This is a genomic window from Streptomyces sp. NPDC031111 (assembly GCF_055570675.1).
Genome location: NZ_JBVIGS010000032.1, coordinates 1 through 57,289, shown reverse-complemented (window position 1 = coordinate 57,289; position 57,289 = coordinate 1). Strand labels below are relative to the sequence as shown.

Below are 57,289 nucleotides of genomic sequence, written 5' to 3'. Positions count from 1 at the left end.
TGGTGAGCGTCCTGGGGGGGGGGGGCCCCCCCCCCCCCCCCCCTCCGCCCCCCCCCCCCCCCCCCCTCCCCCCCCCCCCCCCCCCCCCCCCCCCCCCCTCTCCCCCCCCCCTCCCCCCCCCCCCCCCCCCCCCCCCCCCCCCCCCCCGGCTCCTAGGCCACGGAGCGGAAGGCGGGCAGGTACCCGCTCGACTGGCCCACTGCCTTCGGGTGGTAGGAGTTGGTGATCGGGAGCGTCACGCTGTGGAGCCAGGCGTCACCCGAGCAGAGCTCGTGTCCGGTGAACTCGTCCACCACCGACGAGAAGGTGAACCCCGCGTTGGCCGCTCTCTTCGCCAGCACCCCGTTCAGCACGTCCGAGGCGTTGTTGATCGCGCCGCGCTCGGTCTCGCTGAGTCCCGCGATGCAACTGCCCGACAGCTTGTAGAAGCGCGGGTACCCCAGCACCACCACGTGCGCCTGCGGAGACCGGGAGCGAATGCCGGAGTACAGCGAGTCGAGCCTGCCCGGCAGGGTGTTCTGCATCTGGGAGATCGCGGTGTTCACCCGGGAGACGCAGGTCGCCTGGCTCTGCAGCACGCAGGTCTGCATGACGTCCGCGAAGCCGATGTCGTTCCCGCCCGCGGAGACGCTGACCAGGGTGGTCGACGAGGACAGCGCGCCCAGCTGGCCGGAGGACACGCTCGACGTCGTGGCGCCCGAACAGGCCACGAACCTGAACGACGAAGGGGAGTTGGCGTTGGCCCACAGTTGCGGGTACGCCTTGGTGCTGCGCAGGCAGTCACCGCTTTCCGAGGTGTAGCTTCCGGCGCCCACGCCGGAGGAGTAGGAGTCGCCGAGAGCCACGTAGTTGTCGCCGGCGGCCGAGGCCGGCTGAGCCATACCGAGCACGGTCACGGCACCCAACGCGAGGGCCGCCAGGGATGACCGGAGAGAACGCACTGACACGTGACAGTCCGCCCTTCACGAGGTGAGGGTCACATGGATGGTTGATGGAGCAACCATGGTTGTAGCAGGCCCGCGTACCGATCAGTAACACCCTGGAAAGAAGTCATCCGTATTGCCCGAATGATCGTTCGGCCGGTTCTGAACCGCGCGTTGATAAACCTTCAATCCGGCCTCTGAGGAGTGAAATTCAGGCGTGTTTCAGGCGCTCGTTCCCTCACTCCGACGGACCGTCGGGTCGACGGGGCGCGCCACCGGGCGGCGGGGGTCCGCCGCGCGGGTGATGGCCGACTCGACGGCGGCGATGCGGTCGCCGAGGAGGGCGAGAGCGGCCACCGCCCGGGACAGCGCGTCCTCGTCCGGGGCGCGGACCTGGGCCGCTTTCAACTCGGCCCAGCGGCGGGACTGTTCGGGGGTGAGGGTGCCGCGCAGTTCGGCGAGTTTCAGGAGGTTCGACTCGGTGCCGGTGGTGAGGGTCTGGGCCTCGGCCGTGTAGTGGTCGTCGATGACGGCGCTCAGCTCAGCGTCGTTCATGACGGGCTGCACTCGCTGGGCGATCTTGTTCATGTTGCGGTAGGAGCCCTGGAGCCGGAACGGCGGCTCGGTGCGGGTGTCGTCGGACTGGGCGGCGGAGGCGATGTAGGCCGCGTTGACGGCGAGGACCGTGCGGCGGGCGGTCAGCAGATGGCGCAGTACGGCGAGGATCCGGTCCAGTTCGGTGGGGGCGTACGGGTGGATCAGCCGGTCCGCGCGGGCCGTGGGGTCGTGCTCGGCGAGGCGGATCAGCAGGTCCAGGTCGGCGCGGTCGCGCCCGGCGAGCGGCGCGAGCACCGGGTTGGCGGTGAGCGCGTTCTCCAGGAAGCTCAGCGCGAACACGTCCTCCTTGCCGGTGAGGACGTCGCCGAGGTTCCACACGTCCGCGCGGTTGGCGAGCATGTCGGGCACCCGGAAGACCTCGCCGGACTCGGTGTAGGGGTTGCCGGCCATGCAGACCGCGAACCGCTTGCCCCGCAGGTCGTAGGTGCGCGGCTCGCCCTCCCACACGCCCTCCACGCGGCGGGTGGCGTCGCACAGCGGGATGAACTTCTGGAGCAACTCGGGCGAGGTGTGCTGGATGTCGTCGAGGTGGAGGAGGGTGTTGTTGCCCGCCGCGAGGGCGAAGTTGATCTTCTCGATCTCCTGGCGGGCGGTGGCGTTCGGCGCCTCGGCCGGGTCGAGCGAGGTGACGGTGTGGCCGAGCGCGGGACCGCTGACCTTGACCAGGACGAGTCCGAGGCGGTCGGCGACGTACTCCATGAGGGTCGTCTTGCCGTAGCCGGGCGGGGAGACGAGCAGCAGCAGGCCGCCGGTGCCGGTGCGACCGGACTCGCCGGTGGTGCCCAGCTGTTTGGCGAGGCTGTCGCCGATCAGCGGGAGGTAGACCTCGTCGACCAGCCGGTTGCGGACGAACGACGACATCACGCGCGGCCGGTGGTCGTCCAGACGCAGCCGGGCGCGCTCGGCGGACACCAGGGCGGTGCGGCGGCGCTGGAAGGCGCGGAAGGCGGGCACGTCCCGCTCCCGGAACTCCCGGGTGCGGGCGAGGAATTCGTCCAGGCGGAGGGTGAGCGAGCGGTCGGTGATCCGGGGGTGGGTGCCGAGCAGGCCCCGCGCCGTGACGGTCAGGGGTGCGTCGTACGTGTGGCGGGGCACCTCGGGGCAGAGTTCGGCGGCCACCGCCTCCGCGAGGTCACCGGCGGTGACCTGGTCGCCGGTGGTCGCGGCGTACGCGGTCAGCCAGGCCTCGACGAGCTGGCGGCGGGCGGTGAGGCCGGCGAGGGCGGGCAGGTCCTCGTCGTACGCCGCGCCGGCGGCCGTGCGGCGGAACGTGTCGAGCAGTTCGCGGGTGCGGGCGCCGATGACGAAGCCCTCGGGGCCGGTGGTCAGTTCGTCGAAGAGGTAGGCGGCGCAGGCCTCCGGGCGGACAAGGGCGTCCTCGTCCCAGTTCCGTACGGCCCGGGCGAGCTCCTCCCGCAGCGCGTCGAGCGCGGGCGGCGGGCCGAAGGCGTCGCGGACGCGGGCCAGGGAGCGGGCGCGGCGGGTGAGGTCGGCGCGTTCCTCGGCGGTGGTGCCGTGCGCCCAGTACAGCAGGGCGTGGGCGCGGGCGGCGGGCGCGTGCCGCAGCAGTCCCGCGCCCTGATGGAGGGGCAGTACGGCGGTGAGGATCGCGGTGGCGTCGTGGTCGTGGACGCCCCGCTCGTACCCCTCGTCGTACGCCTCCTCGGCGGCCCGGCGGACCAGGGCGGCGAGGTCGTCGGCGGCGGTCAGGGCGTCGGCGCCGGGCTCGTGCAGCAGCCGGGCGGCGAGGTGTTCGGCCCGGTAGACCTCGGGCGACTCGGACGGCAGGTGGCGGTTCCACAGGGGGCGGTCGGAGAGGAGGGCGGGGTCGGTGACGGGGGCCCGGAAGTCGGTGCCGGTGAGGGCGAGCGCGAGCCCGTCGCCGTGCGGGACGACCGTGAGGTCGAGGGGCTGGGTGCTGACCGCGAAGCGGTGGTCGCCGAGGCGGATGCTGCGTCCGCCGTCCGCGTAGAGGTCGGTGCGGTCGCGCAGGGCGCGGGCGGCCTCCTGCCGGGCCGAGCGCAGCCGCCCTTCGAGCTCCTCGGCCCGTACCCGGTCGCCGAGTTCGCGCAGTTCGTCGGCGGTGCGGCGGACCTTGGTGACGAGCGGGTCGGAGGCGAAGTACGTGCTCACGGCGTCGAGGTCGGCGAGCGTGGCACAGCGGCGGGCGACGGTCTCCAGCACACGGTCGGCGGCGGAGGCGAGCTGTTCGGCGCGGCGGGCGCGGGCGTCGGAGAGGCTCTGCTTGCGGGCCGAGAACGCCTCGTAGATCTCGGTGCGCTTGTCGGCGAGCTCGCCGAGGACGTCGTCGAACTCGGCGAAACGGGACTCCAGTGACTCCAGCTGGCCGAGCACCCGCGTCAGTTGCTCGTCGCTCGCCTCCGGGGTGTCCGCCGCCGCGAGGGCGCCGGTGACCGTCTGGCCGAGCAGGGAGAGTTCGGCGGCGAAGCCGGCGCGTGCCTCCCGGTCGAGCAGGTTCCGGCGGTGGGTGTCGAGGGTGGCACGGGCGCGGTTGACGCCGCCCATCGCCTCGGCGACCCGCTCCAGGACGGCCGTGCGGACGGTGGCGTCGGCGATGTCGAGCCCCGCCACCACCTCGGTCACCGTGCGCAGTCCGTCGGCGAGTTCGTCCAGGCGGGCGGCGAACGGGGCCGCTTCGGCGGTGGTGGTGACCGACTCTGCGTCGGCGACGAGCCGCTCGACGTCCGCGTGGTGGGCGGCGAAGGCGTCCTCACAGGCGAGGAAGGCGATCGCGCGCTGCCCGAAGGAGGCGAGGTCCGCCTCGGCGCCGGCGGCCAGTTCGTCGATGCGGACGTGGTCCGCGTACCGCAGGTCCTTCAGGGTCAGCAGATGGCCCTGGGCGTGGCGGAGTTCGGTCAGCCCGGTGACCCAGGCGGCGGCCTCGCGGGGCTGTTCGCCGCGCAGCCGGCGCACCACCGAGGCGATCCTGTCCGCGGCCTCGTCGAGCGCGTCGGCGGCCCGGCGGGTGAGGTCGCGTACGGTCTCGAACTCGGCGAGCACCTGCTCGGCGGTGGCCCGCATCTCCGCCAGCGGGGTGCGCAGATCGCCGAGTTCGCCGTCCCCCAGCCAGTGGTGGGTGTCCAGGGCGCGGACGCAGGCGGCGACCAGGGCCGTGTACACCTCGGTGGTGGGGGTGGTCTCGGCGACGGAGCGGGCCAGGGACAGACAGTCGGAGATGCCGCGTACGAGGTCGGCGTTGCCGATCCGGGCCAGTGGTCCCTCGCCGGCCGGCTGTGCGGCGGCGTGGGTGTCGGAGTCGTAGGGCGAGTGCCACAGCTGGACGGGGTGGACGCGGGCGGGTTCGTCGCCGTCGGGGCGCAGCAGGGCGAGCAGTCCGTCGTCGAACAGGGCCCAGCCGTGGCCGGCCATCGGGGTGGCGACCGCCTCGCGGATGAGGTTGTACGACAGCAGCAGCCCGCGTCCGCGTTCGGGCGCGTGGAAGACGTACAGCACGTCCTCGCCGTGCGGCGAGCGCACCTCGCGTTCGAACTCCATTCCGCTGGTGTCGAGTTCGTACGTCTTGTGCGGGCCGGCGGCGAGGCAGTAGCCGCCGGGGAAGACGATGCCCTGGTCCTCGGGGAGGCGGCGGCAGCCCTGCCCGATGCCGTCGAGGCGGACGACGGACCGGGTGAGGGTGTTGAACACCAGGTAGCGGTGGGCGGTCTCCTTGTACGGGAGGACCCGCAGCAGGATCAGGGGGCCGACGCGCGCGTGGGCGATCTCGGCGTCGGCGAGGGACTGGAGGGGTTCGTCGACCGGTTCGGCGTGGATGCCGTCGGGGGTGCCGGTGTCGTTCTCGGTCTTGACGGTGAGGGTGCCGCCGAGGGTGTCGACGAAGACCTCGCCCTGGACGGAGACGTGCGGGTGGCGGCCGAGGACGTGGTCCTCGCGGGTGGTGGGCGTCCAGCCGATGTCGGCGGGCGGGGTGAGGGCGTGGTCGCGGTCCCCGCGCGCGTCGAGGAAGGTGGCGCGGCCGTCCTCGGTGACCGTCCAGCGCAGGACGCGGATGTCGCCGGCCTTCTCGCCGGTCTGGAAGACGGCGAGCAGCTTGCCGTCGACGTGGCGGAGCCGCAGCAGGCGTGCCTGGCGGTAGTAGCGGTGCAGGGCGGCGAACTCGCGTACGAAGTCCGGGTCGTCGAGGAGTCCGGGCACCGCGTCGTCGGGGAGGCGGTTCAGGTCGCGGTCGTGCGGGGCGAGGACGTCGCCGACCGTGGTCTCGGACTCGGGGCGGGGGCGGGTGTCGTAGCCGAAGAGCAGTACGCCGCCCAGGGCGACGATGTCGCGGGGCACGGCGGTGCGCTCGGTACGGAGCCGCTCGGTGCCGGTGAGGCGCAGTTCGGGGGCGCCGAACTCCTCCGCGCGACGCCGGTTCAGCGCCTCGGCGCGGCGGGCGAGTTCGGTGGACTGGGCGGCGAGGCGGTCACGCAGCACCTGGTAGGCGCCACTGTCGCCGCTCGTCCGGACCCCGCCCGCCCCGGGCCTGTCCCGGGGGCCGCCGTTCGTGCCCGGCGTCTCGCGCTCGGCCGTGTTCGTGGGCTCGTGGGTGCCGGTGGTCATGGCTGCCTCTCGAAGAGCGGCCGGGAGCCGCCGTCCCCTGTGCGGCGGCTCCCGGCCGAAGGTGGTCAGGACCTGCTGTGGCCGTTCAGCGCGGCCACAGGTGTGTCGGAGAGCCCCAACTCACCAGCCTTCTCGATCAGTTGCTGGAACCGTGCGCTGTTCTCGCCGCCGTCCTTCATCAGCCGCATCAGCAGGGCGGACACGGTGAGGTTCTGCACGTCGGACGTCGAGACGGAGCCCAGGATCCGGCTCAGGTCGTCGGTGAAGCTCGCCGAGCCGTCCAGCCAGGGACCGGCGAGGGCCCGTGCGGTCTCGGAGTGCTGGACGAAACCGTCCACGCCCTTGCCCAGCGCGATCGAGGACACCAGCCGGTCGAAGAACACCGACTCCCCGCCGACGATGTTGATGTCCGCGTTCTCCAGGCCGGTGGCGAGGACCGTGGCCTGCGCCTCGGCGACCTGCCGCTGCACCTCGAGACCGGCGAGCCGGACGTCCTTCTCGGCCTCCAGCCGCAGCCGGTACTCCTCGTGGCCGCGGGACGCCTCGTCGAGCGCGGCCATCGCCGCCGCCTTCTCGGTGAGCCCGGCCGCCTCCGCCCGCAGCTTGCCGCTGATGGCCTCCGCGTCGGCGAGGGCCTTGGCCCGCGCCCCCTCGGCCTCCGCGCGCAGCCGGGCCACGGTGGCCTCCGCCTCGGCGCGGCCCGCCTTCTCGATGACGTCGGCCTCCTTGTCGCGGACCTGGACGAGGGCCAGTCCCTCGGCCGCGGACTCCGCCTGGACGCCCTCGGCCAGCCGCAGCTTGGCCTGCGCGTCGAGGTCGGCGGTCTTCAACCGGGCCTCGGCGAGGGTGAGTTCCTCGGCGGCGCGGTGGGTTGCGGCCTGCTCGGCGGCCTCGGCGGCCTTGATGTCCTTGACCAGCTTCTCCTGGGCCTCGGCCTCCGCCGCGATGATCACGGCCTGGCGCTGCCGCTCCGCCTCCTCGACGGCCCGCAGCTTCTTGATCGACTCCTCCTGCTCGGCGACCGTACGGTCCACCGCCACCCGCTCCCGGATGACCTCGGCGATCTCCCGCTTCTCCGCCTCGACCTCCTTGTCGGCGGCGATCCGGGTCAGTTCGGTCTCCCGCTCCCGGGCGATGACCTCGAGCAGGCGGTCCTTCTCGATGCGCTCGCTCTCGACGGCGATGACCCGCTCGCGGTTCTTGGCGGCGACGGCGACCTCGCGGGCCTGGTTCTCGCGCTGCACGCCGAGCTGTTCCTCCGTGCGCAGGAAGGCGCTCTGGGCGCGCAGCCGCTCCTCCTCCACCACCCGTGCGGTCTCGGCCTCCTCGCGGGCCCGTACGGTCTCGATCTCCCGGCGCTGCTTGATCTCGGCGTCGGCCTGCCGGCGCTCCAGCTCCAGGATCGCCTCGCGGGCGTCGACGTCCTGCCGGGTGATCTCCTTCTGCTCGTTGCGCTGGGCCTCGTTGGTGCGGACGTGTTCCACGGCCGTCAGCTCGGTGATCTTGCGGATGCCCTGCGCGTCGAGGACGTTGCCCGGGTCGAGCTGGGTCAGCGGCGTCTGCTCCAGGTAGTCGATCGCGGCGTCCTCGAGGTGGTAGCCGTTCAGGTCGACGCCGATGACCTCGATGATGCGGTACCGCAACTCCTCGCGCTTGGTGTAGAGGTCGGTGAAGTCCAGCTGCTTTCCGACGGTCTTCAGCGCCTCGGAGAACTTGGCGTGGAACAGCTCCTGGAGCGTGTCGCGGTCGCTGGCCCGTGCGGTGCCGACGGCCTGGGCGACCTTGATGACGTCGTCGACGGTCTTGTTGACCTTGACGAAGAAGGTGATGCGGATGTCGGCGCGGATGTTGTCCTGGCAGATCAGGCCTTCCTTGCCGGCCCGGGTTATCTCGATGGTCTTCACCGAGATGTCCATCACCTCGGCCTTGTGCAGCACCGGCAGCACGACCGACCCGGTGAACGTCACATCGACCTTGCGGGTCCTGGAGACGATCAGCGCCTTGCCCTGTTCGACCTTGCGGAACAGCTTGGAGACGACGAGCAGGCCGATGAGCACGAACAGCAGGGCGACGCCGACGAGTACGGCGATGCCCACGGTGGCGGCATCCATGGGACACGTCCTTCTGGGCTGAAATATTGGCAGAAGTCAGGTGAAGTGATGCCTCGTTGGTGAGGCGGGTGAATGTCCGGTGCAGGAGGAGACGGCTCAACCGGCGCCGCGGTTCTGCGAGGGACGCGGCTCGTGTCGGGGGTGGCACCGCTCCCCTCCGGGTTCCGGACCGGGCACCTGCCGGTGCCCGGCACCGGAACCGTCCGCGGTGCTCCCCGCGGACCATGCTGCCCGCTCGGGCGGCGACCGCGCATTGCCGGAATCCGGCAATGTTCATTAGGGTCTTGATGCCGGTGCGGCACAGCCGAAGCGTCAGAGACGCATCAAGAGTTGGGGGCTCCGCGTGACGGATCCGGAGGTTCCGGAGCAGTATCTGGAAGGGTATGCCCACATCCTGACCGAGGTCGCGGCCACGGGCCGGCGCCTCACCCGGGACGAGGTCGCGTCCCGGCGGGCCCTGGGAGAGCGGGCCGCGGAGGCGGGTCTCGGTCTGCGCTCCCTCGTCAGCGCGCATCTGTCCGCCGCCCGCGAGGCGTGGCCGCGCGGTGCCGACTCGGCCGACGGGGCACTCTCCGCCGTACAGCAGGTCGTGGACGCGTTCGCCGAGGGGTACGAGCGGGCGCAGCGGCTGGCGGTGCGTCAGGAGGAGGCGATGCGGCGGGAGTTCATCGACGACCTGCTCTACGGGCGGAGTGATCTGGGGCGGCTCGCGGAGCGCGCCGAGCGCTTCGGACTGCGGCTGTCGCACGAGCACGCGGTCGCCGTCGCCCGGGGGCCGGTCGCCTACGACGAGGGCGACCCGGTGCCGCGGCGGGTGGAGCGCGCCCTGATATCCCGCTTCGGTGACCGCAGCATCCTGCTCACCACCAAGGACGGACGACTGCTGTGCATCGCGCCCGGGCACCAGGGCGAGGTGCTCACCCACTTCGCCAAGCAGGCGCACGCCGCCACCGACGGCGGCCAGGTCGCCATCGGCCGCCCGCAGTCCGGGCCGGGCGGTGTCGTCCAGTCGTACGAGGAGGCGCTGAGCTCGCTGGAGATCGCCGAGCGGCTGGGGCTCGACGAGCCGGTGCTGCGCGCCGCCGACCTGCTCGTCTATCCCGTACTGGCCCGCGACCGCCAGGCCATGGCGGATCTGGTGCACAACACCCTGGGGCCGCTGACCACGGCCCGTGGCGGTGCCCAGCCGCTGCTGGAGACGCTCACCGCCTACTTCGACGCCGGCTGTGTCGCCGCGGAGGCGGCCCGGCGGCTCTCACTGAGCGTGCGCGCCCTGACCTACCGTCTGGAGCGCATCCACCGGCTCACCGGTGCGAACCCGTCGGACCCGGCCCATCGCTACATGCTCCAGACGGCGGTGATCGGCGCGCGCCTGCTGGACTGGCCGGGCGACGGGTTCGCGGTGGCGTGAGGGTGCCGGTCAGTCCTCGACCAGGGTGATGCCCCGGTGCTCGACGGCGTGCGGGACGGGCAGCAGGACGATGCCGCTGGGGCGCAGTTCCATGAGGGTGGCCTCGACGTGGGCGGGGCCGTGCTCCAGCGCGCCGGCGGGCACGGTTCCGGTGTTCTGCCAGCGGTGCTCCTTGCCGTCGCAGACCGCGCTGGTGCCGCCGACGGCGTAGTGGAGCGTGGAGGAGGGCTTGGCCACCGCGGAGCTGACGAAGACCTTCCCTTCGGCGCCGTGGCAGCGGTAGGTACCGGAGAGGGTGACGCGGCCGTCGGCCATCCGGCCCTTCGAGTCCACCGTGACCGACTCGGCGGGCGGGTCGGCGGGGGCGGCCGACGCCGCGGTGGGGGCCGCGGCGGTGAGGCCGCAGAGCAGCAGCGCGGAACCGGCCGCCGCGCCGAGGAGGGGACGCACGGGCATGGGGGTCCTCCAGAATTGGGCGGAATGTACGGATTGAGTGATTCCACCAGTACCCGGCCGTGGTGTCCGCGGCCAGTCACCGTCATCCGTTCGGCGGCATGCCGGCACCGGCCGTCGGCGTACGGTCCCGGAATTGTCCGGGGGCTGTCACGCTTCGCGGAGAGCGGTTCCGATGAGTCGGCGGCCGGGGCATGGTCTGCCTATACGACCCATACGGATCGTTCCACCAATGTGGAGGTGCGCCATGTGTGCCCACCGGACTGACTGCCCGCGGACCAACGACTCCGCCACACATGTAGTGGCCGCACATGTGGTGGCCGCACATCCCGAACAGGGGTGGAGCCTGCTGTGCGACGGTGTGATCGTCTTCGACGACACCGGTGAGCTGCTTCCCGACGGCCGCGTGGTCGCCCCGCACCGCATCCCCGCCGACCGGCTCGCGGTCGCGGCCTGAGCGTCCGCCCTCAGGGCAGCAGGGCGAAGCCGTCGAGTTCCACCATCGCCCGTTCGTCCCAGAGGCGGACCACCTCGACCACCGCCATCGCCGGGTAGTCCCGGCCGGCCAGCTCGCGCCAGACGCGGCCGAGTTCGCGGGCGTGGGTGCGGTACGCGGCGACGTCGGTGGCGTAGACGGTGACGCGGGCCAGGTCGGCGGGGGTGCCGCCGGCGGCGCGCAGGGCGGTGAGCAGGTTGGCGAGGGCCCGGGTGAACTGTTCGGGCAGGGTGTCGCCCACCACCTTGCCGTCGGTGTCGAGGGCGGTCTGGCCGGCCAGGAACACCAGCCGGGAGCCGGTGGCGACGACGGCGTGGGAGAAGCCGGCCGGCGGGGAGAGTTCGGGCGGGTTGACGCGCTCGGCGGTCACCGGTCCTCCAGGTTCCTGTACAACTCCTTGGCGATGATGCCCCGCTGGACCTCGCTCGCCCCTTCGTAGATCCGGGGGGCGCGGACCTCGCGGTAGAGGTGTTCGAGCAGGTGACCGCGTTGCAGGGCCCGCGCGCCGTGGAGCTGGACGGCGCTGTCGACGACGTACTGCGCGGTCTCGGTGGCCAGCAGCTTCGCCATCGCGGAGCGCCGGGGAACGTCGGCGGCGCCCTGGTCGTACGCCGTCGCCGCCGCGTACACCATCAGCCGGGCGGCCTCCGTGCGCAGCGCCATCTCGGCGACCTGGTGGGCGACGGACTGGAGGTCCCTCAGCTTGCCGCCGAAGGCGTCCCTCCGGGCGGTGTGACCGAGGGTCGCGTCGAGGGCGGCCTGGGCCATGCCCACCGCGAAGGCACCGACGCTGGGCCGGAACAGGTTGAGGGTGTCCATAGCGACACGGAAGCCCCGGTCCACCTCGCCGAGCACGTCGTCGGCGGTCACCGGTACGGCGTCGAAGGCGAGGGCGCCGATGGGGTGCGGCGAGAGCATGTCGAGCGGGGTCCCGGTGAGACCGGGCCGGTCGGCGGGGACCAGGAAGGCGGTCACGCCGCGCGCCCCGGCGCCGGGGGTGGTGCGGGCGAACACGGTGTAGAAGTCGGCCTCGGGCGCGTTGGAGATCCAGCGCTTCTCCCCGCTGAGCCGCCACCCGGCCGGTCCGTCGGGGCCGGTCTGCTCCGCCGTGAGCGACAGGGCCGCGGCGTCCGAGCCGGCGGCCGGCTCGCTGAGGGCGAAGGCCGCGACCGCCGTGCCGGCGGAGACGCGGGGAAGCCACCGGTCGCGCTGGGCGTCGGTGCCGTGGGTGTGGACGGGGTGGGCGCCCAGGCCCTGGAGGGCGAGGGCGGTCTCCGCCTCCGTGCAGGCGTGAGCCAGGGACTCCCGCATCAGGCACAGCTCGAGGGCGCCCGAGGCGAAGAGGCGGGACAGCAGGCCGAGGCTGCCGAGTTCGGCGAGCAGGGCGCGGTTCACCCGGCCGGGTTCACCCTTCTCGGCGAGCGGCCGCAGGCGTTCCGCCGCCCACGCGCGCAGCTCCGCGCACCAGGCGAGTTGTGCCGGTTCGAGCGAGAATGCGGTCATCGCCGGTCCCTTCCCTCGCCACTGGGCCACTCCCGAGGTTATCGCGGACCGTTGACTGCCGTCACCAACGCGATACGCTCCTGATGCGAGCCCACCACGCCAAGGGGGCGAACCGTCATGAACCCACGGGCCACCGCGCACGTCGACACCTTCGCCCGCGATCATCTCCCGCCACCCGACCAGTGGCCCGAGCTCCGCTTCGACCTGCCGGAGCTCCAGTACCCCGCGCGTCTGAACTGCGCCGCCGAACTGCTGCACGGCCCGCCCGACGACCGCCCGGTGTTCCACACCCCGGACAGCCCGACCTGGACGTACGGCGAGCTGCGGGCCCGGGTGGACCGGCTCGCACACCTCCTCACGGGTGACCTCGGGATCGTCCCCGGCAACCGGGTGCTGCTGCGCGGTCCGACCACGCCGTGGCTGGCCGCCTGCTGGCTGGCGGTGCTGAAGGCGGGCGCGGTCGCCGTCACCGTGCTGGCCCAGCAGCGCCCGCACGAGCTGAGCACCGTCTGCGAGATCGCCCGGGTGCGCCACGCGCTGTGCGACATCCGGGCCGTCGACGACCTCGCCAAGGCCGAGATCCCGGACCTGTCCCTCACCACCTTCGGTGGCGACTCCCCCGGCGACCTGCTGCACCGCCCGGCACCCGACACGCCGTACGAGGCCGTGCCGACGGCGGCCGACGACGTCGCGCTGATCGCCTTCACCTCCGGCACCACCGGACGCCCGAAGGGCTGCATGCACTTCCACCGGGACGTGCTGGCGATCGCGGACACCTTCTCCCGGCACCTGCTGAAGCCGGTCGCGGACGACGTGTTCGCCGGCAGCCCCCCGCTCGGCTTCACGTTCGGACTGGGCGGCCTGGTGGTGTTCCCGCTGCGGGCCGGCGCCGCCGCGCTGCTGCTCGAACAGGCGCACCCCGCCCAGCTGTTGCCCGCGATCGCCGAACACCGGGTGTCGGTCCTGTTCACCGCTCCCACCGCCTACCGGGCGATGCTCGGCCAACTCGACTCCCACGACATCTCCTCGCTGCGCCGCTGCGTCTCGGCGGGCGAGAACCTCCCCGCCGCCACCTGGCGGGCCTGGCACGAACGCACCGGGCTGCGGATCATCAACGGCATCGGCGCGACCGAACTGCTGCACATCTTCGTCTCCGCCGCCGACGAGGCGATCCGCCCCGGGGCGACGGGAGTTCCGGTCCCCGGCTGGCAGGCGCGCGTGCAGGACGCCGACGGCACTCCCCTGCCCGACGGGGAGCCGGGGCTGCTCGCGGTGCGCGGCCCGGTCGGCTGCCGCTATCTCGCCGACCCGCGCCAGCGGGAGTACGTGCGGGGCGGCTGGAACATCACCGGCGACACCTACGTCCGCGACCCCGACGGCTACTTCCGGTACGTCGCCCGCGCCGACGACATGATCATCTCCGCCGGGTACAACATCGCGGGGCCCGAGGTCGAGGACGCCCTGCTGCGGCACCCGGACGTCGTGGAGGCGGCGGTGGTCGGGCGGCCCGACGAGGCACGCGGCCAGGTGGTGGTGGCGTACGCGGTCCTGAAGGAGGGCGCGGAACGCGACGCCGAGGCGCTGCGCTCCTTCGTCAAGTCCGAGCTGGCGCCGTACAAGTGCCCGAGGGAGATCGTGTTCCTGGAGGCACTGCCGCGCACGGCCACCGGCAAGCTCCAGCGGTTCCGCCTGCGCACCCCCACCGGGTCCGCGGAGGGCGGGGCGTGATGCCCGCGAACCGCGCCCGTCCGCACACGACTTAAGATGATCAACGTGTCCGACCAGCAAGCCCAGCACGCTCCGAGATCTCTCATCGTCACGCTCTACGGCGCGTACGGCCGCTCCGTGCCGGGCCCGGTGCCCGTCGCCGAGCTGATCCGGCTGCTGGCCGCGGTCGGTGTGGACGCCCCGTCGGTCCGCTCCTCGGTGTCCCGGCTCAAACGGCGCGGCCTGCTCGTCCCGGCGCGCACCGCACGCGGGGCGGCCGGGTACGAACTGTCGCCCGACGCCCGGCAGTTGCTCGACGACGGCGACCGCCGGGTGTACGCCACCGACCCGCCGGAGGACGAGGGCTGGGTGCTCGCCGTGTTCTCCGTGCCGGAGTCGGAGCGGCAGAAGCGGCACGTCCTGCGCTCCCGGCTGTCCGGCCTCGGCTTCGGCACGGCCTCCCCCGGCGTGTGGATCGCCCCGTCCCGGCTGTACGAGGAGACCAGGCACACCCTGGAACGCCTGCGTCTCGACGCCTACGTCGACCTCTTCCGCGGTGAGCACCTCGGTTTCGCGCCCACCGCGGAGGCGGTCGCCCGCTGGTGGGACCTGGCCGCGATCGCCAAGCAGCACGAGGCGTTCCTGGACCGGCACGCGCGCGTCCTGCGCGCCTGGGAGCAGCGCGCGGACACCCCTCCCGAGGAGGCCTACCGCGACTACCTGTTCGCCCTGGACTCCTGGCGCCATCTCCCCTACGCCGACCCGGGCCTGCCCGCCGACCTGCTGCCCGCGGACTGGCCGGGCACCCGCTCGGCGACCGTCTTCCGCGGTCTGCACGAGCGGCTGCGGGACGCGGGGGCGGCGTTCGTGGGCGTATAGCACCCGGCAGAACCCGCGGGGGCCGGTCGTCCGGGTTCAGCCTCCGAGGGTGAGCCGGGGTTTGGGGGCGTCCGTGCGGCCGGTGCGCGGCGGGCGGCTGCCCGCGCGGTACGGCGCCGGCCAGACCACTCCCGGGCCCTCGTAGCCCTGCTCGGCCGCCGCGTGCAGCGTCCAGTGCGGGTCGTAGAGGTGCGGGCGGGCCAGCGCGCACAGGTCCGTACGCCCGGCGAGGATCAGGGAGTTGACGTCGTCCCAGGAGGAGATCGCGCCGACCGCGATCACCGGGACGCCCGCCTCGTGCCGTACCCGGTCGGCGAACGGGGTCTGGTACGAGCGCCCGAACTCCGGTTGCTCGTCGGCCACCACCTGCCCGGTCGACACGTCGATCGCGTCGGCGCCGTGCGCGGCGAAGGCGCGGGCGATGTCGACCGCGTCCTCGGCCGTGACGCCGCCCTCCGCCCAGTCGGTGGCGGAGATGCGGACGGTCATCGGCCGGTCCCCGGGCCATGCCGCGCGGACCGCGTCGAACACCTCCAGGGGGAAGCGGAGCCGCTTCTCCGGCGATCCGCCGTAGGCGTCGGTGCGCCGGTTGGTCAGCGGGGAGAGGAAACCGGAGAGCAGATAGCCGTGGGCGCAGTGCAGTTCGAGCAGATCGAACCCGGCCCGCGCGGCACGCACGGCGGCGGCGGTGAACTGCTCCCGCATGTCGGTGAGCTGCGCCCTGGACAGTTCGCGCGGAACCTGGCTGCCCGGCTTGTACGGCAGGGGCGAGGCGGCGACGAGGGGCCAGTTGCCGTCGTCGAGCGGCTCGTCCATGCCCTCCCACATCAGCTTGGTCGAGCCCTTGCGTCCGCTGTGGCCGAGCTGCACACCGATCGCGGTGCCCGGGGCCTGCGTGTGCACGAAGTCCGTGATCCGCCGCCACGCCTCGGCCTGCCTGCCGGTGTACAGGCCGGCGCAGCCGGGGGTGATGCGTCCCTCCGGGCTGACGCACACCATCTCGGTCATCACCAGGCCGGCACCGCCCAGGGCGCGGGCACCGAGGTGGACGAGGTGGAAGTCGCCGGGGACGCCGTCGACCGCCGAGTACATGTCCATGGGCGAGACGACGACCCGGTTGCGCAGGGTCAGTCCGCGCAGCCGGAACGGGGTGAACATCGGAGGCGTATCCGGCGGGCAGCCGAACTCGCGCTCCACGGACTCGGTGAAGCGGGCGTCGCGCAGCCGCAGATTGTCGTGGGTGACGCGGCGGCTGCGGGTGAGCAGGTTGAAGGCGAACTGCCGGGACGGGCTGTCGAGATACAGCGGAAGGTTCTCGAACCACTCCAGACTGGCCCGGGCCGCGCGCTGGGTGGAGGCGACGACGGGCCGGCGTTCCGTCTCGTACGCGGTCAACGCGGCGCCGATGGACGGTTGTTCGTCCAGGCAGGCGGCGAGTGCCAGCGCGTCCTCGACGGCGAGCTTGGTGCCGGAGCCGATGGAGAAGTGCGCGGTGTGGGCGGCGTCGCCGAGCAGCACGATGTTGCCGTGCGACCAGTGGTCGTTGACGACCGTGCGGAAGGTGGTCCACGCCGAGTTGTTGGACCTCAGCGGGCGTCCGCCGAGCGCGTCGGCGAAGATCTTGGCGCAGCGCTCGATGGACTCCGTCCCGCTCGTCCCGTCCATCTCGTCGAATCCGGCGGCGCGCCACACCTCCTCGCGCATCTCGACGATCACGGTGGAGGCGTCCGCCGCGTAGGGGTAGCCGTGCAGTTGCATCACGCCGTGCTCGGTCTCCGCGATCTCGAAGCGGAAGGCGTCGAAGGCGAAGTCGGCGGCGAGCCAGATGTAGCGGCAGCGGTGCTCGGTGATCCGGGGCCGGAACACGTCCGCGAAGGTTTCGCGGGTGGTGCTGTGGACTCCGTCGGCGGCCACCACCAGGTCGTACGTCTCCGCCAGCCGGGCCGGGTCGGGCGCCTCGGTACGGAAGCGCAGGTCGACACCGAGGGCGCGGCAGCGGTCGTGCAGGATCTCCAGCAGGCGGCGCCTGCCGAGGGCGGCGAAGCGGTGTCCTCCGGAGGTGTGGCGGGTGTTGCGGTGGACGATGTCGATGTCGTCCCAGTGGACGAAGTCCCGCTGGAGGGCGGCGTAGACCGCCGGGTCGGCGTGTTCGATGCCGCCGAGGGTTTCGTCCGAGAGGACGACGCCGAAGCCGAAGGTGTCTTCGGGGGTGTTGCGCTCCCATACCGTGACCTGGCGGTCGGGGGCGAGGCGTTTGAGCAGCGCGGCGGTGTAGAGGCCCCCTGGGCCTCCGCCGATGATCGCTACGCGTAGGGGGTGGCTTGTCGTCCCGGGCGGGTGCGGGCCCGTCGTGGCTGGTCGCGCAGTTCCCCGCGCCCCTGGGGGGTGGGTGGTTCCGTTGGTTGAGAACATGCCCTTACCTCCCCTGCCACTTCGGTGGGCGCTTTTCGGTGAAGGCGGCGTGGAACTCTGCGTAGTCCTCGCCGTTCATCAGGAGGGACTGGGTGGAGGCGTCGAGTTCGATCGATGCCGCCAGGGGCATGTCCAGTTCGGCTGTGAGGAGGGCCTTGGTCTGGGCGTGCGCGAGTGCGGGGCCGTCGGCGAGGCGGCGGGCCAGGGTCTGGGCGGCGGCGTCCGTGCCGCCCTCGTCGGCGAGGGCGCTGATCAGGCCGATCCGTTCGGCCTCCGGGGCGCGCACCGTCTCGCCGAGCATCAGCAGTCGCGTGGCGTGCCCCAGGCCCACGACCCTCGGCAGCAGATAGGCGGCGCCCATGTCGCCGCCGGACAGGCCGACCCTCGTGAAGAGGAACGCGAAGCGGGCGCTGGGGTCGGCGACGCGGAAGTCGGCGGCCAGGGCGAGCACGGCTCCGGCGCCCGCCGCCACTCCGTGCACCGCGGCGATCACCGGGAACGGGCACTCCCGTACCGCCCGCACGACCTGGCCGGTCATCCGGTTGAAGTCGAGGAGCTGGGCGGTGTCCATGGAGAGGGTGGCGCCGATGATCTCGTCGACGTCGCCGCCGGAGCAGAAGCCGCGCCCCTCGCCGGCCAGCACCAGGGCCCGTACGGCCCGTTCCCGGGACAGCTCGGCGAGCAGATCGCGCAGGTCGGCGTAGGCGCCGAAGGTGAGCGCGTTGAGCTTGTCGGGGCGGGCGAGGGTGACGGTGGCGACGCCGTCGGCGAGGTCGACGCGCAGATGTTCCCAGCGGGGGGTGCGGGCGGCGGAGCCGGTGAAGGGACTCATGAGGGCGGCCTCCTCGGACGGGCACTGCGCTGCTCAGTGAGCTCTGTCCCATGAAGTTATCACCCATTGGTGACTGTCGTCATGGTCGCGCGATACGCCGTTCGGGCGCCGTCACGTCCGTCACGACTCGTCGACATACCGGTAACGGTGGGAGCGGGTGTGCGAGGCGGCGCGTGGACGTGGGTAAGCCGCTCGTTGCCGGGACAGAAGGCCCGGACGGCGCCCCGGCAGGGGTTCGGTGCCCCGCCCCCTCCGGGGGCCCGCACCGGGTGCGCCGTACCATTGGCAGCTGAAGCAGGAGCACCCGCTCCATGAACGGACCCGCTGTGCACGAACCTCCCGCCGCCTCCACCTCCTGGCGCGTCGCACTGCCGCACACCACCGCGGCCGTGCCCGTGGCCCGTGCGCTGGTCCGTACGGCGCTGGCCGAGCGGGAGCACCACGCCGACTGCGACACGGCGGAGCTGCTGACGGCGGAGCTGGTGGCCAACGCGGTGGAGCACACCTCGGGGAGCGCCCCGATAGAGCTGGTGGTGCGGCTGCTGCCGACCGGCTGCCAGGTCGAGGTGCACGACGCCGACCCGGAACCGCCCGGCGATCTCACCCGGCCGTCCCGGGGGATGCCCGATCCCTGGCAGGAGCACGGGCGGGGGCTGCTGCTGATCCGCACCCTGAGCTCGTCCTGCGGTCACCGCCCCACCGATTCCGGCAAGGCGGTGTGGTTCCGGCTGCCGGGGCAGCGGCGCCCGGTCTGATCCCCGGCCTTGGGGCGCTCAGGCGAGGGTCGCGACCAGGACCGCCTTGATGGTGTGCATACGGTTCTCCGCCTCGTCGAAGACCACCGAGTGCGCCGACTCGAAGACCTCGTCGGTCACCTCCAGGGAGGTGAGACCGTGGGCCTCGTGGATCTCCTGGCCGACCTTGGTGCCGAGGTCGTGGAAGGCCGGCAGGCAGTGCAGGAACTTCACGTCCGGGTTGCTGGTGGCGCGCAGCACGTCCATGGTCACCGCGTACGGGGCGAGGGAGGCGATCCGCTCGTCCCACACCGCCTTGGGCTCCCCCATGGAGACCCAGACGTCCGTGGCGACGAAGTCGGCGCCCGCGACGCCCTCGGCGATCTCCTCGGTGAGCGTGACGCGGGCGCCGCTGGACTCGGCGAGCTCCCGCGCCCGGTCGATGATCTCCTGGGCGGGCCAGTAGTCCTTGGGGGCGACGACACGGATGTCCATGCCCAGCAGGGCCGCCGTCACGAGGTAGGAGTTGCCCATGTTGAAACGGGCGTCACCCAGGTAGGCGAAGGCGATGTCCGTGACCGGCTTGGGGCAGTGCTCGGTCATGGTGAGGACGTCGGCGAGCATCTGGGTGGGGTGCCAGTCGTCGGTGAGACCGTTGTAGACGGGCACCCCCGCGTACGCCGCGAGCTCCTCCACCTTCTCCTGGCTGTCGCCCCGGTACTCGATGCCGTCGTACATCCGGCCCAGCACCCGGGCGGTGTCCTTCACCGACTCCTTGTGGCCCATCTGCGAGCCGGACGGGTCGAGGTACGTCGTCGAGGCCCCCTGGTCGGCGGCCGCGACCTCGAACGCGCAGCGCGTACGCGTCGAGGTCTTCTCGAAGATCAGCGCGATGTTCCTGCCCCGCAGACGGCGCTGCTCGGTCCCGGCCCGCTTGGCGGCCTTCAGCTCGGCGGCCAGCTCCAGCAGTTCGAGGAACTCCTGCGCGGTGAAGTCCAGCTCCTTGAGGAAGTGGCGGCCGGCGAGGGCGGTCGGGACAGTCGCCATGGGGGCGCTCCAGGAATGGGGGACACGAACGCTTGGAAGTGTATACGAACTTTAGTATTTCTATACGGCGTCTCGCTGGACGGGACAGCTCATGCAGCGCGGCCCGCCCCTGCCCCGGCCCAGCTCGCTGCCGGGGATCTCTATCACCTCGATGCCCTGCTTTCGCAGGTGCGTGTTGGTGGTGGAGTTCCGTTCGTAGGCGACGACCACGCCCGGTTCGACGGCGAGGACGTTGCAGCCGTCGTCCCACTGCTCGCGCTCGGCGGCGTGCACGTCCTGGGTGGCGGTCAGCACCCGGATCTCGCTGAGCCCCAGGGCGGCGGCGATCGCGCGGTGCATGTGCTCCGGCGGATGGTCGGTGACCTTCAGCTCCTTGTCCCCCGCGCCCGGCTCGATGGTGTACGAGCGGAGCATGCCGAGACCGGCGTACTGGGTGAAGGTGTCGCCGTCGACCATCGTCATCACCGTGTCGAGATGCATGAAGGCGCGTCTCTTCGGCATGTCCAGGGCGACGATGGTCTCCGCCGAGCCGGCCGCGAACAGCTTGTGGGCAAGCATCTCCACGGCCTGCGGGGTGGTCCGCTCGCTCATCCCGATCAGCACCGCGCCGTTGCCGATGACCAGCACGTCCCCGCCCTCGATGGTGGACGGGTAGTCGGCCTGCCCCTCGGACCAGACGTGGAAGGACTCCGCGCGGAACAGCGGGTGGTGCCGGTAGATCGCCTCGAAGTGCACGGTCTCGCGCTGCCGGGCGGGCCACCGCATCGCGTTGATGGCGACACCGTCGTAGATCCAGGCGGAGGTGTCACGGGTGAAGAGATGGTTGGGCAGCGGGCCGAGCAGGAAGTCGTCCAGCTCCATCGCGTGGAAGCGCACGGAGGTGGGCTCCGGGTGGGCGTCCAGGAACTCCCGCTTGGTCATCCCGCCGATCAGCACCTCGGCGAGCTCGGGCGCCGGCAGGGTCTCGAACGCGGCCCGGAGGTGGTCGGTGGCCAGCGGTCCGTACTCCTTCTCGTCGAAGACACGGTCCAGGACGAGGGCGCGGGCCGCCGGGATGTCCAGCGTCTCGGAGAGCAGGTCACCGAAGAGGTGGACGGTGACACCGCGGTCGCGCAGGACGTCGACGAACCCGTCGTGCTCGGCGCGCGCCCGGCGCACCCAGAGCACGTCGTCGAAGAGCAGGGCGTCCTTGTTGCTGGGGGTGAGCCTTTTGAGCTCGAGATCGGGCCGGTGCAGGATGACCCGGCGGAGCCGGCCGGCCTCGGAGTCGACGTGGTAGGTCATGCCTCCATCCTCACCATCCGGGCGCGTGTTCACCCCTGTCCCCGGGTTCTGGAAATCCGCTTCCGTCAGCCGCGATGGGCCGGGCGGATCAGCTCGGGCCGGATCAGCTCGGGCCGGGCCAGCAGCCGCCGTGCCCCGGGGTCCCGGGCCAGCGCGGCGCGGGCGACGATCCACCCGGCGAGGAGGTGCGGGTCACCGGGCTCGCGGGCCAGGCCGTCGTCGTACCCGATGAGCGCGGCGGCGGCGTCGCCGGCGGCCAGGTGCTCGTCCGGGGTGCGGGGCTCGGCGGGCGGGAGGGCGAAGGCGTGGGTGCGGACGTCGGGCCAGGGGGTGCGGTCGGGGCGGAAGCGGAGGGTGTCCGAGGATCCGTCGCCGGGTGGCACCGAGTGCCCCCGCGGGGCGAGGTTGCGCAGGCGCCATTCGGTGCGGTGCAGGGCGGCGGCGGTGCGGGCACGGGCCAGCGCGGACGGGGTCACGGGCTCGCGCAGCCAGGTGTCCAGGGTCCGGGCGAGACCGGTGAGCAGGGCGTGCCCGGCCTCCGTGAGACGTCCGCTGGTGAGGAGGGTGTGCACCACGAGCCGGCTCTGGGTGCGGCGCAGCGCGAAGTGGTACGCGGCCGTCTCGGCGTGCTCCGGGTCGGACAGCCGGTCCCGCCAGAACCCGGCGACACCGGTGAAGGCGTAGGCGCCGTGCAGCAGCCCGGTGAGGTGGCGCGGGTCCGGGCGCCACGGGGCGTAATGGCGCTCGGCACGGTCGTCGCGCAGCAGCGGGAAGAGGTGGATCAGCGCGGCGAGCTTGCTGTGCTGGAACTCGTGGACCAGCGCCTCGGCCAGGGCGAGCGGCGAGGAGGGGCGGGCGATGAGCATCGCGCCGTAGGAGTCGCCGCTGGACGCCGACACGCGGACGTCCGGCGGTGGCGGGGGCAGCAGGCTGGTGCGGGACCACGGGACGACGGCCCGGATCCGCGCGGGGTCGAGCCGTCCGGGCCCCGGACCGTCCGCGGTCGCGAGGATCGCCACGGCCTCGTCGAACAGCCGCTGCCAGGCCTCGGCCTCGTCGGCGTCCAGCCGGGCGGGCGGCACCGGGTCGTCGAGGTCGCGGTAGGGGTCCAGGTCCTCCAGCGGTATGGACACGGGGCCGACCGTGAGGGTACGGAGCGGGAGCCAGCGGGTGTCGTCGGCGGGCGGTGCCTCGTCCACCGGCACGGGCGCGGGACGGCAGGTCAGGGTCGGCCGCCCGCCGTCGCCCCCCGGTCCGCTCAGGGTCAGCTCGCCGGCGCGGGTGCTCGCCCTGCCCGCCGACAGACCGGCCGCCCCGCCGGGCAGCCGGGCGAGCCCGAGGCCCGGCAGGGACAGCGCGCCGTCGTCCAGCGGAACGCGCAGCGACGCCTCGGTTCCGGCGTGCAGCGAGGCGGTCACCGCGAGGGTGTTCAGCCTGGCCGCCTCCGCCCACAGGTCCGGCCCGGTCGCGGTGCCGTGCACCCGGCGCAGCATGTGCGCGATCCACGCGCCCGTCGTCGGGGCGAGCAGCAACCGCTCGACCGGTCCGGGCGCCCGCTCGGCCGCCTCCTTGAACACCCGCCAGGCCTCGGCGACGGGACTCAGCGGGGTGGGCAGGTCCCACAGTTGCTTCAGCAGGGTCCGCAGCAGCAGCAACCGGCGTGCCCGTTCGCCCTGTTCGAGAAAGGCGACGGCCCGGGTGGAGCCCCCGCCGGCGGCCAGTTCCGCGAAGAGGGGTTCGGGCATGCGGAACGGGCTGGGGCGCTCGCTGTTCATCACCGGGACCTCCGGTCGGTGGGCGGGCAGGGGGGAGCCCGGTGGGGCACTCCCCGCACGGCGGGAGCGGCTACTCGGCCCGGGCGGGTTCGCCGCCGCCCCGGATGCCGCCGCGGGACCGGAGGACCTCGGTGAGGAGACGGGTGCCGGGGGCGAGCGGAGCGAGACCGTCCACGGCGGTCAGGGGCAGCCCCGCGAGATCCGCCAGGTCCGACTCCCGGACAGGGGTACCCGCCGCGAGGGCCGGCTCCCGGGCGGCGGCTTCGGCGTTGCGCTGAGCGGGCGGCTGATGCAAGATGCGTCCCCCTTCTCGCACGGTGGCACGCGATGCCCCGTGTCCTTTGCATCCATCATGGCCATTGAAGACCGCATCGAAAACCGTACGATCACGCCACCCGATCATCGTTGAGCGGGCGAACATCCGACGGATCCGGTCAACTCGTCCTATAGCCCTACCGGTTGGGGCGCGCCCGCGGAGGCCGCGTCACCGCGCGGCACGCCGGCCGACCGCACCGCGCGCGTGTCACCCGGTGCCGGTGAGCACACGGGTGACATCCGGGTGGACCCCGCCGTGACGAGGCGGATCCCGGCGGCATCCGCCGGGATCCGGCTCCCGCGCGGCACGGTCCCGGGGCACAGGGTGTCGCGCCGCCGCGGAGCGGGTACGGCAGAGTACGGCCCGTTTCCCTGAGGGCCCCGGGGCGCGCCCGTACGGCCGGAAACAGTCCTTCCGGAACGGCGGCCCGGAAGTGCCGCGCGTAACCGGGGCGTCTTTCGAGGTCGCGCCGACGGCGCACGGCAGCACGGGAGGCGGCTGGACGCGTCGCCGTCCCACGGCCGGACAAGGCCGCTACCGGTGTGCCCCCTGTGACTCGGGTCAAGCGCGTGTACACCATCCGATGCGCCGTCAGTTGCCGTTTATTCTGGGAGAGTTGACTTCGCGCAAGCGTGCGACGACCCATCGGCGGACACAGGTTCGGCCGAACAAGTGGACCACAGGGGGACACATGAGCCCTGACGCGCTGATCGCGCATTTCGTGGCGGCCTCGGCCCTGATCCTGGTGGCCGCGCACGCGGCGGGCTGGGCGGCACGGAAGCTGGGCCAGCCGTACATCGTCGGCCAGCTGACGGCGGGGATAGCGCTGGGTCCCTCCCTCCTCGGCAGCGCGGCGCCCGGCGCGTACGAGGCGCTCTTCCCCGAGGAGATCGGTACGGCCCTGACCGGCTTCGCGCAGTTCGCCCTGGTGGTGTTCCTGTTCGCGGTGGGCTACGAGCTGGATCTCAAGCTCCTGGGCGACCGGGCGCGCACGGCGGTGGCGGTGGCGGCGGCCTCGTTCGTGGTGCCGATGGCGGTCGGCTCCGGGTGCGCGTTGCTGTTCTGGGACCAGCTCCGCGCCCTCGGCATGCCGCGCGATCCCTCCCCGTCGATGGTGGTGTTCGCCGGGATCGCCCTGTCGGTCACCGCGGTACCGGTCCTGACGGCCATAGTGCGGGAGAACGGTCTGGCCCGCACGGTGCCCGGTGTGGTGGCGGTCTCGGCGGCCGGCCTGCTCGACGTGGTCTGCTGGACGGTACTGGCCGGGGCGTTGCTGGAGAACGGCGGCGACCACGCGCTCGGCTGGCCGTGGCGGGTGCTGATCGCGGCCGGTTTCGTCTCCCTGATGCTCCTCGCGGCACGGCCGCTGCTGCGCCGGCTGCTGTGGCGTACGCACATGGAGCCCTCACTGCGGATGGCGCTGCTCATCGGCTTCGCCCTCGGTTCGGCCTGGGTGACGCACACCCTGGGGCTGCATGTGATCTTCGGGGCGTTGCTGGCGGGTGTGGTGACGCCCCGGGAGCCGGAGGACCGGCTCGACCCCGATCTGCTGCGGCCACTGCACGATGTCAGCTCGCTGCTGCTCCCGTTCTTCTTCGTGATCTCGGGTCAGTCCGTCGTACTGAACGGCATGGGCGCCACGGGATGGGCCGCCGTGCTGGTGGTGACCGCGCTGGCCGCGGTGACGAAGATCGGCAGCGGCGCGGCCGCGGCCCGGCTGGGCGGCCTGGACCGGTACGACGCGCAGACCGTGGGCATCCTGATGAGCGCCCGCGGTCTCACCGAGCTGATCGCCCTCAACGCGGGCCTGCACGCCGGCCTGCTGAGCGACCGGCTCTACAGCGTCCTGGTGTTCATGGCCCTGGCCACCACACTCTTCACCCAGCCGCTGCTGCTCCTGACCCGCCGCCTGGCCGAACGGCACACGCGCGGACGGACGGACGACCCGGCCGGCCCGGGGGCCCCGCCCGCCGCGCAGGGCGACACGGTCACCGCTCCGGTGCCTGACCTGGGCTGAACTCCCGGACCCGCCGTGGCTGTGCCGCCCCGGCGGGTCCCTGTCGCTCCGGTTACAGCGGCATGGGCGCGAGGTCGCACTCGATGCGGCGGCCCAGCCGGGCCGCCTCCAGCCAGGGGTGGTCGGCACGGACCACCCGGGTGAAGCCCTCCACCGCCTTGCGCTGCGTCTGGTCCGCCTCCGCGCCCCGGCCGAGCCCACGCAGGTCCAGGGCGAGGTTCGCGGTGCAGGAGAGGGTCAGCGGGTGCTCCGCGCCGGCGGCCACGGTGAGCGCCGTCAGATTGGCCTCGTCGAGCTCGTACGCCCGGTCGAAGTCCAGCCGCGCGTACGCGGTGTTGGCCCGGCCGATGTCGACGGTCCGCGTCATCACGTGCTCGGGACCCACGGTGGCCGCCAGTCTGCGGCAGGCGTCCTCCTCCAGTTCCGCGGCGCTGTCCAGAGCACCCAGCGTCCGCAGCGTGGCGGCGAGATTCGCCTTGGTCAGCAGGGTGTACGCGTGGTCCTCACCGAGCAGTGACGCGTAGCGCCGCACGCTCTCCTCACCGATCTCGCGGGACTTCTCGAGGTCGCCGGGGCCCCCGGCGATGCGCCGGTCGACGGAGAGGTTGATCGCCGTGGAGAGCGAGTCGGCGTGGACGGGTCCGTAGCGGGCGACGAAGCGGGCCAGGGTCTCCTCGGAGAGCTTGAGGGCCTCGTCGAGCGCCCCGTCACGGCGGCGGCAGACCGCGAGGTTGCGGGCCACGCGCAGGGTGAGCGGGTGCTGTTCGCCCATGGCGTCGCGGGCTCTGAGGTAGACGTCCTCCTGGAAGCTCCGGGCGCCCGGGTAGTCGCCGCTCTCCCGCATGTCGATGGCGAGGGCGTTGAGGGTGTTGAGCGTGAGGAAGCTGTTGGGGCCGAACATGTGCTCGCGCTGCTGGGCGTTCTCCCGGTCGAGGGGCAGGGCCTCGCCGAACTGCCCGCACAGCCGCAGGTCGACCCCCCAGCTGTGGGTGGCCCGCAGGGTGATCGGGTCCTCCGCGCCGAACATGCCGCGGGCCAGCTCGGTGGCCTCCCGGCCGAGGTCACGGGCCTCCGCGAACCGGCCCTGGTACCGGCGGGCGTCGGCCATCTCGCACAGGGAGTCGATGAGGTCCTCGGGGTCGACGTTGATACGCCGGGAGACCTCCAGGGCCCTCTCGGTCAGCGGGATGGCCTCGGCGATCTGGCCGATCTGGCGCAGGGCGAACGCGAAGGTCTTGGTGATCCGGATGACGTGGATGTCCTCCTCGCCGGATTCGTCGAGCCAGGCGTTCCAGGCCTGCCGGGCGAGGTCCGCGGCGCCCTCGTGGTTGCCCCAGTAGTAGAGGAAGAACACGGTGTCCGAGACGAGTTCCCGCACGAAGGTGTCGGAGCTGGTGACCGCCTGGGACGTCAGGATGTGCGGCAGCAGCGCCTGGTAGGCGGGCCATTCGCGCGAGGAGGCGTAGTGGCCCGGCTTGGCGGCGGACAGCAGCTGGTGGGCGGCGTCCCTCATCCGCTTGCGCTCGTCGGGGCCGAGCTTGGCGAGGAGCACCGTCTGGAGCAGACGGTGCATCTGGAGGGTGTCCGTCCGGGGGTCCGTCTTGACCAGCGAGAACTGGTTGAGGTCGCGGACGGCCCGGTTGAGTTTGATCGACTCCCGCAGCAGGGGGTCCACCTCGGGCGTGATGTTGACGCCCCGGCCGCCGCGCAGCATGGACCGCGGAATGGGCTCGGGTGCCATGCTGGCGCAGATGTCGAGCAGCTGGCGGGCGCCGGGGTTGTTCTCCTTGATCCGCTCCAGCGAGATGTCCCAGGCGGCGGCCACGGAGACGGGGTAGTCGGGAGCCGGGTCGAGGTCGAGGATCTCGGGGCTGCGCTCGGCGAGCAGGGCGAGGTATTCGTCGACCAGCATGCCGGTGACCGCGCGCCAGGCGCCCGCCTGCTCCACCGCGAGCGGCAGGTCGCCGAGGGCCTCGGCGAGGCGGTCGGCGTCCTCGGTGGACAGGTCCGGGGAGCGCTTCTGGAGCAGCTCGATCGACTCGTCGCGCTCGAACACGCTCACCGGAAGCGGGGTCGCCACCCGCTCCCAGGACCGGTTGCGGGAGGTGACGATGACCTTGCCGGGCCCGCTCGCCGGGAAGTACTGGCGCACCACGTCGATGTCCTCGGCGTTGTCGAAGACGAGCAGCCAGTCGTCGTAGGGCTCTCCGGAGCGCAGGGCGTCCAGGACCGCCTGGACCGACGTGTTGGCGGTGCCCTCCTGCCCCGGCTGGGCCACGCCCAGCCGGGTGGCGAGACCGGCGAGCGCGGCCAGGATGAGGCTCTCCCGCTCCGCGGGGATCCAGCAGATGACCTTGTAGTCGTGCTGGTGGGTGTAGATGTACTCCAGGGCCAGCTGGGACTTGCCCACGCCGCCGAGACCGTGCAGCGCGTGCGGCAGCACGGCCGCCGTGTCCTGGGCGTCGAGCTGCGCCTCCACGGCACCCAGCAGCGCCTGGCGGCCGACGAACGAGGTGTTCCTGAGCGGAACGTTCACCATGATGGCCGGCGGTGCGGTCGTGGTGCTCTGCATGAGCGGCTCAGCCTCCGGGGCTTCGTTTGGGGTCTCGGTCACCAGGCTCGGCAAGGATGCTCCCGCTGCGTCGTGAACGTCCGACGCTGGATGCCTCCCGTCCTGGTCGTCGGGGAACTCGCCGCCGTCCGGGTGTTTCACACTTCCCGGCGACCCCTCGGCCACCCGTTCGGACGAGTGGGGAAGGAGCCTGGTGACGTCGGGTTCGATGCGGTTCGCCCGTTCGGAGTACGGGCCCGAGAGGGCCCTCATCACGGCGAGCTCGCTGCGCCGCCAGCCCGGCTCGGCCGGGTCGGGCAGTGTGGTGCCGACCGGGTCGCGCAGCGCGGCGCGCAGTGCGACGCCCCGCTCGCCCGCGGCCGGCAGGTCGCCCAGCATGCTGACGGTGCGGGCGAGTTGGGACCGGGTGGTGGTGGCGAGCAGTGCCTCACGCACGCCGTCGGCGAACTCGGGCCGCCCCTCGCCTCCGCTGTCCCAGTCGATCAGCCCGCCCATCAGGATCTCGGCCAGGTGGTCGGGGCCGGTCTCCGGCATGACCCGGCGCCGCAGCTGATCCACCAGGTCGAACTCGAAGGGGATGGCGGCCAGTTGGGTCGCGAGACGGCGCGCGGCGGGCGTGGCGAGCGTGAAGAAGCGGCGTACGGCGGCGGCCGCGGCGCGCGGGAAGCGCGGGGCGCGCAGGCCGGGGGCGGGTGCTCCCTTGGTGAGGGTGCCGGCGAGGACGACGGGCAGGGAGCGGCGTACTCCGCGCTCGCCGGTGACGAGGTCGGCCCAGGCGGCGAGGGAGCCGGGTTTCAGGGAGAGCACCGGGACGGGCAGGGAGTCGTCGGCCGTCTCGGGCAGCGGGCGCAGGGGGTCGGGGCCTCCTGGCGGCGCCCAGTGCCCCAGGGCGTCGTTGGGCGTGCCGAAGCCGCCGGCCTCGAGGACGGCGGGGTGGGGGTAGAGCGAGGTGCGGTGGCGCAGGTGGGGCGGCAGGAGGTGGACCACCGCGGTGGGGCCGGAGCGGGCGAGCCTGCTCAGCAGCGCGTCGGCGGCGGGGGCGGCCCAGCCGTGGGCGAGGCCGTCGGTGACGGCGAGGAAGACCCGTCCGCCCCGGCCGTCGAGGAGTTCGGCCGGGTCGACGACGGCGCCGCCGCTGGCCCAGCGCAGGGTGGCGGTGCCGGTCCGTGGGAGGGAGATCCGGAGGGTGCGGACGCTGCGGAAGGCGCCGCTGTGTTCGGCGGCCTCGGCGAGTCCGGCCACCGTCTCCTCCCAGATCCGCATGGTGGGCGCCTCGTCGGCGAGCAGCACCAGGTCGAAGGCGGAGGTGCGGGCGGGGCGGAGGAACGGCATCCACATGCCGTCGGCGAGTCCCTGCTCGGCGGTGGTCTCCTCGTCGAGCTCCAGGGTGTCGCGGGAGGGGACGCGGCGGGCGAGCTGGTGCAGGGCGCGGGCGAGCAGGGCGGTGCGGCGCCCGGGTCCGTGCTGCGGCAGGTTGGCGTCGGGCAGCAGGGGCGCGCCGACGTGGAGGGTGGCCGTGCCCTCGGGGTGCGGTAAGTGCCCGCCGTCGGCCTGAAGCGGTCCCCGTGGCGGTCCCGGGGCGGCGTCCGGGTCCACGGAGTGGGACGGCTGCGGCCGGTCCGGCGTGCCGGGAGGCTCGGACGGACGGGGCGCGAGGGGCGCGGGAAGACCGGAGCCGGTCGTGAGATCGGCCGAATTCCTATGGTCCGAGGGAGTCGCGGAGGCCGGTTCGCCCTCCGTCCATGGCGCCGTGGCGGCGTTCCCCGTGCCGCCTGCGGCCGGACGGGTGACGGCCGGCTCCGGCGCCGACTCCGCCGCGGCCCCGGCGGGGCCGCCGTGGCGGTCCCAGTACGCGGCGAGCCACACCGCGTCGGCGACCTCCTGCCAGCGCGGTGTCTGCCGCTCCTCGCCGTCCCAGCTCGGACGGGGCTGCTCAGGGGCCAGGGCGCGCTGGAGCGGGGCGGCGACGACGGAGCCTCCGACCTCACTCGCGTACTCGACGGACTCGGAGAACGCCGAAGGAGGCGACGACCCCGATTCGAGTGTGCCGTCGCCGGATCCGGATGCGCGCTCCCTGGGAAAGCCGTTGTCCATTCAGCGGCCCTTCGCGAGGTCGCGGAGGAGCATTTCCACGAGCTTACGCCCGTCCCCGTCGACCTGGAAACCACCCATGGTAGTGATCTGGACAGCGTTGAGTAACTGGTCCAGGGAGTGCGTGCCTCCGGACTGGACGCGCTGGAGGAAGAGGTCCACCAGGTCCTCGCTGTGCCGCGTGCCGTCCCCGAGGTGCCGGCGCACCATGGCGAGAAGCTGTTCACGGGTGGGCGTACGGAGCTCCAGTGGCAGGCAGCGCCTGCGGAACGCGGCCGGGAACTCCCGCTCTCCGTTGCTGGTGATCACCACGACGGGGAACTCCCGGCACTCGACCCGCCCCTGCCGCAGCTCGGCACGGACGCCTGGGTCGCTGGTGTGGACGCTCGCGGTGTCGGCGGCGTCGCGGACCAGCTCCGGGACGTCATAGCTTCCGTTCTCCAAGACGTGCAACAAGTCGTTCGGCAGGTCGATGTCGCTCTTGTCGAGCTCGTCGACAAGAAGCACCCGGGGACGATCGTAGGGCAGCAGGGCGGTCCCGAGGGGCCCGAGCGTGATGAAATCACCGAGAAGAGGCGAAGTTTGACGGTCAGTCAATTCTCCTTCGGGTTCCGCCGTCCCGCCGGCACCGGAGGCGGCCGCGTCCCGCAGGCCCGCCTGCCAGGCGGCGATGGCCTGGGCACGGCCCATCGCGTCATGCACGTACAGGCCGTCGCGCAGCGTCGTGCGGCTGACGATGTTCCACTCCAGCACCCGGCCGAGCCCCAGTTCCCGGGCGATCACATAGGCCAGGGTGGACTTGCCGATTCCGGGAGGGCCGGTGATCAGCAGCGGCCGGCGCAGCAGCAGCGCGGCGTTGACGGTGTCGATCTCCTCGGAGCCGAGCTGCGGGGTGACCTCACCGGGCCCCAACCTGCGCAGCGCGGCCTCCGGGTCGTCGGGCGGCGCGGGCTGGAGCGGCGTGCCGCCGAAGCGGCGCCAGGGCGGGGGCTCGGGCAGCTTCACCGCGTCGCTCGGGGCCCGGCCGGTGGCATGGAAGATCCGCCAGCCGTCCGGGGACGTCTGCTCCTCATGCGCGGTCATGCCGATGCCTCCTCGTTGGCGAGATCGCCGTCGTCGGTGTGGATGTCGACCAGTCGTGTCGGATCGTCCCAGAAGAAGGCGATATGGCGCCCCAGGAGATCCGGGCTCTGTGCCGGGTCGACGGCTTTCTTGCGCAACCGGTGGATGGCCATGGGGATCTGCGCCGCGATCGGTACGGAGGCGAAGACCGCGGTGACGACCTCGCGGCGCTCCTCGACGAAGGCGCCCCGGCGGTCCCATATGGCCAGGGAGATGCCTTCGGCGATGGCGGCCTTGAGCGCCTCCAGGGCGGGCGTGTCGGCCGGGGCGTCCAGCACCACCGCGGTGCGTCCGGACTCCCCCGCGAGCGCGGTCTGCCAGGCGTCGAGCCGCTGGGCGTCGGCGCCCGTCCAGCCGTGCACCGTGACGCCGTGCTGCCGCAGTCTGCGCCAGCGGTCCCGCCACTGCTGCCGGACCACCGCGTCGTCGGTGCGCATCCGTTCCAGACTGCGCAGGTGCACCCCGTACTTCAGGCCGAGCGGCAGCGGCCGGCCGTGGCCGATCCTGAACCTCAGCCCGGCGACGTCGTGGTTGAGGAGGTCGTACGGCAGGACGAACTCGACGTACGTCGGCTGCTCGCGCCCGGCCGGGTCCGGTTCGGCGGGGGTGGACCAGAGCCGGGCACCCTGCTGGAGTGCGTGTTCGACGGCCTGGCCGAGGCCGTCCAGGGTGGTGGTGGCGGGTTCGCCGGGCTGCGGGTCCCAGTGGCCGGGGACCGTGTTGAGCCAGGGACGTACGACGATCTCGCCGGAGCCGTCCCGGGCGGGCTCCACGGCGACGATCAGACAGCAGGGGATGTCCGGATCGGCGGCGGACTCCCTGCGGGCGGCGCGGCGCTGTGCCACGGCCGCCATCAGGCCCGAGCGCTGGGCCCAGCCCTCGACCCACTTCATCAGGGCTCCGCGGTGCGCCGACGACGCGGCGAGGGAGGCGGCCACGTCGACCAGGAGCACCGCGGGCGGTAACCCGTCCGGCTGGGCGTTCCACTCCAGGACGTGCGCGAAGAGTTGTTCCGGCGAGAGCCCGACGGGCAGGTAGAGGCCGTTGAGTTCCTCGGCGAGGCCGTCCCTCAGCCGGGCGGCGGACACCTCTCCCTTGGCGTCGGCCAGCAGGGCGTGCGCCGTGACGGTGTCGTGGCCGGAGAGCGGGCCGGGCAGGGAGTCGGCGGCCGGGGCCGGTGCGGCGGGGGCGAGCAGCCGGTCGAGTTCGTCGGCCGGCGCGGCCCCTTCGAAGACCTCGACCACCCTCACCAGTACGCGTTCCCCGCCCGCCACGTTCAGCGCGGCGCGGACCATGGCCACCACGTCCTCGCGGAGCCGCACGCCGCGCACGTCCACCGTGCGGGCCAACTGTTCACCGAGCACGGCCGCGAACTGGACGCGCCCCTGGGCGTCCTCCATGCAACTCATCTCGCACAGGGCACCGGTGAGCCGGGACAGCAGTTCCAGACCCTGTGCCCGCGGCGCCCCGCCGTCGAGGCCGCCGAAACCCACGCCGTTCTCCACCGACTGTTCCCCCATGAGCCGGTTCGCCTGCCTGACCGACCTGCGAAGTTAGCACGGCAACTGACGGTTAGCCAGGGACGTGTGGGGCCAGGCGGAACGAAGTCCGGCCGAGCCCCCCTTACGGGTGACACTCGGCCGGATTCATTCGCCACCGATGCCGCGCGGACCCGCTACAACCGCGGGTCCACCGGCTCCGATTCCAGCGCCAGCACGGCGAAGACCGGCTCGTGGACCCGCCACAGGGGCTCGCCCTCGGCCAGGCGGTCCAGCGCCTCCAGGCCGAGCGCGTACTCGCGGATCGCGAGGGAGCGCTTGTGGTTCAGGAAGCGGGAGCGCAGCCGGGCCAGGTTCTCCGGGCGGGTGTACTCGGGGCCGTAGATGATCCGCAGGTACTCCCGGCCCCGGCACTTGATGCCGGGCTGCACCAGACGGCCCGCGCCTTCCCCGGCCTCCGACCTGACCAGGGCGTCGACCGGTTTGACGACCATGCCCTCGCCGCCGCGTCCGGTCATCTCCAGCCACCAGTCCACTCCGGCCCGCACCGACTCGGGGTCGCCGGTGTCGACGTAGAGGCGGCGGGTGGTCTGGAGGAGTCCGGTGGTGTCGTGCTCGACCATGCGGTCGATGAGCGCGAGCTGACGGTCGTGGGGCAGGCCGGCGAGGCTGCGGCCGCGCGCGGCGAGGATCTGGAACGGGGCCAGGCGGACGCCGTCCAGGCCGTCGGTGGTCCAGCAGTAGCGGCGGTACGCCTCGGTGAACGCCGTGGCGGTGCCGGCGCGTTCGCGCTGGCGGTGGAGCAGGCCCTCGACGTCCACGCCGCGGGCCGCCGCGCCCTCCAGCGCGGCGAGGGCACCCGGGAACACCGCGCCTGCGGCGGCGCCGACCGCCGCGTACTGGGAGCGCAGCAGACCGGAGGCCTTCAGCGACCACGGCATCAGCTCGGCGTCCAGCAGCAGCCAGTCAGTGTCGAGTTCGTCCCAGAGGCCGGCCTCGCCGACCGCCGTGCGCAGCCGGCCGAGGATCTCCTCCGTGACGGACGCGTCGTCGAAGAACGGGCGGCCGGTGCGGGTGTAGAGCGACCCGGTCGGGCCGTCGGCCCCGAACCTCTCGCGCGCGGTCTCCGCGTCCCGGCACACCAGGGCCACGGCCCTCGAGCCCATGTGCTTCTCCTCGCACACGACACGGGCGACGCCGTCCCGCGCGTACTGGGCGAACGCCTCGACCGGGTGCTCCAGATAGCCGTCGAGGTGCGAGGTGGCGGTGGGCGCCATGGTCGGCGGGAGGTACGGCAGCAGGCGCGGGTCGATCGCGAAGCGGCTCATGACCTCCAGGGCCGCGGCGGCGTTCTCCTCGCGGATCGATATCCGGCCCTGGTGGCGGGTCTCGACGACGCGCCGGCCGTGCACGTCCGCCAGGTCCAGCGGGCGGCCCTCGTGGCCGCCGGGGGCCTCGGTGCGCAGCGGGCGGGCCGGCTCGTACCAGACCCGCTCGGCCGGTACGTCGACCAGTTCCCGCTCCGGCCAGCGCAGCGCGGTGAGCTTGCCGCCGAAGACGGCGCCGGTGTCCAGGCAGATGGTGTTGTTCAGCCAGGTCGCCTCCGGGACGGGGGTGTGGCCGTAGACGACGGCCGCCCGGCCCCGGTAGTCCTCGGCCCACGGGTAGCGCACGGGCAGGCCGAACTCGTCGGTCTCGCCGGTGGTGTCGCCGTAGAGGGCGTGGCTGCGGACGCGGCCGGAGGTGCGGCCGTGGTACTTCTCCGGCAGGCCCGCGTGGCAGACCACCAGCTTGCCGCCGTCGAGGACGTAGTGGCTGACGAGGCCGCCGATGAAATCCCGCACCTCGGCACGGAACTCCTCGCTCTGGCCGTCCATCTGCTCGACGGTCTCGGCGAGTCCATGGGTGTGCTGGACCTTGCGGCCCTTGAGGTAACGGCCGAACTTGTTCTCGTGGTTGCCCGGCACGCACAGCGCGTTGCCCGACTTCACCATGGCCATCACGCGGCGCAGCACGGCGGGGCTGTCCGGGCCCCGGTCGACGAGGTCGCCGACGAAGACGGCGGTACGGCCCTCGGGGTGCTCGCCATCGACGTAACCCAACTTCCCCAGCAGCGACTCGAGTTCGGACGCGCAGCCGTGGATGTCGCCGATGATGTCGAACGGGCCGGTCAGGTGGGTGAGATCGTTGAAGCGCTTCTCGGTGACGACGGTGGCGTTCTCGATCTCTTCCACGCCGCGCAGCACGTGCACCTTGCGGAAGCCCTCGCGCTCCAAGTGGCGCAGGGAGCGGCGGAGTTCCCGGGTGTGGCGCTGGATGACCCGGCGGGGCATGTCGGCACGGTCGGTGCGGGTCGCGTTGCGCTCGGCGCACACCTCCTCCGGCACGTCGAGCACGATGGCGATCGGCAGCACGTCGTACTGCCTGGCCAGGTCGACCAGCTGACGCCGGGCGTCCTGCTGGACGCTGGTGGCGTCCACGACGGTGCGGCGGCCGGCGGCCAGCCGCTTGCCGGCGATGTAGTGCAGCACGTCGAACGCGTCACGGGACGCGCTCTGGTCGTTCTCGTCGTCGGAGACCAGCCCCCGGCAGAAGTCGGAGGAGATGACCTCGGTCGGCTTGAAGTGGCGGCGGGCGAAGGTCGACTTGCCCGAGCCGGAGGCACCGATCAGCACCACGAGGGAGAGGTCGGTAACGGGCAGGGCACGGCCCCGCACGGCGGTGTCGGTGGTCACGCGGCCTTCGCCTCCTTCACGGACTCGGTCACGAACACGGCCATCTGGGTGGGCGGCCCGACCTCGGGGTCGTCCGGGCCGACGGGCACGAACTCCACGCCGTAGCCGTGCCGTTCGGCCACCTTCTCCGCCCAGGAGCGGAACTCCTCGCGGGTCCACTCGAAGCGGTGGTCGCCGTGCCGGACATGGCCGGCCGGGAGGCTCTCCCAGCGCACGTTGTACTCGACGTTGGGAGTGGTCACGAGGACGGTGCGGGGGCGGGCCGCGCCGAACACGGCGTACTCCAGGGCGGGCAGCCGGGGCAGGTCGAGGTGCTCGATCACCTCGCTGAGCACGGCGGCGTCATATCCCTTGAGCCGTTTGTCGGTGTACGCCAGAGAGCCCTGGAAGAACTTCACGCGTGCGGCCTGCCGCTCCCCCATGCGGTCCAGCTTGAGCCGCCGGGAGGCGATGGTGAGCGCCCGCATCGACACGTCGACACCGACGATCTCGGTGAAGGACGGGTCCTTGAGCAGCGCCTGTACGAGCTGGCCCTGGCCGCATCCGAGGTCCAGCACCCGGGCGGCACCGGACGCGCGGAGCGCGGTGAGGATCGCCTCCCGCCGCTGCACGGCGAGCGGGGTCGGCCGCTCCTCGGACTCCGTCTCCTCGGCGACGGCGTTGTCGATCTCCTCGACGTCGCTGTCGTCCGTCTCGGCCAGGCGGACCAGCTCCAGCCGCTCCATGGCCCGGCGGGTCAGCGACCAGCGGCGGGACAGGTAGCGGCTGGTGATCAGCTTCTGCTCCGGGTGGCCGGGCAGCCAGCCCTCACCGGCGCGCAGCAGCTTGTCGACCTCGTCGGGGGCGACCCAGTAGTGCTTGGCGTCGTCGAGGACCGGGAGCAGCACGTAGAGGTGGCGCAGGGCCTCGGCGAGGGTGAGCGTCTCCGCCTCCAGGGCGAGGCGGACGTACCGGGAGTCGCCCCACTCCGGGAAGGCGCTGTCGAGCGCGACGGGCTCGGCGGTGACCGTCCAGCCGAGCGGCTCGAAGAGCCGGCGGACCAGTTCGGGGCCGCCGCGGGCGGGCAGCGCGGGCACCTCGACGCGCAGGGGGCGCGGCCGCCCCGGGAGCTCCGGACGGGCGTTGCAGACACCGCGCATCGCGCTGGAGAAGACGGCGCTCAGGGCGACGGCGAGCAGCGAGGACGCCGCGTACGGGCGGTCGTTGACGTACTGCGCGAGCGCGGCGTCGGGGGCGCCACCGCGGCCCTTGCCCTTGCCGCGCCGGACCAGCGCCACCGCGTCCACCTCCAGTAGCAGCGCCGCCGTGCAGCGCTCGGTGTCCGCCTCGGGGTAGAGGACGTGCGCCGTGCCGTAGGAGGTGGAGAACGCCTGCGCCTTCTCGGGATGCTTGTGCAGCAGGAAGCCGAGATCGGTCGCGGGTCGCTCCGCGGAGCCGGTGGTACTGATCGTCAGGAACACGGTGGTTACACCTCGAAACACCCTCTGAACTGCGCGTACACGCCGGATTCGGACGTGCGCTGCCAACGTACCGGGAACGGTCGGGGATGCCCCGGGAATTTACCGGCGCATGCGGCGGGGCCGCCCGTGGGTACGGACGGCCCCGCTTCTCGTGGAGCGCGTGTTACGACAGCTGGGACTGGACCTGGGAGGAGATCAGCTCCAGGTGGTCGAGGTCGTGCAGGTCGAGGACCTGGAGGTAGATGCGCCGGCAGCCGGTCTCGGCGTAGCGGCCGATCTTGTCGACGACCTCGGCCGGGGAGCCCGCGAGGCCGTTGGCCCTGAGTTCGTCGACCTCGCGGCCGATCGCGGCGGCGCGGCGGGCGATCTCCTGGTCGTCCTTGCCGACGCAGACGACGAGGGCGTTGGAGTAGACGAGGTCGCCGGGGTCGCGGCCGGCCTCCTGGGCGGCGTCGCGGACCCGGCCGAACTGGCGCGCGGTGTCCTCGATCGAGGCGAAGGGCATGTTGAACTCGTCCGCGTACCGGGCCGCCAGCCGGGGGGTGCGGGTGGCGCCGTGGCCGCCGATGAGGACGGGCACCTTCCGCTGGACCGGCTTGGGGAGCGCGGGGGACTGGGTGAGGTCGTAGTAGGTGCCGTGGTGGTCGAACGTCTTGCCGGTCTCGGTGGCCCAGAGGCCGGTGACGATCTCGAGCTGCTCCTCGAGGCGGGCGAACTTCTCCTTCGGGAAGGGGATGCCGTACGCCTTGTGCTCCTCCTCGAACCAGCCCGCTCCCAGGCCGAGTTCGACGCGTCCGCCGGACATCTGGTCGACCTGGGCGACCTGGATGGCGAGCACGCCGGGGAGACGGAAGGTGCCGGCGGTCATCAGGGTGCCGAGCCGGATGCGCTTGGTCTCGCGGGCGAGGCCGGCGAGGGTGATCCAGGCGTCGGTGGGGCCGGGCAGCCCGTCGCCGGAGCCCATGCTGAGGTAGTGGTCGGAGCGGAAGAAGGCGTCGAAGCCGAGGTCCTCGGTGGCCTTGGCGACGGTGAGCAAGGTGTCGTAGGTGGCGCCCTGCTGGGGCTCGGTGAAGATGCGAAGATCCATGCCTCCATCCTGCACGCTTCCGCCGGCTGCCCCGGGCCGCCCCCGTCCGCCCCGGCCCACGGTCGGGTGAAATCGGCCGGGGGGCGGCGGTGCGGTGTGACCGGGTCCGGTGAAGATCGTTGGCTCGGGCGGAGCCGGAGTGGCCGGCGCCCGTGCCGGCGCGGTGTGCGCCGGGGCGTCATCGTGTCGGCCTCCGCGGGGGCCATGGGCCGAGGAGGCCGTCATGTCCGAAGAGAGCGTGCCGCAGCGGGGCGGGGTGGTGGGGGCTCCGAAGGGGCTGTTGCAGCAGATGGAGGAGCTGATGGCGGCGTTGAATGCGGATTTGTCGGCGTTGGATGCGGAGTTTCAGGCGGGGGGTCGGTTGGAGGGCGGGGCCGGGGACGGTGGGCCGGGCCGGTGAGGTGAGGGGGCGGGGTCGGTGCGTTTGCAGGTGCGCGGCGTTGGTGTGGGCCGGGGGTGGGCTTGTGCGGCCCGGCGCGGGGTGCCTCCGGCGTTCGCGGGGCCCGGCGTCGTACCGGTGCCCGGCGTGGGTGTGGGCCGGGGGTGTTCGCGCGGCCCGGCGCTGGCGGGGTGCCGTCGCGCCCACCCGTGCCGCCCCAGCGGCACGACTGCCCACGGATGGGCGGCACGCGACTGCCCACGGATGGGCGGCACGCGGCTGCACGCGGATGGGCGGCGGGGCGGTACGACTGCCCGCGGCGAGCGGGGCAGGTGGCTGGTGCGTTTGCGCGCACCAGCCGAGATGCGGGATTCGCGGCAGTCCGAGGGCGGGCAGCCCCGCCGACCGTAGGCGTCAGCCGGCCTCGCGGTTCGGTAGGGCCTCGTCGCGGTCGGCCAGTTTGCGGAGCATTTCCCGGACGCGGTCGCGGGACTCGTCCGCCGCGTCGATGGCCTCCATGCACTGCCAGTACGTCGCCTCGTCCTCCGCCGAGCAGGCGAGGCCCACCAACGCGATCCCGACCTCGCCGAGGAGACCGCCGAGGTACATCAGCGACTGGCGGGCCTCGCCCAGCTCGGTGAGCTGGGCCGCCCGCAGTTCCCCGGGCGCGAGCTCGGGAGTGCCCAGCACTCCGCACCCGCGGCCCGCCAGCTCGGTCAACCCCAGTGCCTCGCCCCGCAGTTCGGGCGGGCCGGCAACGGCGAGGCGGCTCCCTATCGCCTGCGCCAGAGCCTGCGCCTGCCACACCTCGGTCAGCAGCTCCCGTACGCCACCTCCCGCGGCCAGGGCGCGCCTGCTCGTCACGATGAGCCGCACAGCGTCCATGCGCTGCCCCCGTCTGTCCGACGCGCTGCCCACGCGTCCGCATCCGTTGAACTCCCTTGTTCACTACCCAGAGTGAGGGCACCTGAGACAAAACACCAGAGGAAGTCCGAAATTTAGGGACACAAATTCGCACGGGCCCCAGTTTTCGGATACGGAGAGTGAAAGAGGAGTAAACGGCTCCTCACATCCGGGGCGGCGTCCCGCCGACCGGAAACCTGCGCTCGTTCCGTTCGATCTTGGCGGCCAGCGCCGCCAGCACATCGACGCCCAGTACTTCGCACAACTGGAGGAGATACGCGAGGACATCGGCGACCTCGTCGGTGACGCGATGCGCGGTGTCCGGGTCGTCCATGACGCGGGCGGACTCCTCGGGCGTCAACCACTGGAAGATCTCGAGGAGTTCGGAGGCCTCCACGCTGAGCGCGGCGACCAGGTTCTTCGGGGTGTGGTACGGCTGCCAGTTCCGCGCGGCGGCGAACTCGGCGAGGCGGTGCTGGAGTCCCGCGAGGTCGAGAGGCTCGCCGGGACGCTCGTTGTCGTACGGATCAGTCACGCTTCAGGTGTACCACCGTCACACCGTTCACCCCCGCGGCCCAGGACGCGTCGCTCACCGTGCCGACCAGGCGGATGTGCCCGCGGTCGCACATCCGCGCGGCCAGGCCCAGCAGGTGCGCCCGCTGCTCCGGGTCGAGGTCGCGGTCGAAGCCGTCGGCGAGGACGGTGAGGGTCTGGAGCGCGGCGGGGACCTCGCCGGGCGCGTCGACCTCCAGCACACCGGGCCCGGTGAGCAGCACCAACGCGAGGGCGGCGTACCGCAGCTCGCCGTCGCCGAGGCGGCGCAGATCGGTCCGGGTGCCGTCACCCCGGTCGACGAGGGCGCGGACCAGGCGGCCGCCGTCGTACGGCTCGGCGAGCAGGCCGGCGACCGGACCGGCGCATCCGGCGCGCACCGCGTCCACCAGGAGGCCGTGCCGGCGTCCGCATTCGGTGTGGGTGCGCCACAGGACGTCGGCGAGGTTGTCACAGCCGCCGAGCAGTCGGCCGGTGCCGGTCGGTACGGGTCGCCGCATCCGCTCGGGGCGGGGGTCGCAGGCGAAGACGGAGCGCAGGGCGACCACCATCTGCTCGGCGGCGGCGAGCACCCTGCGCTGCCCGTAGGTCTTGCCGGCGACGCGCAACGGCAGCAGCGCGGTGCCGAGCCGGTCGTCCGGCAGCGGGGCGCGGGTGACCGGTGTGGCCCCGGCCGTGTGCCAGGCGGCCTGTACGGTGCGCCGGCCGGGGTCGCGCAGGGCGGTCTCCAGGAGGACCTGCCCGCCCGCCGTCAACCGCTCCCCCACCATCCGCAGCTCCGGTTCGGCCTGGACGGCGACCTCCAGCCGGACCGGTCCCGCGGGGCCGTCCGCCGTGCAGCCGATGCGGAAGCCCCGGCGGCGCTGGGCGTCGGCGCGGGCCCGCTCCGGTACGCAGGCGCCGGGCTCCGGGAACGCCTCGCCCAGCTCGGCCCCGCCGCCGAGCCGGGCGAGGGCCTGGTAGGCCCGCAGCGCGCCGGTCTTGCCGCTGCCGCTGGGGCCGGCGAGCAGGGTGAGCGGTCCCAGGGGGAGGCCGGCCCGGCGGTGCCCCGCGAAAGCGGACAGCAGCAGCTCGGTGACCCGCGGCAGCCCGGGACGCGGGCCCGTGGCCGACGACGGTGCGGACGGCGGGGTGGTGTCCGGGTGGGGCGGGATGGTGTCCGGATGCGGCGGGGAGGCGGGGGTCATGTGCGGACGCTATGGGGTCGCCGCGCGGGCGAACCGTTCCGCTCGGTGGGCCTTCCCACGATCGGGCGAGCGGGCGCCGGAGCCGCTCACACCCCCGGCGCCCCCACCCCCTCCATCAGCCCCGTGACCTCCATGCCCGAGGGGGTCAGGAGGAAGACGTTGCGGTCGACCCGGTGCATGCCGCTGGCCAGGCCGAAGACGACGCCCGTGCTGAAGTCCAGGACCCGTTTGGCGACCTCGGTCTCCGCGCCGGTCAGGTCGAGCAGGACGGGTATCCCGGACATCAGTGTCTCGGCGACGTCGCGGGCGTCCGCGAACACGTTGACGCGCAGCACGACGAAGCGGCGGCGCGCCTCCGTCTCGGCCTCGGGCAGGGCGCGGTGGCCCACCGCGGACGGCCAGGCGTCGCGGCCCCGCAGCGGAACGACCTGGGCGAGCCCCTCCCACTGTTCGTCGGTGACATCGTGGCTGTTCACCGGCATGCTCCGTCCCCTGTCGCACTGGCTGTCTGCATCGGCCAATTCTTACGCATGGTCACCCGTTCGGCCCAATAACGACACGCTCCGCCATCGCCGCGGGCCACGTCGCCACTGACCTCACTCGCCCCCGCCGCCCCTTCCCTTTCCCGTCCCCACGGGGGCGCGGCCCCCGGACCCCCGCTCCTCAAACGCCGGAGGGGCTGGAATTGGCCTCCCCGGCGTTCGAAGGGAACGGCTGTGGGACGCCCTCGCGTGGGCGTGGCGGGCATTGACCCGGAGGGCTGGGGCGGATTGCATGGGGCGCATGGCTGGTGCAGCGGACGGTGACGCGGTCCCCGTGATCGCCTTTGGGACGCAGGCGGACTGGGAGGCATGGCTGGAGGAGCACCACGGGGACGTCGACGGCGTCTGGCTGAAGATCCCGCGCAAGGGCTCCGGGATCGCGGGCGTCGACCACGCCACCGCGCTGGAGTCGGCGTTGTGCTACGGCTGGATCGACGGGCGCGCGCAGGGCCTGGACGACACGCACTGGTTGCAGCGGTTCACTCCGCGGCGGGCGCGCAGCAGGTGGTCGGCGATCAACCGGCAAAAGGCCCTCGACCTCATCGAGCGGGGGCGGATGCGGCCGTCCGGGCTGCGGGAGGTGGAGCGGGCGCGGGCGGACGGCCGCTGGGAGGCGGCGTACGCGAGCCCGAGCACGGCGACCGTGCCCGACGATCTGCGGGCCGCGCTGGACGCGGCGCCCGCCGCCCGCGACTTCTTCGACACCCTCGACAGCCGCAACCGGTATTCGATCCTGCACCGGGTCCAGGAGGCGAAGCGCCCCGGGACCCGGGCGGCCCGGATCGAGAAGTTCGTCGCGATGCTCGCCGAGGGGAAGAAGATCCACCCCTGAGCGTGTGACGGCGGGTCAGCCCGCCACGACCGCCTCCGCCGCCGCCACTCCGCAGACGCGGGCGGCGCCGTGCGTGGCGATGTGCAGGGCGCCGCGCGGCGCGGACTGCGGTACGCCCATCTCCACGACGACGGTGGACGGGTCGGCGGCGAGCAGGGTGTCCAGGGCCGTGCGCATCCACGGGTGCCGGTGCTCGTCGCGGACGACGGCGACGACGCGCCGGCCGGCCGCCGCCTTGAGGGCCTGCTCACCGGCGTCGGGGCCGGTGAAGCCGCCCGCGGTGGTGCCGGGCAGGAGGCGTTCCAGTTCCGCGCCGACACCCCACGGCGTCTCGTCGCCCACGGCGATGTTCGGGGTCGGGTTGAACGTCGCCACGTACACCGGTCCGGTGACCGGCGCGGGAGCGGCGGCGCGGGTGACGGTGACCGCGCGGCGGGCCGCCGTGAGGCCGATCTCCGGTTCGGCTTCGACGGTCGCGGCCGGGGAGCGTCGTACGCCCGCCGTCCAGTCGGCCAGGGCGCGGACCCGGGCGGCGGCGTCGGCGAGCCGCTCCTCGGAGAGTTCGCCGGAGCGTACGGCGCCGACCAGCGCGTCCTGGAGGCTCTGCACGGTGCCCTCGTCGCAGAGCCCGCCGCCCACGCAGATGGCGTCGGCGCCGGCCGCGATGGCGAGGACGACCCCGTGCTCCAGGCCGTAGGTGGCGGAGATGGCGCGCATCTCCATGCCGTCGGTGACGATCAGGCCCTCGTAGCCGAGCTCGCCGCGCAGCAGGTCGGTGAGGATGCGGCGGGAGAGCGTGGCCGGGCGGTCCGGGTCGAGGACCGGTACCCGGATGTGCGCGCTCATGACGGCCCGGGTGCCGGCCGCGATCGCCGCCCGGAACGGCTCGAGTTCCCGTTCGTGCAGCGTGGTGGCGTCGAGGTCGATGTGCGGGATCGCGTGGTGCGAGTCGACGCTGGTGTCGCCGTGGCCGGGGAAGTGCTTGGTGCAGGCGGCGACGCCGGTGGACTGGAGCCCCTCCACGTAGGCGGCGGTGTGCCGGGCCACCAGCGCGGTGTCGCCGCCGAAGGAGCGCACGCCGATCACCGGGTTGTCGGCGTTGGCGTTGACGTCGGCGGACGGTGCCCAGTTGAAGTTGACCCCGCACTCGGCGAGCCTGCGGCCCAGTTCGCGGGCGACGCCCCGGGTCAGGTCGGTGTCGTCGACCGCGCCGAGTGCGTGGTTGCCGGGGAAGGAGGATCCGGTGCGGACCTCCAGACGGGTGACGTCGCCGCTCTCCTCGTCGATGGCCACCAGCAGGTCGTCCCGCTCGGCCCGCAGCTGTGCGGTGAGGGCGGTGACCTGCTCGGCGTCGGTGACGTTGCGGCCGAACAGGGCGACGGAGGCGAGGCCCTCGCCGAGTCGGCGGCGCACCCAGTCGGGCGCGGTGGTGCCGGCGAAGCCCGGCTGCAGCACGGCGAGCGCGTCCCGGGTGAGGGTGTCGGTGCCGGTGGTGAATGTCGTCATCGGGTGGCGTTATCCCTTCACGGCGCCCGCGGTGAGGCCGCTGACGGCCTTGCGCTGCAGGTAGACGAAGAGGATCAGGATCGGGACGGCGAACAGGGACGAGGCGGCCATGGTCGCGCCCCAGTTGTCGCCGAAGACCGTCTGGAAGCTGGTCAGCCACAGGGGCAGGGTCTGGGACTCCGCCTCCTTGTTGACGACCAGGACGAGGGGCAGCTCGTTCCAGGCGGTGATGAAGCCGAACAGCGAGGTGGACATCAGTCCCGGCGCGAGCAGCGGCAGGATGACCCGGCGGAACGCCTGGGAGCGGGTGCAGCCGTCGACCATCGCCGCCTCCTCCAGCTCCTTGGGCACGGCGGCGACGAAGCCGCGCAGCGTCAGGATGGTGAAGGGCAGGATCATCATCATGTAGAAGAGCGTCAGCGGCACGAGGCTGTTCAGCATCGACGCGTCCCGCACGATCATGTAGATCGCGATGATCATGACTTCCCAGGGCGCCATCTGGGCCAGCATGAAGCCGATGATGAAGCCGCGCCGTCCCTTGAAACGCATCCGCGCGAGGGCGAACGAGCCGGCCAGCGCGATGATCAGCGAGAAGACGACCGCGAGAACGGTGACGATCAGCGAGTTGGTCACGAACGACCAGAAGTGGTCGGCCTCGACCGCGGTCTTGAAGTGCTCGAACGTGACGTCGGTCGGGAACCAGACCGGGGTCTCCGAGATGATGTCGCCGGTCGGTTTGAAGGCCGTGCTGAACATCCAGTACACGGGGAAGACGAAGCCGATGAACAGGACGACGGCCGTGACGTTGGGCCACAGGCGGCCGAAGAGCGAGCGCTTCACAGCTCGTCCTCCTCTTGCTTGAGCACGATCCTGAGGTAGTAGGCGGTCAGGCCGAGCATGATCAGGATGGTCAGGACCGCGATCGCCGCGCCCATGCCGTAGTGCTGGTTGCCGACACCCTCGACGTAGGCGTAGACGGGCAGGATCTCGGTGAGCCGGTCGGGTCCGCCCTGGTTGATCGTGAAGACCTGCACGAACGCCTTGAAGACCCAGATGATCTCCAGGAAGGTCGTGGCGTAGAGGAACGGCCGCAGGAACGGCATGGTCACCGTGGTGAAGCTCCGCCAGGCGCCGGCACCGTCCAGCGACGCGGCCTCGTAGAGCTCCTTCGGGATCGTGGTGGTCGCCGCGTAGAGGTTGATCGCGACGAACGGGATGGATCCCCAGACGATCAGCAGGGTGACGACGAAGAACGTCGACATCTGGCTGCTGGTCCAGCTGTAGTCGGCCATGGAGTGCCAGCCGAGCTTGTCCAGGACCCAGTTGACGACGCCGAACCGCTGGGCGAACAGCCACCGGTAGACGGTGGAGGCGGCGACGATCGGCATGGCCCAGGCCAGCACGAGGCCGAGCAGCAGGGTGACCCGCATCCGCTTGCCGAGGCGGGCGAGCAGCAGGCCGACCAGGGTGCCCAGGATCATGATCAGGACGACGTTGACCGCCGTGAACAGGATCGAGCGGAAGGTGACCCGCCAGAAGTCCTCACCGGTGAGGACCTCCTTGTAGTTGTCGACGCCGTTCCACTCGGTGACGTGCTGGATCAGCTGCGCCATGTTGAGGTTCTGGAACGACAGCAGCACGTCCTTGAGCAGCGGCCAGCCCAGCAGCAGCACGGTGGCCGCGCAGGCGGGCAGCAGCAGGAGGTACGGGGTGAGCGCGCCGGCGCGCGACGCGGCTCGCTGTGTGGGCCTGCCGGTTCCCCCGTCGCCCGTCTTGCGGACGTCCGCCGGGCCGGAGGGCGGCCGTTCGGTCTGCACGGTCATGCTCGCGATCTCTCTTCTCGGCGTATCTGACGCGGGGCGGGGGCCGTCGCGTTGGCCGGCCCCCGCTCCGGTCGGAGCGCGTGCGCTTCTACTGCTGCTGCGCCAGGCGCTTGTTGAACTCGCCCTCGACCTGCTTGGCGGCCTCGGCCGGGGACTTGCCGCTCACCACGGCGGTCAGATACGTCTTGATCGGGTTGGGCGCGTTCTCGACCGCGGCCCACTCGGGGATCAGCGGCGTGGTGCCACCGACGGCGGCGGCCGGCGCGGCGGCCTCGGCGGGGGCGTTGCCCTCGAGGTTGCTCTGGAGCGAGTCCTTGTTGGGGATGACGCCGTTGAGCTTGGCCAGCTGGCCCTCGAACTTGTCGGACAGGGCGAGCTTCAGGAACTCCTTGGCGAGGTCCTGCTTCTTGCTGCCCGCGGCGACGGCGAGGTTGGAGCCGCCGAGGAAGACGCCCTCGGGCTTGTCGGCCGTGGCACCGGGGATGGTGAAGTAGCCGATCTCCTTCTCGATCTCCGGGTTGGCCTTGACGGCGATGCCGGCTTCCCAGCCCATGCCGATGAAGGCGCCGGTCTTGCCCTTGGCGAAGATCTCACCCTGCTGCGGGGTGGCCTCGTCCTTGTCCTTGGGCGCCTTCGACAGGGCCTGGAACTTCTTGTACGTCTCCGCGGCCGCGGCGACCTTCGGGTCGGCGAGGTTGGAGACCCACTTGTCGCCGTCCTTCTTGACCAGCTCGCCGCCCTCGCCGATCACCAGGCCGACGAAGTGGTACCAGTTCTGGCCGGGCATGTAGATCGGCTCGGCGTCGGTCTTCTCACCGATCGTCTTGAGCGCGTCGTAGAACTCGTCGCGGGTCTTGGGGGTGTCCTTGAGGCCGGCGTCCGCCCAGACCTTCTTGTTGTAGAGGACGACACGGTTGGCGAAGAACCACGGGGCCGCGTACTGCTTGCCCTCGTAGACGGACGACTCGTTGAGCGACTCGGTCCACTCGCCGCCGATCTCGGCCTTCAGGTCGGCGAGGTCGGCGAGGCCGCCGGTCTTGGCGTAGGCCGGGGTCTGGGTGTTGCCGATCTCGAAGACGTCCGGCGGGTTCTCCTCGGACAGGGCGGTGGTCAGCTTCTGCTGGATGCCGTTCCACTGCTGGACCTCGAACTCGACCTTCGCCTTGGTCTTCTTCTCGAACTCGGTGGCGAGGTCCTTCTGCCACTGGTCCGGCGTGGAGCCGTCCATGACCCACACGGTGAGCGTCTCGCCGGCGTAACCGTCCGCGCCGGCCTTCTTGTCCTCACCGTCGTCGCCGCCGCACGCGGCGACGGAGAACAACATGCCCGCGACCCCGATCGCGGCTATCAGCTTGCGCTTCACGCGCCACCCCTCCTCAGGAATGCCTTGCACACCCACGCCCTCGGCGGTGACCCTCACAACGGCGCAACAGCTCGGCGGGCTGGGACCCGGCTTCCTCTAAATGGTTTAGACCAGCAAGGGGGAGCTTGGCCTAGACCTATGGCTCTGTCAAGGGTCGTGGACTCACGCCTCGGTAACGGCTCGGACACCCCTGTTCGGGCCCAGAACTCCACCCAAACAGGGACGGGTTGAGGCTTGGACTAGACCAAAGCGAGAACGCACGGTTATAACGGGATCGCCGAGCGTGCGGCGCCGAACCCGGCCGTCCGCCGAAGTGCACCGCGGCCGGCGCCCTGCCGTCCGCGCGCCGGACACCGCAGCCGGAAGGCAGGTCATGAGCACGGATGTCAGCAGCGCCCGGGCCGACACGGGGGCGCCGGGCCGCGTCGGACGCGTTCCGAAGTACTACCGCATCAAGCAGCGGTTACTGCAGATGACCGACGAGCGCGCCCCGGGCGCCCCGATGCCGGCCGAGCGCCTGCTCGCCGTCGAGTTCCGCACCTCCCGCACCACGATCCGCAAGGCCCTCCAGGAGCTCGTGAGCGAGGGCCGGCTGGACCGGATCCAGGGCAAGGGCACGTTCGTCGCCCGCCCGAAGGTCTACCGGACGCTCCAGCTGACCTCGTACACGGAGGACATGCGGGCCCAGGGGCTCAACCCCGCGTCACAGGTGCTGGACATCGGCTACGTCGCCGCCGACGCGGAGCTGGCGGCGCTGCTGGAGGTGGAGCCGGGCGACAGGGTGCTGCGCATCGAGCGGCTGCGGCTGGCGGGCGGCGAGCCCATGGCGATCGAGGCGACGCATCTGTCCGCGCGGCGCTTCCCCCAGCTGCGCCGCAACCTGAGCCGGTACACCTCGCTCTACACCACGCTCGCCGAGGTGTACGGGGTGCGGCCGACGGAGGCCGACGAGACCATCGAGACCTCCCCGGCGACACCGCGGGAGGCGGGACTGCTCGCCACGGACGTGGGTCTGCCGATGCTGCTGCTGTCCCGCCACTCGCGGGACGAGACGGGAACGCCGATCGAATGGGTCCGCTCGGTGTACCGCGGCTCGCGCTACAAGTTCACGGCGACCCTGACGCGGCCCCTGCCGTGACGCACTCGGCGCCCTGACCGGGCCGTTCGCGCCCAACACCGGCTTCTCCCCGGGCTGTTGGGGAACCCGGCCGAAAGGGCATTCCTTGACACGGCCCATTGGTCCAGTCCAACATCCCAGTGGTCTGAACCACTCGTGGCGGGTTCCTTCGGGAGCCGCCGCGTGCACAACCTTGCACGGAGGTCCCGCATGACCGAGAGCAGCCACCCGCGACTGCTGCGGTGGGCGCACTCCGTGCTCCAGCCGGGCTTCGAGGGGACCACGGTGCCGGACTGGGTGCGCCGCCGGATCTCCGAGGGGCTCGCCTCGGTCGTCCTGTTCGCCCGCAACATCCACGGCCCGGAGCAGGTGGCGGGGCTCACCGCCGCGCTGTACGCCGAGAACCCCGGCCTCGTCGTCGCCGTCGACGAGGAGGCGGGCGACGTCACCCGTCTGGAAGCCCGCACCGGGGCCTCCCGCCCGGGCAACCTGGCGCTGGGCACGCTCGACGACATCGATGTCACCGAGCAGGTGGCCCGGGACGTCGGCCGGGAACTGCGCGGCCTCGGCATCACCCTGAACTACGCGCCGAGCGCCGACGTCAACACCAACCCGCTGAACCCGGTCATCGGGGTGCGTTCCTTCGGCGCGCGACCCGACGTCGTCTCCCGGCACGCCGCCGCCTGGGTGCGGGGACTCCAGTCCGCGGGCGTCGCCGCGTGCGCCAAGCACTTCCCGGGCCACGGTGACACCGCGGTCGACTCCCATCTCGGGCTGCCGCAGGTGTCGGCCGACGCCGGCACCCTCGCGCTGACCGCGCTGCCCCCGTTCATCGCCGCGATGGACGCGGGCGTGCGGGCGGTGATGACCGCGCATCTGCTCGTCCCCGCCTACGACGGGCGCTGGCCGGCGACCCTGAGCCGCCCCGTCGTCGGCGATCTGCTGCGCGGCGAACTCGGGTTCACCGGGCTGGTCGTCACCGACGCCGTCGAGATGGGCGCCGTGGCCGACCGCTACGGCGTGACGGGTGCCGCCGTCCGGGCCGTCGCCGCCGGCGCGGACGCGGTCTGCGTCGGCGGCGGGACCGCCGGCGAGCGGACCACGGCCCGGCTGGCGGACGCCCTGGTGAGCGCCGTACTCGACGGGCGTCTGCCGGAGCAGCGGCTCGCCGAGGCGGCGGGCCGGGTGCGGGAGTTCGCCGAGTGGACGGGCACGCTGCGGCGCGCCGCCCGCGCGCCCGAGGGCTCCCCCGGCATCGGTCTGGCGGCGGCCCGGCAGGCCGTCCGCATCCACCACAAGCCGGACCGTGACACCGAGTTCCCGCTCGTGGGCACCCCCCACGTGGTGGAGCTCTCCCCCGCCACCACCCTCGCCATCGACCCCGGAACCCCGTGGGGCGTGGCGGAACCGCTGCGGACGCTGTGCCCGGGCACCACGTCCGTCCGGCTCGGCGAGGACCAGCTCGAGGACGGTGACGAGGTGCTGGACCGGCTGGCGCTCCGCCCGGCCGACGGCCGTCCGCTCGTCGTGGTCGTCCGGAACGCCGCCCGCTACGGCTGGATGTCCCGCGCCCTCGCCGGCCTGGTACGCCGGCGGCCCGACGCGCTGGTCGTCGAGATGGGCGTCCCCGCGGGTGAGCGCCCCGGAGCGGTGTATCTGGCGACGCACGGCGCGACACGCGTCTCGGGCATCGCCGCGGCGGAGGTCCTTACGGGCCGCACGGGGCCGTCGTAGCACCGACCGACCATCTTCCCCTCCTTCCCCTCCTTCCCCTTCTCTCCTTCTCTCCTTCTCTCCTTCTGTCCGCATGCCGTGAGTGATCCCGATCTCCGGAGTACCGCATGACGACGCACCACCGCTTCTTACACCGCGCCGCCTCCGAGCGCCCCTACTTCAGCGCCGACGGCGAGACCTATCTCGCCGAGACGCAGTTGCGGCACCTGACCAAGTCCCTGCCGCTGCGGGTGCTCTCGGAGGAACAGTTCGCGTCCTGGCAGAACCACGGCTACGTGGTGGTGCCGGAGGCGATCTCCCCCGACGCGGCCAAACTGCTGCTGGAGTTCGCCTGGGACTTCCAGGGCATGGATCCGCAGCGTCCCGAGACCTGGTACGAGGAGCGCGACTTCCGCTCGGACCTCGACCGGGACCTGTTCATCTACGGCTTCGTCGAGGCGTACCAGCACCAGCTGATCTGGGACAGTCGGCAGAACCGCCGGGTCTACGACGCGTTCGTGGACGTCTGGGACTGCGAGGAGCTCTGGGTCACCCTGGACCGCCTCAACCTCAACCCGCCCAATGTGCGCAACCGTTCGCGTTCCTTCATCGAGCCCACCGACGAGGGGTTCGACATCGAGTTGCACTGGGACGTCGACACCACGGCGAGTGTGCCGCCGCAGCGGGTGCAGGGCATCATCGCGCTCACCGACACCGAGCCCGATCAGGGCGGTTTCCAGTGCTCCCCTGAGCTCTTCCGCCGCTTCGAGCAGTGGAAGGTCGGGCAGCCCACGGACCGGGACCCGATCCGGCCCGGCACCGACCGCCGCGAGTTCCCGGTCGTGCGGCCCCAGCTCAAGGCCGGTGACCTGCTGATCTTCAACGGGATGCTGGCGCACGGCGTGGCCCCCAACACCTCGGCCGACGGGGTGCGCGCGGTGCAGTACCTGTCGATGATGCCGGCGCTGGAGGAGCACGAGGAGCTGCGGCGCTCGCGGGTGAACTCCTGGCGCACGCTCAGCACCCCGGAGTGGAACGCGACCCTGCTCGGCGACGCGAAGAAGCACGAGTCCCTGCGCTACGGGCCCGCCGAACTCGACGACCTGGGCCGCAGATTGCTGGGACTGGACTCCTGGCACGAGCGGACACGATGAGACAGGGAGCCGACGTGCACCGGATATGCCTGGCCCTCCCGACCAACCGGGAGTGCTCCGCGACCATCACCGCCATCGGGGAGGAAGCCGCCTACGCCTCCCGGCACTTCGACGTCGAGACGCACCTGGTGGTCCTCGACTCCTCCGACGAGCGCACCCGCGAAGCCCACGCCCGGGCGCTCGCGGCGCTCCCCGAGGTCCCGCGCGTCGTCGTGCACCACCTCGACGAGGCGGCCCAACGGGACTTCCTGCGCCGTGCGATCGACCGGGCCGCGCTCGCCGAGCCGGACCGGATGCTCGACCTCATGCTCCCGGACGCGCTCTCGTACGGCGCCTGCACCAACCGCGCGTTCCTCGTCGCCGCGGCGCTGGGCTGCCGTTCGACGCACCGGCGGGACTCCGATTGCAGCTACCAGGTCTTCGACGGCGAACCCGTCTTTCCCATCCACCATGAGCTGACCTCGCTGGGCAAGCGCGCCGGTGACGCCTTCGGCGGGGTGTCGGAGGTGACGCTCGATCCCTCGATCGCCCATCGGCCCGTGTCGATGGTGGGCGCCTCGTTCATCGGGGAGCTCTCCGTGGACATCGGCGGGATCCGGGAGCTCGACAAGGAGGTGTACGACGAGGTCGTCGGCCTCTGGGCGCCCGGCCACTGGTCCGACGAGCAGCGGCGCGAACTGGTCGAGGACTCCTTCAAGGGCGCCGGGGTGCTCCCCTTCACGGGCGACCACTCGACGCTGGGGCTGGTCGACCCGATGCGGGTCGACATGTCCAACATCGCGTTCGACCGCGACGTGTACGAGCGGCTGCCGCTGCCGCCCGCCACGGACACCATCGGCAGCGACTACTTCCTCATCCACGCCGTGTACGACGCCGCGCTGCCGGGCGTCCTGCACAACCGGCACATCGAGAACTGGTACACCGGGGAGCGCCGCACCCACGCGGGCTTCATGGCGTACCAGACGCGCTATGTGAAGTTCCTGCTGTCGATGCTGTATCTGCACCACGTCTACGAGCGGATGGCCGACGCGGGCCCCGCGCTGCTCGACGACGGCGGCCGGCTCGACCCGGCGCCGTTCGCCGCCTTCCTCGCCGAGAGCGTGCGGCTGGACCGCACGGAGAACGAGCGGCGGCTGGACCGGGTCGCGGCGGCGTACGGGCGACTGGGCGGGAAGTACGCCGAGTTCGCGCGCGGCATGACGGCGGACCGGGAGCGGCTGCTGGACGAGGCGGCGCTCGACACCGAGGACTTCGTGACGCTGATCGGGGGCTGGGAGGCCCTCGTACGGGCGAGCCGGGACACAGAGGTGTGGAGCGGTTCGCGGTGAACGGGTCCCTGCGGGCGGCACTGGCGGCCGCCGACGAGGACGCGCTCGTCTACGACCTGGACGGCATCGCCGCCCAGTACGACGCGCTGGCCGGGGAGCTGCCCGGCGTCGACATCCGGTTCGCCGTGAAGGCGTGCCCGGTGGAGGAGGTCCTGGCCCGCCTGGCGGGCCGGGGCGCCGGCTTCGACGCGGCGAGCCCCCGGGAGATCGTCCGGGCGCTGGCGACGGGCGTGCCCGCGCACCGGGTGCACTACGGCAACGCCGTCAAGTCCGACCGGAACATCGCGGAGGCGTACCGGCTCGGCGTCCGGGACTTCGCCACGGACAGTGTGGAGGACGTCGCCGCGCTGGCCGAACACGCCCCGGGCGCCCGGGTGTTCTGCCGGCTGGCGACCAGCGGCGAGGGCGCGCTGTGGGGGCTGAGCCGGAAGTTCGGCTGCTCGGCGGAGGACGCCGTGCGGGTGCTGGAGGCCGCGCGGGACGCGGGGCTGGTCCCCGCGGGGCTGTCGGTGCACGTCGGATCGCAGCAGATGACCGCCGAGGCGTGGCAGCAGGCCCTCACCACCCTCGCCGACGTGCTCATCGCGCTGCACGGCCGCGGGATCGTGCCGGACCACGTCAACCTCGGCGGAGGTCTGCCCGCGCTCGGGTACGCCGACCGCAGGGGGGAACGGCTCGACCCGCCGCTGGACAAGATCTTCGCCGTGCTCCGTGAGGGCATGGAGCGGCTGACCGAACTGTCCCCGCGTCCCCTGGACTTCCTGATCGAACCGGGGCGCCATCTGGTCGCCGACCACGGGGCGGTCAGGGCGCACGTCGCCCGGCTGACGACCCGCCACGGCCCGGACGGGGAACGCGAGCGCTGGCTGTATCTGAGCTGCGGCAAGTTCAACGGCCTGTACGAGATGGACGAGGTGCGGTACCCGCTCGTCTTCCCGTCCCACCCGGACGGCGCCGACCCGGTGCCGGTCGTCGTCGCGGGCCCCACCTGCGACAGCGACGACGCCTACGCGCACGAGCACCCCCGGGTGCGGGTGCCGGGGGCGGTCGTGTCGGGCGACCCGGTGTGGGTGCTGTCCGCCGGGGCGTACGCCGCCAGCTATACGACCGAGGGCTTCAACGGCTTCGGTCCGCTCCCCGTCGTGTGCGTGGGCGGCGACGCCCCGGAGGTGCGCGTCCGCGCGATCGCCGAGGACGACTGGCCGCGGATCGCCGCGCTGGAGGCGGAGGTGTACGCGCCGGCCTCGCTGTCCGAGGGCGTCGAGGCGCTCCGGTCCCGGTGGCGGGTCTCCCCGGCGACCTGCTTCGTGCTGGAGACCGGCGACCGTGTGGCCGGCTACGTCCTCTCCCTGCCCTATCCGCGCTACCGGTACCCGGATCTGGCCCGGCCGGAGGAGCGGGCCTTCGACTCGCGCAATCTGCATCTGCACGACCTGGTGATCGCGGACGATCTGCGGGGCCGGGGGCTGGGCAGCAGGCTCGTGCGGCATCTCACGACGACCGCGCGGCGGTTGTCCTTCGAGCGGATCTCGCTGGTCGCCGTCGGCGGGACGGGGGGCTTCTGGGCCGGGCACGGGTACCGGCCCGACCCCGGCGCCGAGCTCCACGGGAGTTACGGCGACGGCGCCGTCTACATGTCCTGCCCGGTCCACCACCACCGCCCCGGCGGCTCGGAAGAGGGGTCCTGACGCCCATGCTGCCCACCCTCGGCGACTTCCGCCGCGACCAACTGGCGATCGCCTCGCTGTTCTGCTTCCTCGGCTTCCAGTACGCCACCTGGGCCTCCCGGCTGCCCGCCCTCAAGGACCGCTTCGACCTGGGCGGGACGGAGGTGGGACTGCTGCTGATGATCTGCGGTGTCGGGGCGGCGGTATCCTTCCCGCTGGTCGCCCCGCTGATGCGGCGGCTCGGGGCGCGGCGGCTGGCGCTCTGGTCCGCGCTGGGACTCGTGGCGGTGCTGCCCGTGCTGGCCACGACGGGCAGCTACCCGCTCGCCCTGCTGGTGATCTTCGTCGACGGGGTGGCCGTCGGCTGTCTGAACGTCGCGATGAACGCGCAGGGCGCCGCTCTCGAGGCGCACTACGGCAGGGCCGCGATGGCCCAGCTGCACGCGACGTTCAGCGGGGGCTCGCTCGGCGGCGCGCTGCTGGCCTCCGGGGTGAACACCGTGACGCACTCGGTGACCGCGCACTTCACCGTGGCGGCGGCCCTGTCGGTGCTGCTGCTGGCCGGTTCCCGGCCCCGGGTGCTCACCGACGCCCCGGCCGCCGCCCCGTCCGGGGAGCAGCGGGCCGAGGGCGGGAAGAAGGGGCTCAGGAGCCTGACCGGCGCCTCGCGCGCGGCGCTCTGGCTGGGCTGCGCCATGGTGTTCGGCACGGTCGTCGAGGGCGCCATGAACGACTGGTCGGCGCTCTATCTGACGGAGGAGACCCAGGCGTCGGGACAGATGGCGCCGCTGGGTATCGCCGTCGTGTCGGTGATGATGGTGCTGGCGCGTCTCCTGGGCGACGGCTGGCGGAACCGCTGGGGCGACGCGCGCATGGTGCGCGTGGGCAGCACCATGGCCGGTACGGGTCTGGCCCTGGCCCTGCTGACGGGCGGCACCTGGCCGGCGCTCGTCGGCTTCGCCTGCGTCGGCCTGGGCATGGCGACGGTGACGCCCTGTCTCTACGTCGCCGCCGCCGCGGAGGGCCCCGACGCCCTGGCCCTGGTCGCCGCCATGGGCACCACCGGTCTCCTCGCGGGCCCGGCCCTGATCGGCTTCGTCGCCGGCGTCACGGACCTGACGACCGGCATGGCGGTGGTCGCGGCGTCCGCCGTGCTGGTCGCGGTGTGCTCGCGATGGGTCGGATGGAAGAAGAAGGAGGAGCCCGGCACGTCCCTGACGGTCGCGGGCTGACTCACCCCGCCGAGCGGTAGGCGGCTCCCACCCGGTTCGCCCGGGCACCGTCGTACAGGCCAGAGCCGTCGCCGCGGCTGGTGGAGAGCGTGAACCAGGCGTACCGCTTGACGTACGGCAGCTGTTGCAGCATGGCGGTCGACTGCTTGACGAAGGCGGCCTGCTGGGCCTTCGTGGGGTAGCGGGGCGTGCCGTTCGAGAAGTCGATCAGTGCGTACTCGGTGAGCCAGATCGGCTTCTTGTAGCGCCGGTGGGTGGCCTCGATGTAGTCACGGAGCTGCGCGGTCGCCCGCTTGCTGTCGAAGTCCGCCCCGTACCAGTGCAGCGGGACGAAGTCGACGCGGTACTTGCGCGCGGCGGCGCCCTTCATGAAGCGGTCGAGCCAGCCACCGGCCCGGTCGGCGCCGGTGGCGACCGCGGGCGCGCCGAGCCGCATGCCGGTCGACTGGAGGCGGGGCCACAGGTCGAGGGCCTGCTCGACGGTCATGTGCGACTGCTGCGGGTGGTCGGGCTCGTTGAAGCCGAGGAGTATCTCGCCCTGTGCCTTGGCCCGGTTGAGCTCCTCGGCGTTCACCGACTGCGGTCCCCAGATCATCGGGACGAACTCGACGCCGGCGGGCGCCTCGATGCCGCCCCGGCCCGACGACCAGGTGTAGAACCAGTCGGCCCCGGAGTCGGCCAGGGCCCGGTTCACTCCGTCGAACTTCCAGGCGCTGATGCCCTTCTTCTCCACGGCCGCCGCCGTTTCCGGCGCGGAGCTCGCCTCGGCGGTCCCCAGCGGGAGCAACAGCATGGCGGTCAGCAGGGCCGGGAGCACACGTGATCGACGCATTTCTTCATCTCTCTTCTGCCCGAAACCGAAGGACCGTAATGACGGTCCACAAAAGCATGGCAGGCGAGAATGCACACACTCCATGAAATCGCACGGGAAAAAATCCGGGATAAATCGGAGTACTCCTTGAATGGCTGTACCGTCACCCTCGCCGATAACTCCTCACCCATTCAAGGAGAATGACGGAATGACGACGCACGACCAACCGCGCGCAATTGCGCGCCGTTCCCTTCTGGTGGCGGCGGGAGGCGCCGCCCTGGCCGGTCCGCTTCTTTCCGCCGCCGCGCCGGCGGCCCACGCGGCGGCCGGGGCGCGGCTTCCGCTGACGATCGTCAACAACAGCGGCGAGTTCAGGAACGCGTCGGTCCACGTGTACATCGTGGGGACGCAGAACGGCCGGCAGGTCAGGGTGAACCGGGCCGGACAGGCCGTCCCGCTGGCCCTCGCGGACAACAAGGCGGGCGGGTTCACCGACTACGCGATCCCGCTCGCGGCGAGCGGCGAGACCCGTCTCTCACTCCCCCGCATGTCCGGCCGCATCTACGTCTCCCTGGGCGGGAAGCTGAAGCTCAGGGTGGTCCTGGACGGGAACGGGCGGCCCGCCCTCCAGACCCCGGCCGGCTGGGTCGCGTCGGACCCCAACTACCCGGTGCTGCACGACTGCGCGGAATTCACGCACAACGCCGACGGCATGTTCTGCAACACGACCATGGTCGACATGTTCAGCGTCCCGATGAGCCTGGAGCTGATCGGGCGCGGTCGGCACACCACCGGCGCGGTGCGCAAGGGAGGACGGGCGGCCGTCTTCGCCGACCTGCGGCGGCGCCCGGCGTTCGAGCGCCTGGTGGTGAAGGACCGGCGTGTCATCGCCCCCGGGCACGGCCTCAACGCCGGCCGGTTCTCGGCGAACTACTACGGCCCCTACATCGACCAGGTCTGGCAGCGCTACACGCGCCAGAACCTCACCGTCCGCACCGTCGCGGGCACCTTCACCGGCCGGGTGAGCAACGGGAAGCTGACCTTCCGCGGTCCCGCCGCACTCACCTTCGACCGGCCCACCACCCGCGACATCCTCTTCTGCGACGGCAGCCTCCACGCACCCAACGACGGTCTGCGCGGCCCCGTGGCGGCGGTCCTCGGCGCCGGCTTCAACCGCTCGGTGCTCCTGCGCGCCGAGGCCCAGCCCACGACCCGCGCGGCGGCCTTCTACCAGGCGCCCGTCACCAACCACTACGCGCGGGCGATCCACTCGGTGGTGAACAACGGCAAGGCGTACGGCTTCGCCTTCGACGACGTGGGTGACTTCGCCACGTACATCCAGGACAACGCGCCCCAGCGCCTGCGCCTGACGATCACGCCCTTCTGATCCCCGGACACACCACCGCCGCGGGGGGGGGGGGGGGGGGGGGGGGGGGGAAAAAAAAAGGGGGGGGGGGGGGGGGGGGGGGGGGGGGAGGGAGGGGGAGGGGGGGGGGAGGGGAGGGTAAGTGAAGAGAG

42 protein-coding genes and 1 pseudogene are annotated in these 57,289 nt (G+C 72.4%); 16 read left to right on the top strand and 27 right to left on the bottom strand.

All coding sequences use genetic code 11. The features are described 5' to 3' along the window. Positions 1 to 152 precede the first annotated feature (152 nt). From ACZ470_RS37910 to ACZ470_RS37900, 3 genes are all read right to left on the bottom strand, one after another. Entirely contained in the window at positions 153 to 947 is a 795-nt protein-coding gene (locus ACZ470_RS37910) for an SGNH/GDSL hydrolase family protein (protein WP_468434520.1), read from the bottom strand. 198 nt (positions 948 to 1,145) lie between these two features. After that, a complete protein-coding gene (locus ACZ470_RS37905; RefSeq protein ID WP_468434519.1) occupies positions 1,146 to 6,119 on the bottom strand; it encodes a DNA repair ATPase in 4,974 nt (1,657 codons plus the stop codon). A 65-nt stretch (positions 6,120 to 6,184) separates the two neighbouring features. After that, complete coding sequence (locus tag ACZ470_RS37900; RefSeq protein ID WP_468434518.1) at positions 6,185 to 8,230, bottom strand: flotillin family protein; 2,046 nt, start codon at positions 8,228 to 8,230, stop codon at positions 6,185 to 6,187. 343 nt (positions 8,231 to 8,573) lie between these two features. Here ACZ470_RS37900 and ACZ470_RS37895 point away from each other — a divergent pair, with 343 nt between their 5' ends. Next, positions 8,574 to 9,641 (top strand): PucR family transcriptional regulator, encoded by a 1,068-nt coding sequence (locus tag ACZ470_RS37895; protein WP_468434517.1) that lies wholly within the window; start codon positions 8,574 to 8,576, stop codon positions 9,639 to 9,641. 9 nt (positions 9,642 to 9,650) lie between these two features. Here ACZ470_RS37895 and ACZ470_RS37890 read toward each other — a convergent pair whose 3' ends face one another. Continuing rightward, a complete protein-coding gene (locus ACZ470_RS37890) occupies positions 9,651 to 10,097 on the bottom strand; it encodes a DUF6299 family protein (protein ID WP_468434516.1) in 447 nt (148 codons plus the stop codon). Positions 10,098 to 10,341: 244 nt separating this feature from the next. Between ACZ470_RS37890 and ACZ470_RS37885 the strand changes: the two genes are divergently transcribed. Beyond that, positions 10,342 to 10,551: a DUF5999 family protein gene (locus ACZ470_RS37885; RefSeq protein ID WP_468434515.1), complete on the top strand. Its 210-nt coding sequence runs from the start codon at positions 10,342 to 10,344 to the stop codon at positions 10,549 to 10,551. Positions 10,552 to 10,561: 10 nt separating this feature from the next. On the opposite strand, the gene ACZ470_RS37880 is transcribed toward ACZ470_RS37885, so the two are convergent. Both ACZ470_RS37880 and ACZ470_RS37875 read right to left on the bottom strand, forming a co-directional pair. Next, positions 10,562 to 10,960, bottom strand: coding sequence for a RidA family protein (locus tag ACZ470_RS37880; protein WP_468434514.1), 399 nt, complete (start codon positions 10,958 to 10,960; stop codon positions 10,562 to 10,564). Continuing rightward, positions 10,957 to 12,093: an acyl-CoA dehydrogenase family protein gene (locus tag ACZ470_RS37875; RefSeq protein ID WP_468434513.1), complete on the bottom strand. Its 1,137-nt coding sequence runs from the start codon at positions 12,091 to 12,093 to the stop codon at positions 10,957 to 10,959. The genes ACZ470_RS37880 and ACZ470_RS37875 overlap by 4 nt, the downstream gene beginning before the upstream one ends. A 117-nt stretch (positions 12,094 to 12,210) precedes the next feature. On the opposite strand from ACZ470_RS37875, the gene ACZ470_RS37870 reads away from it, so the two are divergent. Both ACZ470_RS37870 and ACZ470_RS37865 read left to right on the top strand, forming a co-directional pair. Beyond that, positions 12,211 to 13,821: an AMP-binding protein gene (locus tag ACZ470_RS37870; RefSeq protein ID WP_468434512.1), complete on the top strand. Its 1,611-nt coding sequence runs from the start codon at positions 12,211 to 12,213 to the stop codon at positions 13,819 to 13,821. 36 nt (positions 13,822 to 13,857) lie between these two features. Further along, entirely contained in the window at positions 13,858 to 14,679 is an 822-nt protein-coding gene (locus ACZ470_RS37865) for a PaaX family transcriptional regulator (RefSeq protein ID WP_468434511.1), read from the top strand. Between the two features lie 36 nt (positions 14,680 to 14,715). Here the strand turns inward: ACZ470_RS37865 and ACZ470_RS37860 are convergent, their stop codons facing one another. Together ACZ470_RS37860 and ACZ470_RS37855 are read right to left on the bottom strand one after the other, a co-directional pair. After that, positions 14,716 to 17,091 (bottom strand): bifunctional salicylyl-CoA 5-hydroxylase/oxidoreductase, encoded by a 2,376-nt coding sequence (locus ACZ470_RS37860; protein WP_468434510.1) that lies wholly within the window; start codon positions 17,089 to 17,091, stop codon positions 14,716 to 14,718. A 4-nt stretch (positions 17,092 to 17,095) separates the two neighbouring features. Continuing rightward, positions 17,096 to 17,923: an enoyl-CoA hydratase family protein gene (locus tag ACZ470_RS37855; RefSeq protein ID WP_468434509.1), complete on the bottom strand. Its 828-nt coding sequence runs from the start codon at positions 17,921 to 17,923 to the stop codon at positions 17,096 to 17,098. Between the two features lie 311 nt (positions 17,924 to 18,234). On the opposite strand from ACZ470_RS37855, the gene ACZ470_RS37850 reads away from it, so the two are divergent. After that, the gene (locus ACZ470_RS37850) at positions 18,235 to 18,678 is read left to right on the top strand and encodes an ATP-binding protein (protein ID WP_468434508.1); all 444 of its coding nucleotides are present in this window, start codon (positions 18,235 to 18,237) and stop codon (positions 18,676 to 18,678) included. Positions 18,679 to 18,696: 18 nt separating this feature from the next. On the opposite strand, the gene argF is transcribed toward ACZ470_RS37850, so the two are convergent. The 4 genes from argF to ACZ470_RS37830 form a co-directional block, all read right to left on the bottom strand. Then, positions 18,697 to 19,704, bottom strand: coding sequence for an ornithine carbamoyltransferase (gene argF / locus ACZ470_RS37845; protein ID WP_468434507.1), 1,008 nt, complete (start codon positions 19,702 to 19,704; stop codon positions 18,697 to 18,699). A 60-nt stretch (positions 19,705 to 19,764) separates the two neighbouring features. Continuing rightward, complete coding sequence (locus tag ACZ470_RS37840) at positions 19,765 to 20,988, bottom strand: arginine deiminase (RefSeq protein ID WP_468434506.1); 1,224 nt, start codon at positions 20,986 to 20,988, stop codon at positions 19,765 to 19,767. Positions 20,989 to 21,053: 65 nt separating this feature from the next. Beyond that, on the bottom strand, positions 21,054 to 22,763 hold the full coding sequence (locus ACZ470_RS37835; protein WP_468434505.1) for an HEXXH motif domain-containing protein: 1,710 nt from the start codon (positions 22,761 to 22,763) through the stop codon (positions 21,054 to 21,056). A gap of 70 nt (positions 22,764 to 22,833) precedes the next feature. Further along, a complete protein-coding gene (locus ACZ470_RS37830; RefSeq protein ID WP_468434504.1) occupies positions 22,834 to 23,058 on the bottom strand; it encodes a hypothetical protein in 225 nt (74 codons plus the stop codon). Positions 23,059 to 23,770: 712 nt separating this feature from the next. Between ACZ470_RS37830 and ACZ470_RS37825 the strand changes: the two genes are divergently transcribed. Next, entirely contained in the window at positions 23,771 to 25,096 is a 1,326-nt protein-coding gene (locus ACZ470_RS37825) for a cation:proton antiporter (protein ID WP_468434503.1), read from the top strand. A 52-nt stretch (positions 25,097 to 25,148) separates the two neighbouring features. Here ACZ470_RS37825 and fxsT read toward each other — a convergent pair whose 3' ends face one another. From fxsT to ACZ470_RS37795, 6 genes are all read right to left on the bottom strand, one after another. After that, entirely contained in the window at positions 25,149 to 29,762 is a 4,614-nt protein-coding gene (fxsT, locus tag ACZ470_RS37820) for an FxSxx-COOH system tetratricopeptide repeat protein (RefSeq protein ID WP_468434502.1), read from the bottom strand. After that, positions 29,763 to 30,842, bottom strand: coding sequence for an AAA family ATPase (locus ACZ470_RS37815; protein WP_468434501.1), 1,080 nt, complete (start codon positions 30,840 to 30,842; stop codon positions 29,763 to 29,765). It abuts the gene before it with no gap. Continuing rightward, positions 30,839 to 32,401 (bottom strand): VMAP-C domain-containing protein, encoded by a 1,563-nt coding sequence (locus ACZ470_RS37810; RefSeq protein WP_468434500.1) that lies wholly within the window; start codon positions 32,399 to 32,401, stop codon positions 30,839 to 30,841. The genes ACZ470_RS37815 and ACZ470_RS37810 overlap by 4 nt, the downstream gene beginning before the upstream one ends. Before the next feature lie 155 nt (positions 32,402 to 32,556). Continuing rightward, complete coding sequence (locus ACZ470_RS37805; RefSeq protein ID WP_468434499.1) at positions 32,557 to 35,115, bottom strand: polynucleotide kinase-phosphatase; 2,559 nt, start codon at positions 35,113 to 35,115, stop codon at positions 32,557 to 32,559. Next, a complete protein-coding gene (locus tag ACZ470_RS37800; protein ID WP_468434498.1) occupies positions 35,112 to 36,575 on the bottom strand; it encodes a 3' terminal RNA ribose 2'-O-methyltransferase Hen1 in 1,464 nt (487 codons plus the stop codon). The genes ACZ470_RS37805 and ACZ470_RS37800 overlap by 4 nt, the downstream gene beginning before the upstream one ends. A gap of 163 nt (positions 36,576 to 36,738) precedes the next feature. Then, positions 36,739 to 37,662: an LLM class F420-dependent oxidoreductase gene (locus ACZ470_RS37795; protein WP_468434497.1), complete on the bottom strand. Its 924-nt coding sequence runs from the start codon at positions 37,660 to 37,662 to the stop codon at positions 36,739 to 36,741. 223 nt (positions 37,663 to 37,885) lie between these two features. On the opposite strand from ACZ470_RS37795, the gene ACZ470_RS37790 reads away from it, so the two are divergent. Next, positions 37,886 to 38,062 carry a hypothetical protein gene (locus ACZ470_RS37790; RefSeq protein WP_468434496.1) on the top strand — a complete coding sequence of 59 codons (177 nt, stop codon included), beginning with the start codon at positions 37,886 to 37,888 and terminating at the stop codon, positions 38,060 to 38,062. 393 nt (positions 38,063 to 38,455) lie between these two features. On the opposite strand, the gene ACZ470_RS37785 is transcribed toward ACZ470_RS37790, so the two are convergent. The 4 genes from ACZ470_RS37785 to ACZ470_RS37770 all read right to left on the bottom strand — a co-directional run bounded on the left by ACZ470_RS37785 (position 38,456) and on the right by ACZ470_RS37770 (position 41,165). After that, positions 38,456 to 38,926 (bottom strand): DUF6099 family protein, encoded by a 471-nt coding sequence (locus tag ACZ470_RS37785; protein WP_468434495.1) that lies wholly within the window; start codon positions 38,924 to 38,926, stop codon positions 38,456 to 38,458. A gap of 181 nt (positions 38,927 to 39,107) precedes the next feature. After that, positions 39,108 to 39,479, bottom strand: coding sequence for a nucleotide pyrophosphohydrolase (locus ACZ470_RS37780; protein WP_468434494.1), 372 nt, complete (start codon positions 39,477 to 39,479; stop codon positions 39,108 to 39,110). After that, the gene (locus ACZ470_RS37775; RefSeq protein WP_468434493.1) at positions 39,472 to 40,683 is read right to left on the bottom strand and encodes an AAA family ATPase; all 1,212 of its coding nucleotides are present in this window, start codon (positions 40,681 to 40,683) and stop codon (positions 39,472 to 39,474) included. The genes ACZ470_RS37780 and ACZ470_RS37775 overlap by 8 nt, the downstream gene beginning before the upstream one ends. Positions 40,684 to 40,769: 86 nt before the next feature. Next, entirely contained in the window at positions 40,770 to 41,165 is a 396-nt protein-coding gene (locus ACZ470_RS37770) for a cell division protein SepF (RefSeq protein ID WP_468434492.1), read from the bottom strand. Between the two features lie 301 nt (positions 41,166 to 41,466). Here ACZ470_RS37770 and ACZ470_RS37765 point away from each other — a divergent pair, with 301 nt between their 5' ends. After that, on the top strand, positions 41,467 to 42,057 hold the full coding sequence (locus tag ACZ470_RS37765) for a YdeI/OmpD-associated family protein (protein ID WP_468434491.1): 591 nt from the start codon (positions 41,467 to 41,469) through the stop codon (positions 42,055 to 42,057). Between the two features lie 15 nt (positions 42,058 to 42,072). Here the strand turns inward: ACZ470_RS37765 and ACZ470_RS37760 are convergent, their stop codons facing one another. From ACZ470_RS37760 to ACZ470_RS37745, 4 genes are all read right to left on the bottom strand, one after another. After that, positions 42,073 to 43,563 (bottom strand): glycoside hydrolase family 3 protein, encoded by a 1,491-nt coding sequence (locus tag ACZ470_RS37760; RefSeq protein WP_468434490.1) that lies wholly within the window; start codon positions 43,561 to 43,563, stop codon positions 42,073 to 42,075. Between the two features lie 9 nt (positions 43,564 to 43,572). Then, the gene (locus tag ACZ470_RS37755; RefSeq protein WP_468434489.1) at positions 43,573 to 44,403 is read right to left on the bottom strand and encodes a carbohydrate ABC transporter permease; all 831 of its coding nucleotides are present in this window, start codon (positions 44,401 to 44,403) and stop codon (positions 43,573 to 43,575) included. Continuing rightward, positions 44,400 to 45,386, bottom strand: a complete 987-nt coding sequence (locus ACZ470_RS37750) for a carbohydrate ABC transporter permease (RefSeq protein WP_468434488.1) — start codon at positions 45,384 to 45,386, stop codon at positions 44,400 to 44,402. The genes ACZ470_RS37755 and ACZ470_RS37750 overlap by 4 nt, the downstream gene beginning before the upstream one ends. 88 nt (positions 45,387 to 45,474) lie before the next feature. Further along, positions 45,475 to 46,749: an extracellular solute-binding protein gene (locus ACZ470_RS37745; RefSeq protein ID WP_468434487.1), complete on the bottom strand. Its 1,275-nt coding sequence runs from the start codon at positions 46,747 to 46,749 to the stop codon at positions 45,475 to 45,477. Positions 46,750 to 47,122: 373 nt separating this feature from the next. On the opposite strand from ACZ470_RS37745, the gene ACZ470_RS37740 reads away from it, so the two are divergent. The 7 genes and pseudogenes from ACZ470_RS37740 to ACZ470_RS37710 all read left to right on the top strand — a co-directional run bounded on the left by ACZ470_RS37740 (position 47,123) and on the right by ACZ470_RS37710 (position 54,960). Continuing rightward, on the top strand, positions 47,123 to 47,887 hold the full coding sequence (locus ACZ470_RS37740; RefSeq protein WP_468434486.1) for a GntR family transcriptional regulator: 765 nt from the start codon (positions 47,123 to 47,125) through the stop codon (positions 47,885 to 47,887). A gap of 189 nt (positions 47,888 to 48,076) precedes the next feature. Beyond that, positions 48,077 to 49,600: a glycoside hydrolase family 3 protein gene (locus tag ACZ470_RS37735; protein ID WP_468434485.1), complete on the top strand. Its 1,524-nt coding sequence runs from the start codon at positions 48,077 to 48,079 to the stop codon at positions 49,598 to 49,600. A gap of 107 nt (positions 49,601 to 49,707) precedes the next feature. Beyond that, the gene (locus tag ACZ470_RS37730; RefSeq protein ID WP_468434484.1) at positions 49,708 to 50,733 is read left to right on the top strand and encodes a phytanoyl-CoA dioxygenase family protein; all 1,026 of its coding nucleotides are present in this window, start codon (positions 49,708 to 49,710) and stop codon (positions 50,731 to 50,733) included. Further along, the gene (locus tag ACZ470_RS37725; RefSeq protein ID WP_468434483.1) at positions 50,730 to 52,061 is read left to right on the top strand and encodes a DUF6271 family protein; all 1,332 of its coding nucleotides are present in this window, start codon (positions 50,730 to 50,732) and stop codon (positions 52,059 to 52,061) included. Before ACZ470_RS37730 ends, ACZ470_RS37725 begins: the two co-directional genes overlap by 4 nt. Continuing rightward, a pseudogene (locus tag ACZ470_RS37720) lies at positions 52,043 to 53,215 on the top strand (type III PLP-dependent enzyme); the annotation flags it as partial. The gene ACZ470_RS37725 and the pseudogene ACZ470_RS37720, both read left to right, overlap by 19 nt. Then, a complete protein-coding gene (locus tag ACZ470_RS37715) occupies positions 53,204 to 53,749 on the top strand; it encodes a GNAT family N-acetyltransferase (RefSeq protein WP_468434521.1) in 546 nt (181 codons plus the stop codon). The pseudogene ACZ470_RS37720 and the gene ACZ470_RS37715, both read left to right, overlap by 12 nt. A 5-nt stretch (positions 53,750 to 53,754) precedes the next feature. Further along, entirely contained in the window at positions 53,755 to 54,960 is a 1,206-nt protein-coding gene (locus ACZ470_RS37710) for an MFS transporter (protein WP_468434482.1), read from the top strand. Position 54,961: 1 nt separating this feature from the next. Here the strand turns inward: ACZ470_RS37710 and ACZ470_RS37705 are convergent, their stop codons facing one another. Continuing rightward, on the bottom strand, positions 54,962 to 55,792 hold the full coding sequence (locus tag ACZ470_RS37705; protein ID WP_468434481.1) for a glycoside hydrolase family protein: 831 nt from the start codon (positions 55,790 to 55,792) through the stop codon (positions 54,962 to 54,964). Positions 55,793 to 55,979: 187 nt separating this feature from the next. Here ACZ470_RS37705 and ACZ470_RS37700 point away from each other — a divergent pair, with 187 nt between their 5' ends. Then, positions 55,980 to 57,158, top strand: a complete 1,179-nt coding sequence (locus ACZ470_RS37700; RefSeq protein WP_468434480.1) for a beta-1,3-glucanase family protein — start codon at positions 55,980 to 55,982, stop codon at positions 57,156 to 57,158. Positions 57,159 to 57,289: the final 131 nt, after the last annotated feature.

Bases quoted from the DNA above. Each gene is read 5' to 3' on its own strand.
- ACZ470_RS37730 (WP_468434484.1), top strand. From the start codon at position 49,708: ATGACGACGCACCACCGCTTCTTACACCGCGCCGCCTCCGAGCGCCCC.
- ACZ470_RS37765 (WP_468434491.1), top strand. From the start codon at position 41,467: ATGGCTGGTGCAGCGGACGGTGACGCGGTCCCCGTGATCGCCTTTGGG.
- ACZ470_RS37885 (WP_468434515.1), top strand. From the start codon at position 10,342: ATGTGTGCCCACCGGACTGACTGCCCGCGGACCAACGACTCCGCCACA.
- ACZ470_RS37725 (WP_468434483.1), top strand. From the start codon at position 50,730: ATGAGACAGGGAGCCGACGTGCACCGGATATGCCTGGCCCTCCCGACC.
- ACZ470_RS37860 (WP_468434510.1), bottom strand. From the start codon at position 17,091: ATGTTCTCAACCAACGGAACCACCCACCCCCCAGGGGCGCGGGGAACT.
- ACZ470_RS37760 (WP_468434490.1), bottom strand. From the start codon at position 43,563: ATGACGACATTCACCACCGGCACCGACACCCTCACCCGGGACGCGCTC.
- ACZ470_RS37770 (WP_468434492.1), bottom strand. From the start codon at position 41,165: ATGCCGGTGAACAGCCACGATGTCACCGACGAACAGTGGGAGGGGCTC.
- ACZ470_RS37740 (WP_468434486.1), top strand. From the start codon at position 47,123: ATGAGCACGGATGTCAGCAGCGCCCGGGCCGACACGGGGGCGCCGGGC.
- ACZ470_RS37705 (WP_468434481.1), bottom strand. From the start codon at position 55,792: ATGCGTCGATCACGTGTGCTCCCGGCCCTGCTGACCGCCATGCTGTTG.
- ACZ470_RS37750 (WP_468434488.1), bottom strand. From the start codon at position 45,386: ATGACCGTGCAGACCGAACGGCCGCCCTCCGGCCCGGCGGACGTCCGC.
- ACZ470_RS37825 (WP_468434503.1), top strand. From the start codon at position 23,771: ATGAGCCCTGACGCGCTGATCGCGCATTTCGTGGCGGCCTCGGCCCTG.
- ACZ470_RS37735 (WP_468434485.1), top strand. From the start codon at position 48,077: ATGACCGAGAGCAGCCACCCGCGACTGCTGCGGTGGGCGCACTCCGTG.
- ACZ470_RS37900 (WP_468434518.1), bottom strand. From the start codon at position 8,230: ATGGATGCCGCCACCGTGGGCATCGCCGTACTCGTCGGCGTCGCCCTG.
- fxsT (WP_468434502.1), bottom strand. From the start codon at position 29,762: ATGGACAACGGCTTTCCCAGGGAGCGCGCATCCGGATCCGGCGACGGC.
- ACZ470_RS37840 (WP_468434506.1), bottom strand. From the start codon at position 20,988: ATGACCTACCACGTCGACTCCGAGGCCGGCCGGCTCCGCCGGGTCATC.
- ACZ470_RS37775 (WP_468434493.1), bottom strand. From the start codon at position 40,683: ATGACCCCCGCCTCCCCGCCGCATCCGGACACCATCCCGCCCCACCCG.
- ACZ470_RS37890 (WP_468434516.1), bottom strand. From the start codon at position 10,097: ATGCCCGTGCGTCCCCTCCTCGGCGCGGCGGCCGGTTCCGCGCTGCTG.
- ACZ470_RS37855 (WP_468434509.1), bottom strand. From the start codon at position 17,923: ATGAGTCCCTTCACCGGCTCCGCCGCCCGCACCCCCCGCTGGGAACAT.
- ACZ470_RS37870 (WP_468434512.1), top strand. From the start codon at position 12,211: ATGAACCCACGGGCCACCGCGCACGTCGACACCTTCGCCCGCGATCAT.
- ACZ470_RS37865 (WP_468434511.1), top strand. From the start codon at position 13,858: ATGATCAACGTGTCCGACCAGCAAGCCCAGCACGCTCCGAGATCTCTC.
- ACZ470_RS37810 (WP_468434500.1), bottom strand. From the start codon at position 32,401: ATGGGGGAACAGTCGGTGGAGAACGGCGTGGGTTTCGGCGGCCTCGAC.
- ACZ470_RS37785 (WP_468434495.1), bottom strand. From the start codon at position 38,926: ATGGACGCTGTGCGGCTCATCGTGACGAGCAGGCGCGCCCTGGCCGCG.
- ACZ470_RS37790 (WP_468434496.1), top strand. From the start codon at position 37,886: ATGTCCGAAGAGAGCGTGCCGCAGCGGGGCGGGGTGGTGGGGGCTCCG.
- argF (WP_468434507.1), bottom strand. From the start codon at position 19,704: ATGGCGACTGTCCCGACCGCCCTCGCCGGCCGCCACTTCCTCAAGGAG.
- ACZ470_RS37905 (WP_468434519.1), bottom strand. From the start codon at position 6,119: ATGACCACCGGCACCCACGAGCCCACGAACACGGCCGAGCGCGAGACG.
- ACZ470_RS37815 (WP_468434501.1), bottom strand. From the start codon at position 30,842: ATGACCGCGCATGAGGAGCAGACGTCCCCGGACGGCTGGCGGATCTTC.
- ACZ470_RS37700 (WP_468434480.1), top strand. From the start codon at position 55,980: ATGACGACGCACGACCAACCGCGCGCAATTGCGCGCCGTTCCCTTCTG.
- ACZ470_RS37710 (WP_468434482.1), top strand. From the start codon at position 53,755: ATGCTGCCCACCCTCGGCGACTTCCGCCGCGACCAACTGGCGATCGCC.
- ACZ470_RS37875 (WP_468434513.1), bottom strand. From the start codon at position 12,093: ATGACCGCATTCTCGCTCGAACCGGCACAACTCGCCTGGTGCGCGGAG.
- ACZ470_RS37850 (WP_468434508.1), top strand. From the start codon at position 18,235: ATGAACGGACCCGCTGTGCACGAACCTCCCGCCGCCTCCACCTCCTGG.
- ACZ470_RS37835 (WP_468434505.1), bottom strand. From the start codon at position 22,763: ATGAACAGCGAGCGCCCCAGCCCGTTCCGCATGCCCGAACCCCTCTTC.
- ACZ470_RS37795 (WP_468434497.1), bottom strand. From the start codon at position 37,662: ATGGATCTTCGCATCTTCACCGAGCCCCAGCAGGGCGCCACCTACGAC.